Source organism: Brevundimonas sp. EU05-FHT14B07 (assembly GCF_058790795.1).
The window spans coordinates 279,638-335,225 of sequence record NZ_JBYTCZ010000002.1; the positions used below are offsets into that span (position 1 = coordinate 279,638).

The window sequence follows — 55,588 nt, forward strand, 5'->3', positions numbered from 1 at the left end:
CGCCCGGCTGCGGCCGAAACGGGGATCGGCATTGGCCGGGTCCTCGATCCAGTCCGCCCCTTGCCCCGCCAGCCAGTCCCGCAACCCCGCCCGCCGCTCGCCCAGCAGCGGCCGCAACAGCATCAGGCCTCGACCCTCGGGCCAGGCCGGCGACGGCGACCATTCGCGCACCCGTCCCAGCGTCGAGCCTTCGCTGCGCATCAGATCGGCCTCGGCGATGTCGTCGGCGGTTTGGGCGAACAGGACGACCGATGCCCCCGCCTCGCGCGCCGCATCCGCAATCAAACCATGCCGAGCCGCCCGCGCCGCCGCCGTCAGCCCGGTCGCGGGCTTGTCTCCGCCCCAACTCAACCCGCGCCAGTCGGCTCCGGCGTCCCGCGCCGCCCCGGCCGCAAAGTCGGTCCAGCGGCCGCTGTCCGCATTCAGCCGATGATCGACGGTCAGGGCCAGCACCGAACGCCCGCGCGTCCGCGCCCAGTCTGTCGTCAGCCGCAACAGGGCGATGGAATCTCCGCCTCCCGACAGGGCCAGCGCCAGCGGCCGGCCCGTGTCCCGCGTCAGTCGCGCATCCAGCCGCGCGAATGCTCGCGCCGTCAGATCGTCCCCAATCGCTGGGCTGGGCGTCAGGCGCAGGAACCCGTCGTCTTCAGCTGGGCCGCCCGCGCCTTCTGCGGATCAGAGGCGGCGGGCGCATAGCGGCGCGTGAACTCAGCCAGGGCCGCGCACCCTTGCGGCTTCCTCTGCGTCGCGAACAGGGCGTCGGCCAGTTTCAGCGTCGTATCCGCCGCCCAACCAATGCGCGGCCAGTCCTTCAGCGCGGCGGCGTAATAGGGCACCGCCCCAGCCTTGTCGTTCGCCGCCACCCGCAGGTCGCCCAGGCGCGAGTTGGCCTCACGCGACTGCGGCGTATCGGGCCAGGCCGCGATCACCGTTTCCAGCGCCCGCTCGCCGCGCGGCTTGTCGGTCGCCAACAGGGCCACCGCCGCCGCCAGGTCGCGGGTCGCATCGCCGGTGGGCGAAGTCGCCTCGATCGGCGCATTCAGTTCGGCCTGGGTTTCCAGCTTCTGCAACCGGCCCTCGGCGTCGGCCAGACGCGTCTTCAGCGTCTCGTTCTCGCGGGTGGCCTCGTCCAGCTGGAAGGTCAGCCGCTCGTTGTCGCCGTTGATCCGGCGCACCGTGGCCTCCAGGTCGCCCAGGCGTCGGTCCATCAGGGCGAACTGCCCCTGCAGCGTCACCACCTCGGGGTCCGGCTCGACCAGAACGGGCTGGCCGACGGCGTTCCTCTGGGTCAGCGCCCGCTCCAGACGGCGCACATTGCGGTCCAGCTGGTCCAGGCGGCGATTGTCCCACTCGGTCCGCTCCATGATGTTGGGCTGGGCCTGCTGGGCGACCGCGCCGCCTCCGATCAGGACAACCCCAAGGGCGGCGGCGGCGAGGAGATGAACGCGAGATATCGAGAGCTTGGTCATGCGTCTAGCTTTCACCGATTTGGGGCCGCCGCAAGGCCGAGCTAGTGGCCGAGACCCAGATAGACGATGGCCGTGACGAACAGGCCGACCACGATGTTGCAGAACACCAACAGCGCGATCGTCCGCCACAGGGCCGAGAACCAGGACAGCGAATAGGCGCCCTTCATCTGGGCGAACACATGAACGGGAACGGCCAGCAGCCCCAGCGGAATGACGATGCCGCCCAGCCACCCGGCGATCGTCGCCGACAGCACCATCAGCATCAGCAGCATGGCCATGAAGGTCAGCGAATACAGAACGAACACCCCGTGGTCGTACAGGGTGAAGCCGCGCTTCCACAGGAACAGCAGGGCCACGAACGGGATGGACAAGGGCACCAGAAGGAAGGCGAACTTGTACATCGTCTGCTGCAACTTATAGAGCGCCAGGTCCGGGTTCTGCAGCTTCTTCAGCACGGTGGCGCCGACGCCGTGGCCTTCCTTCTCGGCGTCCTTGCCCATGACCTTCAACTTGGTCTCGCCGCTCTCGCCGGTCGCCATGTCCTTGATGCTGGCCTGCCAGCTGCCGGGCTTCAGACCGTCGGCGCGGCCGTCGCGCTGCTCGATCTCCAGCCGGGCCAGGGCCGCGCGGCGGTCGTCGACCAGCTTTTGTCCGGCGTTGATCGCCATCTGCATCGTCGGGTCCGGCTGGGCGCCGCTTTCGGCCCGCATCTGGACCAGGGCCTTTTCGGCCTCGGCCAGGCCGACGCGCTGAGACGCGATCCGTTCGCTCATCTCCGCCGCCTCGCCGGTCCTGGATTCCGGATGCGGCATGAAGCTGAGCGCGAAGAACATCACGAACAGGGTGAACAGGAAGATCGCCAGCGGCGAGACGAAGCGCGTGCGTTTGCCCTCGACCCACTCGCGCGTCAGCTTTCCGGGGTTCACCCACAGCAGCGGCAGGGTGCGCCAGATCCGGGCGTCGAAATGCATGACCCCGTGCAGCAACTCTTCGCCCAGGTGCAGCAGGCTGCGATGGACATGGGTCGGCTGGCCGCAGTTGGCGCAGAAGTTTCCGCTGGTGTCGGCCCCGCAGTCGGAACAGACGCCGTGGGCGTGGGCCTCGCCGGCCTTGCCCGTCGGCTTTTCAATCGCGCCTGCGACCAGTCCGGCCGTGACGACGGCGCCCGCCCCTTCGATATCCATTCGCTGATCCCCCGATCCCTGTGACGACGTATCTGCCGCCCGCCCGGCGTCAGGACAAGCGCGGAAGCGAAAAGAGGCGCCGACCCTGCGGCCGGCGCCTCCTTCAGATCAGCCGATCAGCCGGTCGTCAGCGCGGCGCGCCCGAGACGATGGCGGTGTGGGCGTTGCGGTTGCGGGCGAAGGCGTCCTCGTTCGAACCCTCCGCGATCGGCCGCTCCTTGCCGAAGCTGATGGTGTCGATCCGGCCGGCCGGAATGCCCCGGTTGATCAGATAGGTGCGCACCGATTCCGCACGGCGGGCGCCCAGCGCCAGATTGTATTCACGCGTACCGCGTTCGTCGGCGTTGCCTTCGATGCGGACCGTCACGGACGGATAGCGCTGCAGCCACTGAGCCTGGGCGTCCAGGCGCGGCATGGCCTCAGGACGGACCTCATAGGAGTCCAGGTCAAAGTAGATGCGGTCGCCAACGTTGACGACGAAGTCCTGTTCGGTGCCCGGCGCGGCCGAACCCATGTTTCCGCCGGTTACCGGACCGGTCGGCGCGGTCGGATAGGCCGGACCCGTCGGTTGCGTCGTCCCGTCGTTCGGACCGGGCACGCCGGTCTCGACCGGGGGCTTTCGGGTGCAGGCGGCCATGGCGGCGACGGCGCAGCCGACCATCGCCAGTTTGAGAATGCGGGAAGTCTTCATGGGGTCGTCTCCTGACGTATCGTTTCTGGCAAGGGGCGGGCCTCAAGCTTGGCTTTACTGTCTGCCTCGGGCGATTTTTCGACGCTAGAGGCGATAACGCACAGTTGAGCTTTAAGGCTCCGACGGTGTCGGTGCGGCGTCTAGGCGGGGCAGCTGTCGGCGCCCTGGTTCACGCCCAGATTGCTCGGGCCGCGGTCCAGCAGCGGCGACCAGGCCGGGTCGGTCCCGCGCCCGTTATAGCCCGCCTGCGACACCACGCGCCCCGACAGGTCCACGGTCCACAGACGCGTGTCCCCGCCCGGCGTCTGGCGCGCAAACATCACGTATCGGCCATTCGGCGCCCAGTTCGGGCCTTCCTCGAAATAGCTGGACGACAGGATGCGCTCGCCCGAACCGTCGGCGTTCATCACCCCGGTCGAGAACCGGCCGCCGCCCTGTTTGGTGAAGGCGATCAGATTGCCGGTCGGGCTCCAGGACGGGGCGGTATAGATGCCGCCGCCGCGCGAGATCGGTCGTTGGCCCGATCCGTCCGACCGCATGACATAAAGGCGCGCCGAACCCGAGCGGTCCGAGGTGAAGACGATCTGGCTGCCGTCCGGGCTAAAGGACGGCGAGGTGTCGATACCGGGGTCGCTGGTCAGGCGCGTGATCTGGCGGCTGCGCAGGTCCATCACATAGACGTCGGTATTGCCGCCCCGGATGATCGAAAACGCGATCTTGTTGCCGTCGTTGGAGAAGCGCGGCGCCAGCACCTGACCGTCAAACTCGCCCAGGCTCTCGCGCCGGCCCGTCGTCAGATTATACAGGTAGATGCGGCTGTAGTCCTTGCCCAGCGCCACATAGGTGATCTCGTCCGGCTGCGACAGCGAGAAGCGCGGCGACATGATCACCTCGTCGCCCTGCGTCAGATAGGTCGGATTGAACCCGTCCTGGTCGGCGATGGTCAGGCGGTTGATCCGGTTCAGCTGCGTGCCCTCCTCGGACACGAAGATCACGCGGGAATCGAAGAAGCCGGCCTCGCCGGTCATGCGCTGATAGATGACATCGGAAATCTTGTGCGCGATCCGGCGCCATTGCTCCTGGGTCGCGGTGAACTGATAGCTGACCAGCTGGCACTGGCGGTAGGGATCATACAGGCGGAAGCCCACGTCCAGCCGCCCGTCTCCCCGCGTCGTCACCCCGCCATACAGAACCGCCTGCGCGCCGATCTGGGTCCACTGCGGAAAGTTCGGCGCATTGGCGAGCGTCAGGCCGGTCTCGATGAAGCTGGACGGGTTCAGCGGCTCGAAGAAGCCCGACCGCTTCAGATTGGCGCTGACCACATTGGAGATGTCCGACCCGTGCGTTCCGGCGAACGGCACGACCGCGATCTGAAGGGGACGCAGCACGCCCTGATCGATCTCGACCTCGACTGGCTGGTTCTGCTGAGGCGTCTGCGCCGCCGTCGTCAGAGGAGCCGCCATCGCGACAGCCGCCACGGAGGCCAGAAGAAGGTTCAGACGCATCAGATGCTCCCATAAGTCTCGAAGGATCGCCGCCCCTTATCGCCGGGCCGTTCGATTTTCGCCAGCTTCACGGGGAATGGGGCGACATTCGGGACGGGAGCGATCATTGATGCGTGATGCGTGATGCATTATCTTACAGCCATGCGCACTACACTCGCCATCGACGACGACGTGCTGAACGCCGCACGGGCCATCGCGGTTCAGACCCGAACCTCTGTGGGCGAAGTCATTTCCGATCTCGCGCGCCGCTCGATCACACAGGCCAAGCCGGACACGTCGCCCGAGTTCCGCAACGGTATTCGTCTCCTGCCGCACCGCAAGGGCGCTGTGGTGACGACTGAACAGATCAACGCTCTGCGCGATGAGCTGCCTTGATCGCGCTTTTGGACGTCAGCGTCCTGATCGCATTGATCGATCCAGCCCATACCGAGCATCTCACCGCCCACGCCTGGTTCGCAAATGAGCATCAGGCTGGTTGGGCGACCTGCCCGCTGACCGAAAACGGCGCGCTTCGAGTCCTCAGCAATCCGAAATATCCGAACTCGCCGGGCGCGCCTGCGCAGGTGTTGCCCGCGCTTCATTCCTTGCTGAGCCAACCCGGCCATGTGTTCTGGCCCGACGACATCAGCCTGCTGGGCGACCGTTTGATCGCGCAGGATCGCCTGCTCACCTCGGGCCAGTTGACGGATACCTATCTGCTGGCCTTAGCCGTCTCGAACGGCGGGCGGCTGGCCACGTTCGACCGACGCCTGGCGCCCGACGCGGTGAAGGGCGGCAAGGCTGCCCTGCATCTCATAACGGCCTGACGCTCACCGATTGCGGCACGCCCGTTCGGTGTTGAAAGTCGGGCGATAGACGCCGCCGGGGAAGCCCTGCGGCACGTCGAACGGCGCGGTCTGGCGCAGGGCGCGCAGGGCGCCGTCGGCGGCGGCCCGATAGACGTTCGATGACTGGGCGTTGATCAGGCTGGGCCCGCGCGTGATCCGCCCGTCGGCCGACAGGGTCAGCTCGACCTGGATGCGCAGCTGGTCCGCGCCGGGGATGTCGCAGGGCAGAATCCAGTTCGGATAGACCTGATTGAAGATGGCCGTGATCTGCGGGCCCGTGGCCTGGGACGCCGTCCCTGCCCCCTGCTGCCCCGTCGCCGGGCGGCCGCGATTGTTGGTCGGGCGCGTCGGTCCGGCCAGGGCGTCCAGGTCCAGGCTCGGCTCGGTGCGCTGGGGCGCCGGGCGGGCGGGTGCGGGCGTCGCCGGGCGGGGGGTCGGCTGGGCCTTGGTCGGCGGCGCAGGCGTCGGCGGCTGGGGTCGAGGCGTCGGACGCGGCGGCGTCGGGGTCGGCGTGGGCTTCGGCGTCGGCGTCGGGGCCGGGCGCGGCGGCGTGGGCCGCGGCGGCGTCGGGGTCGGGCGCGGCTGGGGTTGCGGCGGCGTCGGCTCGGGCGTCGGCGGAACGGGATCGGGCTGCTGCACCGGGGCGGTCGCCGCGTCGTCGGGCGAGGGTTCGGGCTGCGGATTGTCCGCCGGCGCCGCCTGGATCACCTCCTCCGAGACGATGGTCACCGGCACCGAGGCGACCAGCGGCGTCTCGTCCTCGTCCGTCTTGTGCGACACCATCACGAAGGCGAGCGCGACCACCCCGGCGTGCAGGGCGAGCGATCCGAGGATGGCGGGGCTCGGCCGACGCAAAGGATTCAGGCCTCCGGCGCCGTGTCGGTGATCAGGTTCAGCTTGGTGAAGCCCGAGGCGCTCAACCGCGCCATGACCCGCGCCACCGCCTGATAGGGGGCGCGCCCGTCGGCCCGCACGAACACCGGCCGCTCGGCCGCCTTGTCGGCGCCGCCCGCCTCGGTCAACAGGCGCGTGGACAGGGCGTCGAACGCCGTCTCGCTGTCGCCGACGAAGATCGCGCCCTGCTGGTCGATGCTGACCGACAGGGGTTCGGACTTGATCTCGACCGCGCTGGCCTCGGTCTTGGGCAGCTCAACCGGCACGCCCACCGTGAGCAGGGGCGCCGAGATCATGAAGATGATCAGCAGCACCAGCATCACGTCCACCAGGGGCGTGACGTTGATCTCGGTCAGAGGCCCTTTACGCCCCCTGCGCCCTCGACGCCCGCCGCCGCTCGCACCACCGCCCAGGGCCATGGCTCAGACGCCCCGCTTCAGGCTGAGGTCGCTGGACGGCGGGGGCGGAGGCGGCGGGGCCGATGGGCTGCCCAGGCGGCGCGCCACGGCGGCCTGCAGATCGTCGGCGAAGGCCTCCAGCCGGCCGACGAACTTGCCCGCGTCGATCGAGAACTTGTTGTAGGCGATATAGGCCGGGATGGCCGCCGCCAGGCCGATGGCCGTGGCGAACAAGGCTTCGGCGATGGCCGGGGCCACCGTCGTCAGATTGGTGTTGCCCGCCGCCGCGATCCGCCCGAACGCATTCATGATGCCCCACACGGTGCCGAACAGGCCGATGAAGGGCGAGGCGGTGGCCACCACCGACAGCACGCCCAGGCCGTTCTCGATCCGCTGCCCCTCGCGCGAGATCAGGCTGTTCATCGCCTTGTCGATCCGCACCAGCAGCAGGTCGCCCTGATGCTCGTTCAGCGCCCCGCGTTGACGCGCCTCGCGCCAGTCCGACAGGGCGATCACCAGCATGCGCGGCAGGGCGTGGTCCGGCTCGGGTCCGGCCTGGGACGCCACCTCTTCCAGCGACCGGCCGGACTGAACCGACTTTTCGAACTCGTCGGCGCGCTTGTTCAGCGCCGTAAACCGAACCGCCTTGTCGATGATGATGGTCCACGACCAGATCGAGGCCGCCGCCAGCCCGATCATCACGCTCTTGACCACCCAGTCGGCGGTCATGAACAGCTCGACCGGGTTCATCATCGCGGCGTCGACAGGCGTGGTCATTCAGGCGCTCCGGGCGGAATCGAGATCGTCACGTCCCCTCTTCGACCGAGCGGGCGTGACCATTGTGTGGCGTCCGGCCCGTTTAGCCCCGACCCGTCCGCCCGTCATCTGACAGGCGCGTCATAAGGGTTAACAGCAGGTTACTCGGAAGCCGGCCGCCGCGCGTTCGGATCGACCGCGACAGAGACCGGGGCGCCGACGCTGATGATAACGCCCTCGTGGCCTTCCTTGGCGATGGAATAGGTGGCGGCGTCCTTCAGCAGTTGCTCCTCGCACTGGCGATCGCCCGCCCGGCCCAGTTCGGCGCAGCCGCGCTTGGCCGCATCGGTCCAGCCCAAGACCCGGCGCGTCGCCGCCTCGGCCCTTTTGATCGCCGCCTCGTCTTCTGCAGCAGCCTGCGCGATCAGGGCCTGGCGCGCGCCCTGCTGATATTGCAGCTCGGCCTGGCCCGCCATCTTGCGCTCCCAGACCTTGTAATAGGGACAGCCCACCAGCCCGCCGCCGATCAACAGCACGAACAGCAGGATCGTGACGATCACCGCGCTGGCGGACATCTTGTAGGTTTCTGCGGCCATGACGTTTTCCCCCTCGTTGGCGCGATTCTAGTCGCCGGTTCCACTGGCCGCCAGCCACGGCGTGACCTTCTCGACCAGACCCTTCGACGGCCGTCGCGGCCGCCCGTCCAGATGAATGCACACCGCCGTCACCTCGGCCCGGCACAACACCTCGCCGGCCCGCTCCACGCTCTGGCGAATGATCAGCCGCACGCCCTTCACCTGCTCGTAGACGGTGCGCACCACCAGGGCGTCGTCGATCCGCGCCGGTTTCAGATATTTGATGTTCAACTCCGACACCACGAAGGCCAACGGCTCGGCCTCCTCCAGAAGGTCGGCGTGCCCCACCCCGATGGCGCGCAGGAAATCGGACCGCCCTCGCTCGAAATATCGCACATAGTTGGCGTGATAGACCAGGCCGGTGAAATCGGTGTCCTCGTAATACACGCGCACCGGCAACAGGTGATCGGGCCCCTCGAAACGGCCGGCTGTGGGTTGGTCAATGGTCATGGACGGACTTTAGCGCACCACCTGCGATCCCGGCCTCTCCAAAAATCCGGGGCAGTAGCTTTGGCGCATTTCGCGAAACTCGGTCGGCAGGGGGTCGTCGCTGAACAGGATGCGGTTGGGGATGGAGACGAAGCCCACCGCCGGCCCGCCGGCGGCGCGCCCGACATAGCCGCATACCGATCGCCTTTGCCCGTTCTCGGCGTAGCGCAGCTCGGCGCCGCGCCCCGCCTGGGTGCGGATCTGGCGCATCACCCGCGCGTCGGCCGGCTCGGGCGACGGGGTGTTCGACGGCTGCATCAGCACCCAGACGCCGACCGCGCACAGGGCCAGAACCAGCGCAGCCGAAATCACCAGACGCTGCTGAAGCGGACTACGATGGCGCATCACCCTCATGCGGCGGGCGCATCCAGGGTGAAGTCCAGCGGCGTGTCGGAGGCGGGCAGGCAGGTCAGATCCACCGGGTTGGACGGATCACGCAGGAAATCGCGCGCCATCTTGCGCGTGCAGGGGCTGGCGTTGATGACGCCGTGGGTCGCATTGGTCACGATCACCACCTGGCTGTTCGCATAGCCCTTGGCGGCGGCCTCGGTCAGCGGCGGCGGGCAGCCTGGATCGATCTCGGCGGCGACGAACAGGGTCGGGATGTCGGTCTGGACGGGCAGATTCTCGATCGGCAGCGCCGGCCGTTCACCCACCGCCGCGCAGACGTCGAACAGCCGCGACAGCGACGGGACCAGCACCTCGGCGACCGGATCGCCCGCCGCCCCGGCCGCCAGCCGCGCCTTGGATTCGAACGGCAGTTCTTCCTTGCACAGATGGGCCATGTGCTGGCCCTCGAAATAGTAGGTGCGGTCCTCGGCGATCTCCGCGACCGGCGTCAGGTCCCCGGCGATGATCTTGTCCAGATCGACCGGCAGGCTGCGCACGCCCGTCGCGCTATAGGTCGTGTCCATGAGGAAGGCCGACAGGTCGTCGACGTTGAAGGTGCGCCCATCCTTGCCCGTCACCGGACCGGCCAGCCATTTGTTTGCCTCGGCCTCGAACCGCGCCTGAAGGTCCGGATGTTGCGCCGCGCAGGCCGCCTGGGCCGCGCATTTGGCCAGGATGATCTTCACCGCCGCCGACACCTGTTCGGGCGTGCCGACGGCCCAGTTGCCCTCAGGCGGCCAAGGGCTGTCCATCACGGCGGCGCGCACGATCTGGGGCTGGTGGGTGATGACCGCCGCCTCGATGCGCGGGCCGTACGATCCGCCCCACAGGTCGATCTTGGTCAGACCCAGGGCCTGGACCATGTCTTTCACATCGTCGGCGATGGCGGCGGCGTTGTACTGGTTCAGGTCGATCCCTTGCGCCTGATAGCCCTTCAGACAGGCGATCAGCCCGTCGCGATCCTTGTCGGACGGCGGCCCCGCATCGGTCAGTTCGACGCCCGGGCAGTCCATCGACGGTTGGCTCGCCCCGCCGCCGCGCTGGTCGAACAGGATCACGTCCTGATCCACCGCAAAGGCCTCCGGATTGCGACGAAGCGCCGCCAGCATCCGCCCCGCCCCCGGCGTCAGGGCCCCGCCCGGCCCGCCGTGGAACATCACCATCGGCGGCAGCGCCTGGCCTACGGCGTTCTTGTAGGGCGCGCTGGCCTTGAAGATGACCATTGCGATGTCGATGCGCCGGTCGCTGACCGAGCCGTCGCGCGCCTCGTCCACCGTCAGGGTCCCGCACCGCACCTCGCGCAGGCCCGTCGGCCAATCACTGGGACAGGCCTTGTCGGTGAAGACGGGGGCCTCTGCTCGCGCAGGCGGCGCCAGACCGGTCAGGGCGGCCGCAAACGCCATCACGGCCAGGGTTCGCAGGATCATGGGACGAAGGCTCCGGTTCGCCCCAAGCAAACCCCCGCCCGCCCCGCTTGGCAACGCCTATTCGAACAGGTCGCCCGGCACCGGTCCAGCGGCGGGTTGCGCCGGCGCGCTGAGGCCGAGATGCGCATAGGCCTTGGCGCAGGCCATGCGGCCGCGCGGGGTGCGCATGATGAAGCCCTGTTGCAGCAGATAGGGTTCGATCACGTCCTCGACCGCGTCGCGCGCCTCGGCGATGGCGGCCGCCAGGGTGTCCATCCCGACCGGCCCGCCGCCATAGTTTTCAATCAGCGCCTTCAGGAAGCGCCGGTCCAGGCTGTCCAGCCCGGCCTCGTCCACCTCCAGCCGCGCCAGCGCCCGCGCCGCCACCAGTTTCGAGATCGTCTCGGCCCCTTCCGCCGAGGCGAAATCCCGCACCCGGCGCAGCAGACGCCCGGCGATGCGCGGCGTGCCGCGCGCCCGCGACGCGATCTCTCGCGCGCCGGCCTCGTCGATGGCTGCGCCCATTTTGCGCGCCGTGCCGCGCACCACAGCCGTCAGTTCGTCGGGGGTGTAGAACTCCAGTCGCAGCGGAATGCCGAACCGGTCCCTGAGCGGCGTGGCCAACAGGCCCGCCCGCGTCGTCGCCCCCACCAGCGTGAATGGCGCCAGGTCGATCCGCACCGAACGCGCCGACGGCCCCTCGCCGATGATCAGGTCCAGCACATGGTCCTCCATGGCCGGATACAGGATCTCCTCGACCTGGGGGCTTAAGCGGTGGATCTCGTCGATGAACAGGACGTCGCGCGGCTCGAGGTTGGTCAGGATCGCCGCCAGATCGCCCGCCTTGGCCAGGATCGGCCCGGAGGTCGCCCGGAACCCCACGCCCAGCTCGCGCGACACGATCTGCGCCAGCGTCGTCTTGCCCAGTCCCGGCGGTCCGAACAGCAGCACATGGTCCAGCGCCTCGGCCCGGCCGCGCGCCGCATCGATGAAGACCTTCAGATTGCCCTTGGCCTGCGACTGGCCGACGAACTCCGACAACGTCTGCGGCCGCAGCGCGCGGTCAAAGGATTCGCCGGTCTCGGCCTCGGGGGAGATGACGCGGGTCATGTCGATGCGGCTCTCATCGGCCCAACTCCTGCAGCGCCGCGCGGATCACCGCCGACAGCTCCGCCTCTTCGCCCAAACGGATCAACGCCTGATCCACGGCCCGGCGCGCATTGACCTCGGCGACGCCCAGCCCAAGCAGGGCCGACACCGCCTCGCCGGTGATGGACGGAACGGGCGGTGCGATCTCGACGTGCATGCCGGGTGCGACAGGCGCAAAACCGACATCGCCCAAGGGCTTGCCCTTCAGCTCGGTCACGATCCGCAGCGCCAGCTTCGGCCCCACGCCGTTGGCCCGCGCCACCGCCGCCTTGTCCTCGCGCGCCACCGCCGACGCCAGTTCGCCGGGCGGCAGGACGTCCAGCACCGCCAGCGCCGCCTTGGGCCCCACGCCCTGAATGGCCAGCAGGGTCGTGAAGGCCCGCCGCTCATCGCGCGTCAGAAATCCATACAGGCGCGGCCCCGCATCCTCGCTCCACTGCGAATGGACGTGCACCGTCGCCTCGTCGCCCGGCGCCGGCAGTCGCCCCAGCGTCCGCGCCCCGCACGACACGACATAGCCCACGCCGGCGCAGTCGATCAGGCATTCCGCCTCGCCGACCTCCGCCAGCACGCCTCTCAACCGCCCGATCACGCCGCCCCCCGGTGCATCGCTTCCAGCAGGGACCGCTTCCTGAGTTGCGCATGGGTGATCGCGACGGCCAGGGCGTCGGCCGCATCCGCCTTCACCTCGCCCGCGGTCGGCAGCAGCCGTTTGACCATGAAGGCGATCTGGCTCTTGTCCGCATGGCCCGCGCCCACCACCGCCTTCTTGATCAGGTTCGGCGAATATTCCGCCACCGTCAGACCGGCCTTGGCCGGCGCCAGCATGACCGCCGCCCGCGCATGACCCAGCTTCAGCGTCGAGGACGGGTTCACATTGACGAACACCTCTTCCACCGCCGCCTCCTCGCAGCCGTGGTCGGCGCAGATCGTCCCCAGCGCCTCGAACAGATGCAGCAGCCGCTCGCTGAACGGCGCGGTCTCGGGCGGGGCCACCACCCCGTGCGCCACCCACCTCAGGCGCGCGCCATCCGACACGACGACCCCCCAGCCGGTGCGTCGCAGACCGGGGTCCAGGCCGATGATTCTGACAGGTTCGTTCGCCATCCGTTCCCCTCATGCCGCAAAGAGGGTTATCGGGCAATGAACGGTTTCAGTCGTCGCGCGGGTCCAGGCTGTAAGCGACCACGCCCGGTATGGCGCACAGCTGTTCCGCCAGCCGCTTCAGCTGGCTTTCCTCGGCAGCCTTCAATCGCCAGGTCCGTCGAACGGTCTGTCCATCGATCAGCTCGAACCGGTCGTGTCGCGCGTCCGCATCGATGGCTTTCAGCGCCGCCTCGATCGCCGGCTCCGGCGACGCCTCGCGCCGCTCCCAACACACTTCGGCGTCCATCACCGTGCGCGCGGGCAACCGCCCATTGATCAGCCTGAGCCCAATCAGGATCAGCGCCGTGACCACCGTCGCCGCCGTCCCCAGCGCATAGAGGCCTGCCCCGAACAGAATGCCGATCGCCGATGTGATCCACAGCGACGCCGCCGTGGTCAGCCCGTGGATCGAAAATCCGGTGCGGAAGATCACGCCTGCGCACAAGAACCCGATCCCCGTCAGCACGCCGTGCGCCATCCGCGTCGGGTCTGTGACGATGTTCTCGTCGGGCAGGGCGCGGAACGCCCAGTCGGCCTGCGACATGGCCGCCAGCATCAGCAGGGCCGACGCCAGGCTGACCAGGATGTGCGTTCTGAGGCCCGCCGCCCGGCCCCGCCATTCGCGCTCGAAGCCGATGACCCCGCCCGCGATCACCGCGCCGAGGATCGGCAGGACGGCGCCTTCCAGACTACCCAGATTCATCCGCGCTCAACGACGGGGCGAGCGCGGATGTTCCTTGGACGGACGATGCTGCGACATCGTGGTCACAGCGACCGCTTCAGCCGTGCTTTTCGATATAGGTCTCGGGGTCCTTGTTCACCGGCTTGACGCCGGTGATGTACTCGGCCTCGAAGGCGGCGAACTGGACCGCCAGCTCATGGCGCGTCTCGACGTCGGCGTTCATGCGGAAGTCGGTCAGCCCCTGCCGCTCTTCCTCGCCCATGTGTTTGGAGTTGACGACGTTGGCCTCGCCCACGGCGTCGAACCAGGCCTTGGTGCCGACCTTGTGCTTTTCCACCGCCTTGACCGCGTCGCGCAGCTTGTTGTGGTCCTCGATGGCGTCTTCGGTCTCGCCCTCGACCGTGCCGTCCTCGGCGTCGTTGGCGCCCTCGCCCTGCTTCAGCAGCTCGGGATAGAAGAAACGCTCCTCGGCCTCGGCGTGCACATCCAGGAACGCCGACAACCGCGACCAGACGGCGCTCAGCGCATCGGTGTCCTTGGGGTCGATCTGTTCGATGATCGCAAACAGCCGACGCTGTTCGGCATGGTCGTCGAGGATCAGCTGGGTGATGTCCATAGGGGGCTCCGGGCGTAACGGTGAAGCCTCGTTACGCCCGGCGCACGACCCGGTTCCGTGCGAACGACTCGCGGTCGTTCGGGATCAGCCCGCGTACTTGGCCGCGTCCTCGTCGGAGATGTCCTCGTTCGAATAGACCGCCGACACGTCGTCCTCGGTGTCCAGCGCGTCCAGCAGCTTGAACAGTGTGCCGACGGCCTCGCCGGTCACCGGCACTTCGGACTGCGGCTTCCACACGATGGCGGTGGACTTGGGATCGCCCAGCACCTTGGACATGGCCTCGGCGACGTCGTTCAGGTCCTCGAAGGCGGTCCAGATCGTGTGGCCCGGCGCGTCCTCGTAGATGTCGGGCTTGACCAGGTCGCTCTCGACGTCCTGGGCGCCGGCCTCGATGGCGGCCTCCATCACGGCGTCTTCCGAACCGGCCTCGGCGGCGTAGGTGATCTTGCCCACCTTGTCCCACATGAAGGCGACCGAGTTCATCTCGCTCAGCGCGCCGCCGTTCTTCTTGAAGGCCGCGCCGATGTTGGACGCCGCGCGATTGCGGTTGTCGGTCAAAGCTTCGACGATGATGCCCACGCCGCCCGGACCCCGGCCCTCGTAGCGGACCTCTTCCATCGTATCGACGTCGCCGCCGGCGGCCTTGTTGATGGCGCGCTGGATCACGTCCTTGGGTAGGCTTTCGGCCTTGGCGTTGTTGACCGCCAGGCGCAGGCGCGGGTTCGCCGCCGGATCCGGCAGGCCCGACTTGGCCGCCACGGTGATGTCGCGCGACAGTTTGGAGAACAGCTTGGAGCGCTGCGCATCGGCGCGCCCCTTGCGGTGCATGATGTTCTTGAATTTCGAGTGGCCGGCCATGGGATCGTCTTTGAGCGTTCTGAACCTGAGCCGCGCCTCCTAAACGAAGAGCGGCATCCTGTCACGATACGCCGATCGGGGGCGACAGGGGTGGAACCTGTACAGTTTGGGCGTATTGATCCGGGCAAGACAGACGGAGCGTAAAGCCATGACCGCAGACGACACCATCTATGAAGCCGAAGGCTATATGGACGAGGACCTGCACGAGGCCGACATTGTCGAGTGGTACGAAGCCCGCCCGGTCACCGTCTCCACCGCCGTCGCCACCGGCGCCATCGTCACCGCCTTCACCCTGGGCGCCCTGACCGCCGTCGGCGCCCTGTTCCTGATCGGCCGTCTGGACGACTGAGGCCCTAGACGCTCAAGCGTAAGGCCAGGGCCGCCAGGGCGACGCCCAGGACCGGCAGGGTGAGGACCACGCCCACCTTGAAATAATAGCCCCACCCGATCTTCACGCCCTTCCGCGCCAGGACGTGCAGCCACAGCAATGTGGCCAATGAGCCGATGGGCGTCATCTTCGGCCCCAGGTCGCTGCCGATGACATTGGCGTAGATCATCGCCTCCCTCGCCGCGCCCGTCGCGCCCGAGGCGTCGATCGACAGGGCGCCGATCAGGACCGTCGGCATATTGTTGGCGATGGCCGACAGGAAGGCGGTCAGGAACCCGGTTCCGAAGGCCGCGCCCCAGACCCCGCCTTGCGAGAATCCGTCCAGCAGGCCCGCGATCTGGCGCGTCAGACCGGCGTTGCCCAGCCCATAGACGACCAGATACATCCCCAGAGAGAAGATCACGACCTGCCACGGCGCCTCGCGCAGCACCTTCGTCGTACTGATGACCGCGCCGCGCCCCGCCACGAAGAGCAGGACGACCGCCCCCGTCGCGGCGACGGCGGACACCGGCACCCCTCGCGGCTCCAGCACGAAGAAGGCGATCAGAAGAAACGCCAGGATGATCCAGCCCCAGAGGAAGGTCGCGCGGTCCTTGATCGCGCTGGACGGCGCGGCTAACCGCTCCACGTCATAGGCCTTGGGAACATCGCGCCCGAACACCGCGAACAGCACCATCAGCGTCGCCGCGATGCTCGCCAGGTTCACCGGCGCCATGACCGCCGCATAGCGGTCGAAGCCGATGTCGAAGAAGTCGGCCGAGACGATATTGACCAGGTTGGACACTACCAGCGGCAGGCTGGCCGCGTCGGCGATGAAGCCCGCCGCCATCACGAAGGCCAGCGTCGCCTTGGGGCCATAGCCGAGCGCCAGCAGCATGGCGATGACGATGGGCGTCAGGATCAGCGCCGCCCCGTCGTTGGCGAAGACCGCCGACACCGCCGCGCCCAGCAGGACGAACAGGACGAACAGCCTGCGCCCATGGCCGCCGCCCCATCGCCCGACATGCAGCGCCGCCCATTCGAAGAAGCCGGCCTCGTCCAGCAACAGGCTGATGATGATGATCGCGACGAAGGTCGCCGTGGCGTTCCAGACGATGTCCCAGACCACAGGGATGTCGGCCAGGGTGACGACGCCCAGCAACAGCGCCGCCGCCGCACCGCCCATTGCGCTCCAGCCGATCTGCAGGCCCTTCGGCTGCCAGATCACCAGGGTGATGGTGACCGCGAAGATCAGAAAGGCGACGATCATGGGCGGCTCCATCCCGGCCGACCGACGACCGCAGCGCCCCCTCTAGCTTGCATGACACCATATTTCCAGTATCTTGGAATAATGGAATCCGAACCGGCCATTCTCGCGCTCGCCGCCCTGGCGCAATCCACGCGACTGGACGCCTTCCGGCTGCTGGTCCGCCATGCGCCGGACGGCCTGCCGGCCGGAGAGATTGCGGACCGGCTCGCCGTTCCGACCAATACGATGTCGGCGCATCTGGGCGTGCTGTCGCGCGCCGGGCTGATCGCGTCCCAGAGGCGCAGCCGGTCGATCATCTACCGCGCCGATCTGGATCGACTGGGCGAGGTCGTGCTGTTCCTGCTCAAGGACTGCTGCCAGGGCCGCGCCGAGCTTTGCCAACCCTTGCTGGCCGAACTGGCCCCCTGCTGCGACTGAGGCCCAATGGACGTCGTCATCTATCACAACCCCGCCTGCGGCACGTCGCGCAACACCCTGGCCCTGATCCGCCACGTCGGGATCGAACCGCATGTGATCGAGTATCTGAAGACCCCGCCCAGCCGCGCGCTGGTGGCCCAACTGGTCGAGCGGATGGGTGGATCGGTGCGCGATATCCTGCGCGAAAAGGGCACGCCCTACGCCGACCTAGGCCTGGGCGACACAAGCCTGTCGGACGACCAACTGCTGGACGCCATCGCGGCGCACCCGATCCTGATGAACCGCCCCATCGTCGTCTCACCCCTGGGCGTCAAACTGTGCCGCCCGTCCGAGACGGTTCTGGACCTGCTGCCCGACCCTCTCGCCGAGCCTTTCGTCAAGGAAGACGGCCAGGTCATTCTCGACGCCTAGGGGTGGGAGACTGACGTTCAGGACGGTCCGGCGTCGTCAGGCGTCGGACCGTTTTGGCGTCTGCGGGATGCGATCCGTCAGCAGCTTCAGCACCTTGGCGGTGATCGCCAGTTCCTCGTCGGTTACGCCCGCCAATAGTTGGGTGCGATCCTCACGTGCGACGCGATCGGAGGCGTTCAGCGCCTCCAGCCCCTTGGGCTCCAGCCGGATCAGGTTGGCGCGTCCATCGCCGCAAAACGGATGGCGTGACACCAGACCCTCTTCGATCGACAGCTTGATGCGGCGTGACAGCGACGCCTCCGATATCCGCAGGATCGCCGCCAGCTCCGCCTGCGTCATCCCCTTGGGCTTGGACGCCAGGACATACAGGTGCGCGCGCTGGGCCGCCGTATAGCCTCGACCGCGAAACAGCGCATTGGCCCGCGTGATCCACGCCCGCGCGACAAAAGCGATGCGCATGGACACGACCAGTTCCGAGCTTCCGCGCGGATCGTCCCCGGTCGTTGCGGCATCCGCCTCCGTAAGGCTCAGATAGAAGGCGTCATCGGGATCGGCGCGGTCGGAAGGCATTGGCATCACGGAAACAGGCGCTGGAGTACAGACGAGGGGCGAAAGTCCTCACCCCGCGCGAAGATTCTCCACCACGCTTCTCAGTCGCGCCGGCAACGGCTTGGGCCGGCGGGTTTCGGCGTCGACATAGACATGAACGAAATGGCCGATGGCGGCGGGAACGTCGACGCTGCGCTTGAAGACCGCAAAACCGTAGGTGACGCTGGAGGTGCCGATCGCATCGACCTTGATGCCGACCTCGATCACATCGGGAAACTTCAGCGACGAGGTGTAGCGACAGCCCGAATCCACCACCAGGCCGATCGATTCCGTCAGCGCATTGGCGATCAGCAGATGGGCGTTCACCGCCGAGTCGACGAACTCGTAGAATTTGGCGTTGTTGATATGGCCGTACTGGTCGTTGTCGGCCCAGCGGGTGGAGACCATGTGAAAGGCCTTGTAGGTCGCCCGTTGCGCCAGCGCGCCCTCGTCTCGTTTCGGCATCGTCGTCTCCCTCGGCGACGCGAAACGTCGCTCTCGATCTCGACGCTCTAGCTTGGACGACGTTAGGTCAAGCGCCTATCGGTAGGTCGCTGATGACGAAGGCTTGAAGCATGACCCTTACGACCCGCGCCGCCGTCCTGTCGCAGATGGGCGCCGGCCGCCCCTACGCCGACAGCCGCCCCCTGTCGGTCCAGACCGTCACCCTGGAGCCGCCCGGCCCCGGCGAGGTCTTGGTCGCGATCAAGGCGGCGGGCCTGTGCCACTCGGACCTTTCCGTCATCAACGGCGACCGCCCCCGCCCTCTGCCCATGGCCCTGGGGCACGAGGCGGCGGGCGTGGTCGAGGCGCTGGGGGACGGCGTCACCGATCTCGTCGTTGGCGATCACGTCGTCATGGTCTTCATGCCGTCGTGCGGCCACTGCAACCCGTGCGCCGGCGGCCGTCCCGCCCTGTGCGAGCCTGGCGCCGCCGCCAACGGCCGGGGCGAACTGTTGTCCGGCGCCCGCCGCATTTTCCGCGAGGGCGAGCCCGTCAACCACCACCTCGGCTGCTCCGCCTTCGCCGAGCGGGCCGTCGTCTCGCGACGCTCCCTGGTCAAGATCGATCCCAACCTGTCGTTCGAAGAGGCGGCCCTGTTCGGCTGCGCCGTCCTGACCGGCGTCGGGGCCGTTGTGAACACCGCCGGCGTCAAGGCGGGCCAGAGCGTGGTCGTTATCGGCCTGGGCGGCGTGGGCCTGGCCAGCGTGCTGGGCGCCCTGGCCTCCGGCGCCAGCCCCGTCGTCGCCGTCGACCTGTCCGAGAACAAGCTGGCCCTGGCCCGCACCCTCGGCGCGGTCGAAACCGTCAACGCCGCCGACCCCGATGCGGTCGATCAGGTCCGCGCCCTGACGAACGGCGGCGCCGACGTCGCCTTCGAAATGGCCGGCTCGGTCCGGGCGCTGGAGGCGGCGTGGAAGATGACCCGGCGCGGTGGAACCACCGTCACAGCCGGCCTGCCGCCGCCGGATGCGGCCCTTGCCGTCAACGTCGTCTCCCTGGTCGGCGAAGAGCGCACGCTGAAGGGCTCCTACATCGGCACCTGCGTCCCCAGCCGCGACATCCCCCGCTACGTCGCCCTGTATCGCCAGGGCCGCCTGCCGGTAGATCGCCTGATGAGCGGCGTCATTCCCCTGGATGACATCAACACCGGCTTCGACCGCCTCCACGCCGGCGAGGTCGTCCGGCTGATCGTTCGACCGTGACGGAAGTCTTTACGACTCCAGCAACCGCCGTGCGTTGCGGATGGCGCGGGCGGCGGGTGACGCCTCCTGGCGATAGATCAACAGGCCGAACGAGGACGCCACGCCCAATGCCAGCCACAGCGGTCCGAACAGCCAGGCCGCCGCCGCGAGGGCGAAATAGTAGCCGCGGACACCCTGACTGAAAGAACTGAGCGCCGGGTTCAGAAGCTGGCCCGCCGCCTCGCTGAAAGCCTTGCGGTCGGTCTTGGTGTGGATCTCCGGCGCCGCGCCGATCAGCGCCAAGGCGTAGTTCATCTGGCGCAGCGCCCAGATGAAATCCAGAAAGCCGCGCGCCAGGCAGATCAGCACCAGCGCCAGCTTGGCCTCCAGAATCTTCATCGGCACATTTTCGGCGCCGACGGCGGCGAACCCTTGAAGTGCGCTCTCGCCGCCGAACAGGATGCCTGCGACCGCCGCGATAAGCAGCAGGTTGGTGGAGGCGAAGAAGGAGGCGGAGTTGATCGAATGACCCATCAACTGGCTGTCGATCAGCTTCATCTCCCGATGGGTCATGGACTGCATCCAGGCCGCCCGGACATGCTCCATGTCCTGATTCAGCGAGCCGCCCCGTCGGCTGATGAAGGCTAGGATGGGGCTGTATCCCAGCCAGCAGATGAAGAAGAGGGCCAGCGCCGCCCAATCGGTCCAGGTCATAATCCAGATGTCCGCGATGATGCGCCTCGACGCAAGCCCGCCGGAGGCGGCCTTCCCCACAGGTCGCCCTTGCCGTGACGGGCCGGGGAGCCTATCACCCTTCGCCTTTCAAAGTTTCGCAGTCGCAGCAAAGACCCCGCCATGAACCTCGACGCCATTCCCGTCGGCCCGAACGCTCCCTGGGACATCAACGTCATCATCGAAATCCCGCAAGGCGGCCTGCCGGTGAAATACGAGATGGACAAGGAATCGGGCGCTCTGTTCGTCGACCGCTTCCTGCACACCGCCATGTACTATCCGGGCAACTACGGCTTCGTGCCGCACACCCTGTCGGACGACGGCGACCCCTGCGACGTGATCGTGCTGAACCCGACGCCGGTCGTTCCGGGCTGCGTCATCCGCTCGCGCCCCATCGGCGTTCTGAAGATGGTGGACGAGGCCGGCGGCGACGAGAAGATCCTGGCCGTGCCGGTCGACAAGCTGAACCCCTACTACACCGAGATCGCCAGCTATCGTCAGCTGCCCGCTATCCTGATCGAGCAGATCGAGCACTTCTTCACCCGCTACAAGGATCTGGAGAAGGGCAAGTCGGTCAAGGTCGAGGGCTGGGGCGACGCCGGCGAGGCCGCCGACCTGATCGCCAAGGGCATGCAGGCCCATCAGGACAAGCTGGCCAAGAACAAGGCCGCCAACGCCGCCTGATCCGGGTGACGTCGGCTGATGCATCAAAGGCGCTCTCCGGCTGGAGGGCGCCTTTTTGCTGGCGACTATTCGCGCCAGCCCGACACGTCGTTGCCGCCGAAGACCATACGGCGGATCGCCGGAGCCATCAGGCCAACGGTGAAGCCCGGCGGCGGGGCGCTGGCGGCGTTCAGACGCGACATCTGTTCGTCGCTCAGTTGGAACGCGGCGGCGGCGATATTGCCCGCCAGTTGGGCCGCAGTGCGCACGCCGATCAGTGTGGAGGCGACGCCAGGGCGCTGCATCACCCATCTCAGAGCGACCTGAGCCGGCGATCGATCGGTTTCCCCCGCGACGGCTTTCAGGGTTTCCAGCACGTCCCAATTCCGATCGACGAACTTGCTCTGCCCAAAGGGATTGGCCCCGCTGAGGCGTCCGGTATTCGTCGTGTTCTCGCGTCGGTATTTGCCGGTCAGGAAGCCGCCGCCCAGTGGGCTCCAGGGCATGACGCCCATGCCGCCTTCAAGCGCGGCCGGGATGTGTTCGGCCTCGATGTCGCGGGCGACCAGTGAATACTCCACCTGGATCGCGATTGGCGCCGGCGCCCGCCGTTCTGCGGCCAAAGTCGCCGCCTTCATGGCCAGCCAGGCCGGCATGTCCGAAAGGGCGAAATAACGGATCTTGCCCGCGCGAGCGAGGTCGCCCAGCGTCTGAACGATCTCCTCGACCGGGGTCACGCCGTCCCAGATGTGCATCCAGTACAGATCGATATAGTCGGTCCCCAGGCGCTGCAATGACGCGTCCAGCGCGCGATGGATGTTCTTGGCTCCGGCGCCGCCGGCGTTGGGGTTCCCGCCGCCAGCCTGTGACGTCGTCAGCGGACTGGCGGATCCGTTGAAGGCGAACTTGGTCGACAGCACGACCTCGTCGCGGGCCCCGGCCTCCTTGATGAACTGTCCCACCAGGCGTTCGCTCTCGCCCCCTGCGTAGATGTCTGCGGTGTCTACGAAGTTGCCTCCCGCTTCGCGGTAGGCATCGAACACCCGTCGCGCCTCGGCTTCATCGGCGCCCCACTCGCCCGATCCAAAGGTCATCGTCCCAAGCGCGAGCGGACTGACGACCAGGCCGGAACGGCCCAGGGTGCGAAATTCGGTCAGAGACATCTTGTTTTCCTAGCGATCACTACAGAACCAGTGAGCGCGCTGGCGCCACAGGTCAAGATGTTTTATAGTGACCACTATGAAATCCACTCTGTCTTCGCGTCGCCCCGGTCGCCCGCTGTCCTTTAACCGCGACTTCGCCCTTCGACAGGCCATGCTCGCCTTCTGGCGTCACGGCTACGAGACGACGTCCATCGCTGATCTGACGGCGGCGATGGGGATCACGGCGCCGAGCCTCTACGCCGCGTTCGGCGACAAGAAGCAGTTGTTCCTCGAAGCCGTGCGTCTCTACGCGGGCGACCCTCAAGCGATGGCAGACGGCATCGACGCCGCGCCCGACGCGCTGGAAGCGGCGCGCGGGCTGATGACCGCCGCGGCCCGCGCCTACACGGGCGCGGACACGCCCAGCGGCTGCTTGATGGCCAGCGCGACCGCCAGCGGCTCGGCGGCCTCGGCCGATGTGCAGCGGGTCGTGGCGGACATCCGCCGCAGCGTTCGGCGCAGACTTCAGGCGAAGATCGATCAGGACATCCAGAACAACCGCCTGCCGCCCGCCACGAATGCCGCCGCGCTGGCAGGTCTGGTCATGGCGGTCATGCAGGGGATGTCCGTCCTGGCGCGAGACGGGATGGAGCGGTCTGCATTGCTGGGGATCGCCGAGGCTTCGCTGCAGGCCTGGCCCGGAGACGCGCGATAAGAGAGGAAGGCGCGAATGTGAAAACCGTCGCTGCGACGCCCCGCCCCTCTCCCGCAACGGTTCGGCCTCTCCTATCTGCGTCGCATGACCGAACTGACCCCCCGCGAGATCGTCTCCGAACTGGATCGCTATATCGTCGGCCAGAACGACGCCAAGCGCGCCGTCGCCGTCGCCCTGAGGAACCGTTGGCGCAGGAAGCGCGTGCCGGCGGACCTGCGCGACGAGGTGACGCCCAAGAACATCCTGATGATCGGCCCCACCGGCGTCGGCAAGACAGAGATAGCGCGGAGGCTGGCGCGGCTGGCGGGCTCGCCCTTCCTGAAGGTCGAGGCGACCAAGTTCACCGAGGTGGGCTATGTCGGCCGCGACGTGGATCAGATCGTGCGCGACTTGGTCGAAAGCGCGCTGATCATGGTGCGCGAGCGCCGGCGCGGCGACGTGCGGGCCAAGGCCGAGGCCGCCGCCGAGGACCGGATCCTGGACGCCCTGGTCGGACCCGGCGCGGGGCCGGCGACGCGTGACAGTTTCCGAAAGAAGCTGCGCGCCGGAGAACTGGACGACAAGGAGATCGAGATTTCGCTGGCCGACACCGCGTCGCCGATCCAGGGCCTCGACATTCCGGGCGGCGGCAATGTCGGCCTGCTGAACCTGTCTGAAATGCTGGGCAAGATGGGCGGCGGGCGCACCAAGACCGTCAAGCTGACGGTGCGCGATGCGACGACGCCGCTAATCGCCGAAGAGGGCGACAAGCTGCTGGATCAGGACAGCCTGACGCAGGAGGCGCTGAAACTGGCCGAGAACGAGGGCATCGTCTTCCTGGACGAAATCGACAAGGTTGCGGCCCGGCAAGGCGCATCCGGCGCGGACGTGTCGCGTGAGGGGGTGCAGCGCGACCTGCTGCCTCTGATCGAGGGCACCACGGTCTCGACGAAATACGGGCCGGTGAAGACCGACCATGTGCTGTTCATCGCCTCGGGCGCCTTCCACGTCGCCAAGCCCTCGGACCTGCTGCCCGAGCTTCAGGGGCGGTTGCCGATCCGGGTCGAGCTGAAGGCCCTGACGCGCGACGACTTCAAGCGCATTCTGACCGAGCCGGAAGCCAATCTGATCCGTCAGAACCAGGCCCTGCTGGCCACCGAAGACGTGACCTTGACCTTCACCGACGATGCGGTCGAGGCGATGGCCGATGCGGCGGTGGCGGCCAACAGCGCGGTCGAGAACATCGGCGCGCGCCGGCTTCAGACCGTGATGGAGCGAGTGCTGGAGGAGACCAGCTTCAAGGCCTCGGACCTGTCGGGCCAGACGGTGGCCTTCGACGGCGACGCCGTGCGCGAGAAGATGGACGCCCTGACCAAGGACGTCGATCTGAGCCGCTTCATTCTGTAGCGACGCGCTCGGCGGCCTTGCGGTTCTGGCGGCCGCGCAGGCGGTCCGCCACCCGTTCGGCCTGACGCTGGGTGAAGGCGAGAGCCGCGGGATTGCCGCGCCGGGCGCCGATGCTGTCGGCGACCTTGGCGCCCCGCTCGCCGATCGGCAGGGGCTTGCCGGTCGTGGTGTCCACGGCGGTCTGGTGCTCGATCTCGGCGTTCAGCTCGGCGCCCATCAGGATCACCTGCACCGACAGCCAGGTCCACAGCAGGAAACCCATCATGGCCGCCAGCGGGCCGTAGCTGTCGGTCCGCACGAAGTTGGACAGATACCAGCTGAACAGGAAGGAGACGGTCAGGCTGAGCACCGCCGCGAAGATCGCGCCCGGCGTGACCCAGCGCCAGCGCGCGCGCTGACGGCAGGGGCCATAGCGGTAGATGACGGTCAAGGCCGCGATATAGCCCGCCAGCAGCAGCGGCCAGCGCAGCGGCGCGATCAGCCCCCATTCCTCCTCCAGCCCGAACAGCCGCACCACCACCGGCACGCCGACGACCAGGACCGAGGTCAGCAGCACGGCGATGATGGCTCCGACGGTGAAGGCCATGCAGATCAGGTTGTAGCGCACGATGTTGCGGCGCTCGACCTCGTGGTAGGCGACGTTCAGGCCGTAGAACAGCACCTTGACCGCCCCGTTGGCGGTCCACAGCGACAGGGCCAGGGTCCAGGCCAGGGTGAAGGTCAGCTGGCTGTTGGAGTTCTCGGCCAGCCGCTGCATCTCCCCGCCCAGGAACTCGGCGATGCTGTCGGGCAGCAGGGCGTAGAGGAACTGCAGCCGGCCCCAGGCGTCGGCCGGATCGGCGAACAGGCCGTAGAGGGTGACGAACGTCCCCAAGAGAGGGAACAGCGACAGCAGGGTGAAGAAGGTCACGCCGCCGGCGACGAAGCCGACCCGGTCGCCGAAATAAGACCCGCCGGTGCGCCAGACGATGTCGGACCAGCCCCTGTGCGGAATGTGCTCGGGCCGTTTGGCCATGCGGCCGCGACCGGGCTCCTGAGCCTCATAGTCCTCGGGCGTGGGGACCTTGGGCGGCAGGGGTTCGGGGCGGGGCGCGCGCAGCTCGACCCCGACCTTGTGCCCTTGGCTGTAGAGCAGGTGGGCGGCGCCGGCCCCGGCGGCCAGACCCCCGGCGGCGGCGGCCAAGAACTTCCACACCCGCCCGCGCTCGACCGGCGCCGGCGTCCGGACGAACAGGTTGCGAAGCGGGGCGAGGCGGGAGGGGCGGCGCGCAGTCATCCCGACGCGAACGGTCAAGCTGGGCTCGCGTTCCTCCCGTCGCGCTTGAAATCGGCGCCGGGCCGGGCCAATCAACGCTCATGACCGACCCCATCACGCCCAAGTCCGCTGCCGACGCCCCGACCCTGCTGACCGCCTGGAAGGCGGCGCAGGCCCGGCTGAAGACCGGCCGCATCGACAGCCCCGCCATCGACGCCCGCCTGCTGCTGGAGGCCGCCGCCGGCGCCAGCCGCATGGACATCCTGACCGACCCCTATAGGCCCATCACCGCCGACCAGCTGAGCGCCTATGAGGCCATGGTCGAGCGCCGGCTGAAGCGCGAGCCCGTCTCGCGCATCGTCGGCAAGAAGGGCTTCTGGAAGATCATGCTGAACGTCACCCCCGACGTCCTCAGCCCCCGCCCCGACACCGAGACCCTGATGGACGTCTCCATGCTGGCCTTCGGCAAGACCGAAGCCTTCGACGCCATCGACCTGGGCACCGGCTCGGGCGCGATCCTGCTGGCGCTTCTGGCCGAGCGGCCGGCCGCGCGCGGGGTCGGCACCGACATCTCGTCCGAGGCCCTGGCGGTGGCCAAGGAGAACGCCGCCAACCTGGACCTGAACGACCGCGCGACCTTCCTGCGCACCGAATGGGCCGCGGGCTTCGGCGACGCCAGCTTCGACCTTGTGCTGTCCAACCCGCCCTATATCCCGACCGACCATATCGCGACCCTGGACCCGGAGGTGCGCGACCACGACCCGCACCTGGCCCTGGACGGCGGCCCCGACGGCTTGCAGGCCTATCGCGACCTCGCGCCCGAGGTGAAACGCATCCTGAAGCCGCTGGGCGTCTTCGCCGTCGAGATCGGCTTTGATCAGGGCCCGCAGGTCAAGGAGCTGTTCGAGGCCGCCGGCTTCACCGACGTCAAGATCATCAAGGACCTGGGCGAACGCGACCGCGTCGTCACCAACGGCCCGGACCCACGCACCCATCCGATCCCGCAGGACTGACCGAGATCAGACGGTCGGCGGACAAAAACACCGTCTAATTCGTCTAATTCGTCTGAATTGGCCCCCCCCGACCGTGCGATGCGTCCCCTGCGGACGAACCGAGACAGGATCGCACGGTTTGGGGGTGTGGGCAGGAGGATGACGCTGGCGGGCGGCAGGGCGTTGAAAACAAAAATAATTTTTTGAGGTATAGGAAGCCTGGGGCTTAGCTTCCATTACCGATCTGATTTGGCTTAGATGGTAAGTTCATAGCTTTCCGTCTGACATCGACATCTTTGCTCTTGGACTTAATCAAGCCGTCAAATGCTTCGAGTTGATCTACAAGTGCAATGAGGTCCGCCGGCAATGGTAATGATCCGCCTAAACCTGCGGCTTGATCATGCCCCGTTAGTTTGGAGGCGGCCGTCATTCCGCGATCATAGGCTAAGAAAATTTCATCATCGAAAACTACCTTCTCCAGTCGCAAGGTCTGAACAGACGGGCGATACCGTCGAATGACGTCCCGAAAAACTAACTCTTCCAGACTTCTTTCCCACGTCTTGCGCAATCGATCATAGAAGTTGGTCACCGAAAGATGGTAATTCTCGTTATCTCCGCCCTCTTCATATAATTTTCGAGCTGACGCAGCGAGCTCGCGAAGCTTGTGCTTTCTTTCGCTGAGCTTCTGAGCATCCCAAGGTGCCGGTTCTGCTGAAATCACACCGAAACCGTCCGAACCCCGCTCTAGAAAAATCCGTGTGAATGGAACTTGGGCAGTTCCGCACGCTTCTTCCAGCATGAGTAGAAACGGCAAATCATGTGTAAGTATGATCACCTGCCGGAAAGCAGACTCCTCTGCCATGCGAGTGGCTACGTAGCCACGTCGAATGTGGTCAAGTGACGACACAGGGTCATCCAATACAATTGGAGAGGACCTACCCGACACGGCGAGTTCTGCGAGAAATGCAGCCAGCGCAACAGCTCTATGCTCGCCCTCACTCAAAACGGCTCCGGCGCTTACCTTTCCCTGCGAGCTGTTCAAACCGACTACCCGCTCTACCGCGCCCTTCCTCGCGCTTGCCGTTAACCGCACCGGCACCTGCTCTACTCGGAGCGCAATCTTTTGCTGTGTGAAAGCCTGCTCAAGTCGGTCGGCTACATTTTGCTTTATGAGATCGCCGCCAAAGCGTGAGATTGCGGCTGTGCCGCATTGATCCAATGCAGTCTGGATTTTGTGAGAGGCTTTCTGCAAGGCATGTCGCTGACGAACAACCTCGGCTGCACCGGCAAGACTCTTCCGGCAACGATACGCCTTAGCTCGCAGGGCGAGCTCATCTGCGTTCCCCGCCGCAACTAGTCGGCCGAGTTCAGATTGTTGATCACGAAGCCTCCCCAATATCACGCGAACGTCTGCTAGGGTTGGCGTTGGCCAAGAAACGAAAGGTTCAGCGACTTCTCCGTTTAACGCCCTCAGAATGACTGAGATTCGCGCGCCCGCAGCGGCGCGATGTGTCTCGAAAACAGCTGATGAGCCGGCATACTCGTGCGTTAAAAGTGCGGGGATCGAGAGGTTTGCGAGGTCTGTTTGGAGCCGAATGTAATGCTCAATGATCCTCTCGCGTTCGGATGCAACTTGCGCAGCAGTTGCGGCTGCTTCTCCCGATACAAAAGCCCTGAACCGCTGTAATCGATTTCTCGCCTCGTCACCGAGTTCCTGCTGGCACAAAACGCAACGGTCGCCTGCTTCAGAAGGCGGGAAGCTCCGCTCAGGATAAGCTACACCAATCGAGTATCGCTCCGCTGCTTGGTACAGTGCTCGCCAAAGCTCCTCGCCGGCCCCCGGTAGCGGCTCCTCTGGAAATGCCCCGGACGCGGCGAGCTTTGCTGCAGATCGAGACGATACTTCACGGACCACCAGCTGCTGCGCTTTGGCAAGCGCAGTGTCATCGAGACTTGCGACGATCTCATCCAGAGCGTCTAGGGTGGACCATAGAACTGAGATTGCATCCTCTAGAGTTCGCAATCGACCGTTTGGATCAGCCACTGCTTGCGACAGAGATGACAAGACCTCATCATCTGATGCATTCCACTGCAAGAATGCATCAACTTGCTCTGCCGTTTTAGATCCAATATCTTCAAGGAAAGCGTTTGCTTCGACCGTTAGAGGTTCATCGCATATTTGCGTAGAACATTGAATCTCGATGGCCTCTATGCGTTTGCTGAGGTGCGATCCGACATCATCGAGTAAACCGCAAAGCCTTTCAAATACATCAAGGCCGAACGGCACGTATGCTAAACCACCCTTTTTCTCGACAAAGAACGGTGCCGTTTTAGTGTCGAAGACGGCTACACTAGTTAATCGATTGTCAGGTCCGCCGTCTTGCCAATTGATAACAGCGCCTTGGCCCTTAACTCTTATATCTAGCCGAGCGCTGGCTACGCCGGGCGGAGATTTTTCAAATACGTTGCCGATGATTTGCTCCGCATCGCGGGCACCACAGGCGCGTTTTAGAATGCGCGCGTAACCGGACTTTCCAGCTCCGTTGTGTCCATAAATGACGGTGAGGCCTAGGTCACCGAACTTGAGAGTTTGAGCCGGCGCTAGGCGATTTACGTTGTAAACGTCGCCAATTTCCAGAATTGCCTCAGCATTCTCTTCCTGGTGCGCAATAGCAAAGTCTTCCCTCGAAAGCGCGACGAGTCTGAAGGGTAGATCTTCCGGTTCCGCGAGAAGGGCGGTAGCGACATCCTCGACATCTTTTACGTCATGAGGTCGCCGCAGCACACGCCGCATCGCCTCCTGCTTCCAAAGCGGCTGCTGCGCGGCCCACTTGGCCATGGCCTTAGCCACCAGCTCGGCCGGGCTAACCGGTTCATCGACTTCGCTCATACTGCCCCCGATCCACCGATTGGACGCTAAGGCACCCCTTAGGGATGAGCAACTGGGAGTTGAAAAGAAAAGTCCTAGTGCACCCGCATCTTCCCGATCTCCAATCCGCCCTCGCCGGCCGTCACCGCAATCACCCCGCCGTCCTCGATCTCGCCGGCCAGGAGTTTGCGGGCGATCGGGTCGACCAGGTCCTTCTGGATGACGCGTTTCAGCGGCCGCGCGCCATAGGCGGGGTCGTAGCCGCGGTCGGCGAGCCAGGCCAGGGCGCTGTCGTCCAGGTCCAGGGTCAGGCGGCGGTCGGCGAGCAGCTTCTCGAAGCGTGACAGCTGGATGCGGACGATCCCGCCCATCTGGTCGCGGCCCAGGCGGTGGAACAGGATGATCTCGTCGATCCGGTTCAGGAACTCGGGGCGGAAGTGGGCGCGCACGGCGTCCATGACGAAGGGGCGCACGGCCTCCACATCATCGCCCTCGCCCTGATCGGCCAGATACTGGCTGCCCAGGTTGGAGGTCATGATGATCAGGGTGTTCCTGAAATCGATGGTGCGGCCCTGCCCGTCCGTCAGGCGGCCGTCGTCGAGCACCTGCAGCAGCACGTTGAAGACGTCGGGGTGAGCCTTTTCGACCTCGTCGAACAGGACGACCTGATAGGGGCGACGACGCACGGCCTCGGTCAGGGCGCCGCCCTCGTCATAGCCGACATAGCCGGGAGGGGCGCCGATCAGGCGGGAGACGCTGTGCTTCTCCATATATTCCGACATATCCAGGCGGGTGATGGCCGCCTCGTCGTCGAACAGGAAGTCGGCCAGCGCCTTGGTCAGTTCGGTCTTGCCCACGCCGGTCGGGCCCAGGAATAGGAAGCTGCCCAGCGGACGGTTGGGGTCGTTCAGGCCGGCGCGGGCGCGGCGCACGGCGTCGGAGACGGCGGCCAGCGCCTCGTCCTGACCCACCACGCGACCGCCGAGCGCGGTCTCCATCTGGAGCAGTTTCTCGCGTTCGCCCTCCAGCATCTTGTCGACGGGCACGCCGGTCCAGCGGCTGACGACGGCGGCGATCTGTTCGGCGTCGACGACCTCGGGGGTCAGGGGGCCCTTGCCGGAAGTCTCATTGGCCTCGGCCTCTTCGAGCTGCTTTTCGATCTGGGGGATCTGACCATAGGCGATCTCTGACGCCCGGCCCAGGTCGCCGGCGCGCTGGGCGTTGGCGAGTTCCAGGCGCAGGCGGTCCAGGGTTTCGCGCAGCTGGGCACCCTGGCCGACCTTGTCCTTTTCGGCCTTCCACTGGGTGGTCAGGTCGTCGGACTGGCCTTCCAGATCGGCGATCTCGTCCTCCAGCTTTTCCAGACGGTGTTGGGAGGCCTGGTCGGTTTCCTTCTTCAGGGCCTCGCGTTCGATCTTCAGCTGGACCAGGCGGCGGTCGATTTCGTCCAGGGCCTCGGGCTTGGAATCCACGGCCATGCGCACGCGGCTGGCGGCCTCGTCGATCAGGTCGATGGCCTTATCCGGCAGGAAGCGGTCGGTGATGTAGCGGTTCGACAGGGTGGCGGCGGCGACAATCGCGCTGTCGGAAATGCGCACGCCGTGGTGGACCTCGTACTTCTCCTTGAGGCCGCGCAGGATGGAGACGGTGTCCTCCACCGTCGGTTCGGCGACGAAGACCGGCTGGAAGCGGCGGGCGAGCGCGGCGTCCTTCTCGACGTGTTTGCGGTATTCATCCAGGGTCGTGGCGCCGACGCAGTGCAGCTCGCCGCGCGCAAGCGCCGGCTTCAGCAGATTGGAGGCGTCCATGGCGCCGTCGCCCTTTCCGGCGCCGACCAGGGTGTGCATCTCGTCGATGAACAGGATGATGCCGCCCTCGGCGGCCGAGACTTCGGACAAGACGGATTTCAGCCGTTCCTCGAACTCGCCGCGATACTTCGCGCCGGCGATCAGGCTGCCCATGTCCAGCGCCATGACGGTCTTGTCGCGCAGGGATTCGGGCACGTCGCCGTTGACGATGCGCAGGGCCAGGCCCTCGACGATGGCGGTCTTGCCGACGCCGGGTTCGCCGATCAGGACGGGGTTGTTCTTGGTGCGGCGGGCCAGGACCTGGATGGTGCGGCGGATCTCTTCGTCGCGGCCGATGACCGGGTCGATCTTGCCGTCGCGGGCGGCCAGGGTCAGGTCGCGGGCGTAGCGTTTCAGGGCGTCGTAGCCGTCCTCGGCGCCGGCGCTGTCGGCGGTCTTGCCCTTGCGCACCTCGGCGATGGCGGCCTCCAGCTTGTCGGCGGTGACGCCCGAAGCCTTCAGCACCTCGGCGGCGACCCCGCCTTCCCTGGCGAGCGCGGCCAGCAGGCGTTCGGTCGTGACGAAGGCGTCGCCGGCCTTTTTCGAGGCGTCCTCGGCGGCGGCGAACACACGCGCGGTGTCGCCGTCCAGATAGAGCTGCCCAGAGCCGCCGGTGACCTGGGCGCGCTTCTTCAGCGCGGTTTCGACATCGGCCTCGGCGCGGCGGGCGTCGCCGCCGGCGGCGGTGATCAGGTTGCGGGCCAGACCGTCGCGTTCCTCCAGCAGCACCTTGAGCAGATGCTCGGGCGCGAACTGCTGGTGTCGGCGGGCCAGGGCCAGCGACTGGGCCGATTGGACGGCCTGTTTGGCGCGGTCGGAATAGAGTTCGAGATTCATGGTTTCAGTCCCCTCGGGAGGCGGATGGATTTCAGCGCGCCCTCTGCTGAGCAGCGCGCTGTTGAGATCGAGGTGGGTGTGACGATCGGGTCACACAAGGGGTCCGCGGGGCGGCTTTCGGGGCTGTCCGTTTCGCCGCCGCGCGCCTAGGCTCTGGCGAACAGGAGCGCCTCGTGATCGCCCATTCCGCCTGGCCCGTCGATCCGGCCGTCGTCGGCCCCTTTCTGATCGCCGTGGCGCTGATCGAGCTGACGCCGGGGCCGAACATGGGTTGGCTGGCGCTGGTCGCCCTGTCGCGGGGACGGCTGGCCGGTTTCGCGGCGGTGGCGGGCGTGACCCTGGGGCTGGCGGTGTGGATGCTGGCGGCCGCCTATGGGCTGACGGAGGTCTTTTCCGTCTGGCCGCCGCTGTATCAGGGCCTGCGCTGGGCGGGCGTGCTGTTTCTGCTGTGGCTGGCGTGGGAGGCCTGGCGCGCGCCGACAATCGAGGCGGCGCCCACGCCAGACGGCCGCTCGCTGCGCGGCCTGTTCGTGCGCGGCCTGATGGGCAATCTGCTGAACCCCAAGGCCGCGGTCTTCTATGTGGCACTTCTGCCGACCTTCATGCGGCCGGACCACGGCGCGCCGCTGAGCCAAGCCCTGACGCTGGGGAGCCTGCATCTGGCGGTCGCCGTCCTGGTGCACAGCCTGATCGTGATCGGTGGCGCGGGCGCGGCGCGGCTGGCGCCTCGGATGCAGGATCGCGCCCTGCGCGCGGTGATGGCCGGCGGCCTGATCGTGGTTGCCGCCTGGCTGGCCTGGGAGACGCGAACCTGAGCCCGCATCTCCCGTCAGGGCGTCAGCCCCCGGTCGGGCCGGTCGAGAAGTCGAACTGTTCCGGCTGGCGGCGCGGACCGCCGAAGTTCCAGGTCAGGCCGATGTAGAAGGCCCGCAGCTTGATGTCCTGCTCCGAGCGTTCGCGGAACTGCGGCGTCTCGTAGATGGTCGTGGTGTTGAAGGTGTTGAAGATATCCCGCGCGGTGAAGTTGAACGACAGCTGCTCGTTCAGCTTCCTGCGATAGCCCAGATTGATCATGCCGCCGGCCTCGCGCCGGCCCTGGGCCAACAGGCTGTCGCCCTGCCAGAAGCTGGAGACCTGGACGAAGTCCTTGGCAGTCGGCTGCCAGTTCAGGCTGAGACGCCCGCTGGCCAGGGTCGCCTCGCGGTCGCCGCCGCCGACGACGGCGCCCGAGTCGATCTCCTGACGGAAGACGTTGACGCTGGCGCTGTAGCGCAGGGTCGGATGCAGACGCCCGTTCGCCGTCGCCTCCACGCCCAGGTCGCGGCGCGAGCCCAGGTTTTCCGGACGGGTCAGGAAGACGCCGCCGCCGATGTCGGACGCCACGTCTGTGAACGCCTTGTCGGTGTTCCGCAGATAGGCGGTGGCCTGATAGAAGCTCTGGCCCTTTCGCATCTGCCACATGGCCTCGAAGCTGTCGGTCTCCTGCGGCTCCAGATCCGGATTGCCCGAGCGGACGTTCAGCGGGTCCTGATAGACGACGAAGGGATTCAGCTGGCTGGGCTGGGGCCGCTGGATGCGGCGCGAATAGCTGGCGCGCAGGGTCTGTTCGGGCGTCAGCTGATACTGGACGTGGGCGGTCGGATAGGCGCGGAAATAGTCCTGGGACGCCGAGGCGCCGCCGGTCAGATCCTTGATCTCGATGTCCGCCTGCTCAAGCCGCAGACCCAGCTGGGCCGACAGCTTCTCGCCCAGCGGCCGCTCATAGGTGGTGTACAGGGCATGCACCGTCTGGGTCGCTTCGAAGCGGTTGTTCAGGGCCGGGACCGGCGCCAAGGCCGCCTGCGAGGGACCGCGCAGGAACTCGGCGTCCTGCTCGGGGCGCTGGGCGTTCAGCTCATAGCCCAGGCGCAGCTTGCCGCCGTCGGACATCGGGCGGGTATAGGCGCTGGTGAAGCCCCAGGTCACCTGATCGACCGCTGTCTTGGTCCGTTCGTACAGAGCCGCGCCCGCCGGGGTCAGGAAGGTGGTCAGGGTCTGGCTGGTGGTGTCGTTGGCGTTGGAATCGTAGCGCAGCTCGTTGGACCACTCATGGCCGTCGCCGTCGAAGCGGCGCAGCACGCGCGCCGTGGCGCCCCAATTGTTGAAGGTGAAGTCGGAATCGCCGACCCGGCGATAGGCGCCGGTCACCGCGCCGGCGGCGTTGCGGGTTTCATACAGGCCGTCGCCCGAGCCTGTGCCGTCAAAGGCCACGCCGCGCAGTTCGCCAGTCAGCTGGGTCTTGTCGTCCAGCTTGTATTCGGCCGTGAAGCGGGCGAAGGCGCCGTTCTGCTCGGACTCCACCGGCTGTTCGACGGTCGTGGTGGAAACCACCGCGCCGGTGACCGGGTCCAGCTGTTCACGGACGCGGTTGAAGGTCAGTTCGGTCGGATCGGAGCGATAGCTGGCGTCGCCGGACAGGGTCAGGCGATCCTTCTGATACGAGCCGCTGAGGCCCGCGTTCCAGCGGCCGTTGTCGCCGACGTTGACGCGCAGCGAGCCGGTCGTCTGGGTCCCCGGCTTGGGCGCCGTGGGCTTGGTGATCAGGTTGATGACCCCGCCCGAACCCTCGGGGCTGTAGGCGGCGGACGGATTGGTCATGACCTCGATGCGGGCGTACTGGCTGGCCGGCAGCTGGATCAGGGCCTGACCGCGACCGGGGCCGGTCAGGATGCCGGACGGGCGGCCATCGACCAGGATGGTGACATTCGCGTCGCCGCGAAGAGACACGTTGCCCTCCGGGTCCACGTCCACCGACGGCACGTTGCGGAGCGCGTCGGCCAGACTGCCCGTCGTCGCCTGAAGGTCATTGGCCAGGCTGTAGCTGACCGAGTCGATCGAGGTGCGCACGTCATTGGCGCGGGCGTTGACGACCACATCGCCGACGCTGGCGGGCTGCTGTTGCTGGGCCGGTTCGGTCGTCTGAGTTCGCGGCGCGGGCGTCTGCGCCGTCGTCGCCGGGGTCTGGGCGGCCGGCTGGCTCGTCGTCGCCGGCGGCGGGGTCTGCGAGACGGTCTGGGACGAATTCTGGGATTGAGCCAGAGCGGCGCCGGGCAGGGCGACGGCGGCCGCACCCAGCATGAGAACGAGTTTGGAAGAGGTCATGCCCCGGCGATCCTGAAAGAGTGCGCGGGCGTCTGTTTGCGCCCGTGGATCAGCCTGACTATCCCGCCCACTTTGCATCGCAAAGTTACATCTTCTTCATTCCGATTACATCTTCTTCATCCGACCGCAGCGCTCGCGGCCGAGCGGAGGACCGCAGCGGCCTGACCTCTCTTGGCCGCGCCGATATTGGGCATGACGCAGACAACAAGCTGGTCCCATTCGGACAAGGAAGGTCTCTCCGGCTAGACGGACCGAAGACCCGTAATCGCTTACGCTAATAGGTCGCGATGACTGGGAGATATGGCCCGAGCTACGGGACCGATTTGCGACGCCCTCGCCAGCTTTTGCTTATAAGGCTGCCGCTATGCGCCAGCAGCGGACATTACTCCCTTCCCGAGAAGCAGACATTCGCTCGGGCCCTACGAGTTAAGCTGAAACCGCTGTCTCTGACGGATTGGGCCGTTACCAATGATTAAGTTGCGCTAAGCGGCAGTAGTCATGACGGTCGCCTCGAGACGGGGATCGACATGTTCAAAACAAACTTACTGTGGCTTTCGTTGATCGCGGCCATCCCTGCAACAGCGCTCGGTCAGGCGGGGCCTTCGCGATCCGCCTTTGTGACCGGACGCTGCGCGGTCGAGGTCGCACCAGATGAGAAGATCGAATGCGGAACGCTCAGCGTCCCCGAGAACCGGGCCATCGCCGACAGCCGGCTGATCCGGCTGCCAGTGATGATCTTCCGCAGCCGGTCGCCCCAACCCGTCGCAGACCCGGTCGTGTTCTTGACCGGCGGTCCAGGAAACAGCGCCCTGACAGGCCAACGGTCGGGACGGAACAACCCCTTCCTCGATCAGCGCGATCAGGTGCTCCTGGAGCCACGCGGCGCGCGCCTCTCTACCTCGGCTCTGGACTGCCCAGAAATTATCACGACGAAGCGTGAGATCGCTGCCGGCCGGCTGGGGGCCGAAGCGGCGGACGCCGGCCTGGTTACGGCCGCTACGACGTGCCGCTCGCGGCTCGTCACTGCCGGTGCGGACCTGAACGGCTACACCTCGGCGGAAGCCGCTGACGATATCGAAGATCTCCGCGTCGCTCTCGGCTATCCGCAACTCAACCTCTACGCCTTGTCCTACGGAACCCGTCTGGCCCTTACAGTCGCGCGTCGTCATCCGACGTCGGTCAGGGCGATGGTCCTTGATTCCGCGCTGCCGCCGGAAGTCGGCTATGACGAGACGGCCACCGCCAACACTTGGCGCGCCCTGAACGCCGTCTTCGATGGCTGCGCTGTCGATCCGGCCTGCGCCGCCAAGTGGCCCAACCCGCGGGGCGATTTCGACACCCTGGTCTCCCGCGCCGATAACGAACGCCTCCCGTTCGGGCTGACGGATCCTTCCATCGAGGTTCGTGGCGCCCAGGTCGTGCAGGGCGTCGCGGCCGCTCTGCAGGACCCTCGCCGTATTCCGCTGATCCCCCGCGCTGTGGGAGATGCGCTAGGGGGACGTTACGAAGAACTGGCCCGCTGGATCGGCGAGGCCCAGGACCCTGCCTCATTCAGTTGGGGACTGCGGCTGTCCGTCTGGTGCGGCGAAGAGATGCCGTTCGAAAATGGTGATCGGGTTCGCGCGCAGACCGCGTCGAGAAACGGCCTCGGCGGCATCGATGCGAGGGCCGCCTCGCCTGAAATGTGCGAAGCCTGGGATGTTGCGGCCGCGGCCTCCTCTGCGAATGAGCCGGTCGTAAGCGAGACGCCGACCTTGATCCTGGCCGGCGAGTTCGACCCATCCACCCCGCCTCAGTGGGGGCGGCGTCTTTTGGCGAATATGCCAAAGGCGTTCTTTGTCCTCATGCCGGGTCTGAGCCACGGCGCGAGCTTCAATGCCTGCGGCGGCCGGATGGCCTTCGACTTCATCAACGACCCCACAGCCCCGCCGAACCTGACCTGCGTTTCGAAGCTCGCGGGGGCGGATTTCTCCGCCAGCGCAGCAGAGCAGAGATAAGCCGCCGCTCGTGGATAGCGGTCGCGATCTGACCGCGCCGCCGCAACGCGCCAACAGCGGACGTGGGACTGCCATCGAAAACGGGACATCAACTCCGAGCCTCTTGCGGCCGCACTTGATGTATTGGTGCCGCGGTTCATTTGCTTCTTGAAGCTGGCGGACGTTCGAGAAGGCCACCGGAGCTACTATCGATCAAGCTGGGTTAGTTGTTGCTCCTCGTCTCCGATCACAAAATCGGGCGTCTGTTCGGGGTGCACTGCCAAGCGTTGCGCTTCGATGAAGGCGCGCGAAGGGGCCATGCTCAAGGCGGCGAGCGGTTCACACGCTCAAATCCAGATCGACTAGCTCGTAAATTACAGCTTGATCGGCGTCATCGCCAACCAGCTCTCGGCGCCCCGCTGAACTCCTCCGCTCAGATGGACGATAATGAAAATGATTGAATAGAGCACTCGCCAAGGGCCCCGAAATGCACCGGGGTGGTGAGCCTGATCTCATTGGGCTAGCAGCAGTGTCAAGAAGATTGGAGCACCCTGCGTAAGGGCTACCAACGCCCTATGACGGCGCCTCTATCGATCCGCCTCGCCTGCTCGATCGTCAGGCGCTTCCCACGCGAAAAGTCCGCGCGACCGGGACCGCGCGATCCGAAACTGGCGAAGCGGGCGTTCTCGGGCTGGAGCATTGTGCGGGGATTGCCGTCGCGGCCGGTGTACCACATCTCGGTCCAGCCCGCCGGCGCGATATGATCGTCCATCCAGCAGTCGAGGAAGGTCGCTGCGCCGACAAACTTCGGATCGCCGTACCGACCATCAGGGAAGGTGCTGGACGGTCGCCAAGGGCGTCCCAAAAACACGGAATGCCGCAGGACGCCGGCGTCCCTGGTGAGACGGCAATCGTGGAAGACAAAGCCGTAGTCCTGCTCGATCGGTGTGCTTGGGGCGGCGATATAGCCTTCGACCGGATCGGCGGGACGCAGTCGAGATCGGATTTCGCAACGTTCGAACCAAGCACGCCCACCACCGAAGATGAAGTCATAGCTGCCAGTGATCAGGCATTTTTCGAACAGCGTCGCGCCCGCATCGGGGAACAAGGTGTCCTGATAGCTGAGAATATCGCAGTTCCGGATGACCGCGCGATCCGACCCCTTGTCCATCATCAGAGCCACGGCTTGGGGCCCTGCGCCATTGTGAGAGTGCAGGCCGTTCGGCTTGGTCATTTCCGCCAGACCGTCGAAGGCATTATTGATCGTCAGGTTCTCGGCGCGAAAATCGGGCGCGCGAACGAACAGGGTCGGGGTGCGGAATGTGCCCCACATCCGCCCATCTGGCGCCGCCAATCCCGATGCCGACAGGTGATTGATCACCGAGCCTGACCGATCCTCGCCGATCAGATGAACGAAGGGCTTATCGACCACAACTTGCTCGGTCCAGATGCCGCGCGTGATCAGGATGCGGAACGGCTTTCGCCCGTCCGCCGGTGCGGCGGCGATGGCGGCGGAAAGGGTGGGATAGGAAGGCGCGCCGACCCGACGACCGGCGTCGCTTGTCCCCAGCACAGCATCGTAGGGCGCCACAGCGGCCCAGGAAGACGGCGGCGCCATCATCGGCAAAGCTGCTGCGGCGACAAGCGCCTGACGGCGCGAGAATGACAGACGCATGAGAGCCCCTAATGAAAAAGAAGGCGCCGGCCGACAGGTCGGCCAGCGCCCAGTCTCCCGGAGGAGTTGGGAGTGTCTTAGAAGGTGTAGCGGACGCCGAAGTTGTACTGCCTTCCGGTGTGCGAATAGACGTAGATGCTGTCGCGGCGACTGTCGGTGTACTGCTCATTGAAGGCGTCGGTCAGATTCAAACCTTCGAACGTCACCTTGATGCGGTCCGTCAAAGCATAGGAGGCCGAGGCGTCCACCGTCACGATGTCACGCACGCCATCGATGTCATTGGTGCTGGTGCCGCTAGGGACCGCGGTAAGATAGCGATCGCGATAGGCGGCCGAGACGCGGGCGCTGAACCGATCGTCTTCGTAATAGAGGGTGGCGTTGTAGGCGGTCTTCGAAAGGCCGAGCAGATCATTTTCAACGAAGCCCGTCGGCGATCGCGAGGAAATATAGCTGATCTTGGAGTCCACCAGCGTGACGTTGAAGATGGCGCCGAGATTGTCGAACGGTCCGGGCAGGAAGGTGAAGGGCTGCTGATAGCTGACCTCGATCCCCTTCAGCGGGCCGCCTTCGGTGTTCACCGGCTGGCTGAACAGGAAGACATCGCTGGGCGAAACACCCAGGCCGTTCAGCAACTCCAGCGGCAAGCCGGATTGATTGAAAGGCTGGGAGGTTCGAGAGGTTTGAATGTAGCTTTCGATGTCCTTGTAGAACAGGCCGACTGACAGCAGGGCGTCAGGCGCGAAATACCATTCCGCCGACAAATCGTAGGTCGTGGCGCGGATGGGATCCAAATACGGATTGCCCGAGCTGACGCTGAACACGCCGACCGTGCTGAGGCTGCCGCCCGGCGTCACACTGCCGAGGTTTGGACGGGTCATGACCTTGGCGGCGCCGAACCGCACCAGAAAGTCCGGCGTGACTTCGGCCGTCAGATTCAGCGCCGGTAGAACGTCGTCATAGTCGCGATCGACGGTCGTCTGCTGCGCCGCGCCGGCGACCAGTTGATAGCCGGTCGAGCTCTGTTTCGTCTTGACGTAGCGCACACCGATGTCGCCGCGTACCGGAACGCCTCCAAGTTCGGTGTCGAAGTCGAGCTGCAGATAGGCGGCCGAGTCCTTCTCGGTCACATTGCGGATGTTGCCACGGGCATTGGCGTTGGAGGCGCCGCTGAGTTCGAACAGCCCCGTGCCGCTGTAAATGTCAAACAGGTCGGCAAAGGCGTTGAGGTTCGGCGCGATCCAGTTGGTGACGGTGCCGTTCGGTGCGCCAAGATTGCGACCAAACCCGCTGACCAACTCGGTCAGGCTGGCCAGGGTCACGCCAGCAGGCAGTTGCGGCACCACGCCCTCGTTGACCCGCGCCAGAGCCCAGGAGTCGAACTCATATTCTTTGTAGTTCACCCCGGCCTTAAGCGTCAGCGACGGCGTCAGATCGTAGCCGCCGTCAAGTTGCGCAGTCTTGATCGTGTTGGTGACGCCCTGCGGGCGCAGGCGGATTTCCGAGCGCGCCGCCCCGAAGTTGTAGGCCAGCGGGTCGGTCACGTCATAGCCGAACCGGATCAATGGCGCGTTGCGGTTTTCGCGATAGTCGTATGAGTAGTTGTCCGAATTTTCACGGTTGAGAATGACCGTCGTCTGGATCGGATTGTCAAAATCAGACTTGGAATAGCCCACCAGGCCCTTGATCCTGAATCGGTCGCTGAACGCGTGCTCGAGGCTCAGCGTCCCTTGCGTATATTTGGTGTCGAGTTCGTCGTAGCGAGTTTCCGTCTCCACATCGACGTCATCGAACAAGCCGTAGACCATGTCGCCGTTGGCATCGATGACGCCGTCGCGCACGATGATTTCTGGTCGGCCGCCCTGCGACGCGTTGCGCGCGAAGGACAGGGCTTCCAGCCAGTTTTCCTGACGCGTGGCTTTGAAGTCGGAGTAGAGCAGATCAAGATTGATCAGCGTCTGTTCCTGCGGCCGGAACTGCACCGATCCCGTCAGGCCTAAGCGCTCCTGATCGTGCGTCAGGCGTCCGTAGCGCGGAAAACGAGGCGTATAGACATCGGCCCGCCTCGCATCGGCAAAGGGTGATGCGGGGTTATAGCCCCCAGCCTCGGTCCCGTTGAGCCAGCCGCCGGAACCATGTCCTTCCTCCAGAAGCCGACGCTTGGTGTAGGCCACCGAGACGAGGGCCCCGAGACGCCCATCCATCCAGGTATTGCTGGCGAGCGCCGCGAACCGCGGGTCCCATTCACGGGACAGATCATTGTAGCCGTATTGGCCCGACACAACGAGGTTGGCGCCGGCGTAGTCGAACGGACGACCGGTCTGCAGATCGACCGTAGCGCCCAACGACCCCTCTTCCGTTTCGGCCGAGGCGGTCTTGCGGACCGTGATGCTGTTGAAAAGCTCGGACGCGAAGACGTTGAAGTCGAAGGCTCGGTTGCGGTTGGCGCCGCCTGAGCTGTCCGTGCCCGACGCGGTGCTCTGTCCCTCGACGCCGTTGATGCGCACGCGTGTGAATTGCGGCCCCAGCCCTCGCACCGTGATCTGACGGCCTTCGCCAGCGTCGCGTGCGATGGAGACGCCAGGCACCCGTTGAATGGACTCCGCAAGGTTGGCGTCCGGAAAATCGGCCATATCCTCGGCCTTGATCACATCGACGACGCCATTGGCTCGTCGCTTGGCCGTCAGCGCGCTGCCCAGCGACGCACGGAAACCGGTTACCACGATAGTTTCAACTTCGTCCGCCTGGTCTTCGACCTCGCTACCCTGGGCGACGGTTTGGGGCGCGACGCTCGCGCCGGCGAGCACTGCCGTCCGACCGTTGTTGGACGCCACCACCAGATTGCTGCCCTGCAGGAGCCGGCCCAGCCCCTGATCAACCGAATAGACGCCTTGCACAGCGGCGGTCCGTTGTCCTGCGACCGCGTCGGTCGACGCCAGGATTTGAAGATCCGCTTGGCGTGCGAAGGCGGGCACGCCGGTCGAGGCAGGCTGCGCCGGGACATTGAACTGTCTGGCCTGAGCCTGAACGGCGCCGGCGCCGGCCAGCGCCATCGTGCTGACGGCGATCATCAGCGACGCCTTCGCGCCTTGGTTTCGCGACATGGCCATGCGTCGGCCCTCCCTTTTTCTGTTTCCTGGTTCCCGGACCCTTCTTCGAGGGTTCCTAGAGTCTCGATGTTCGACGATCGACTTTCCGTCGCCGGACGAAAAAGATTTATCCGGCGCCACCCAGCATGATGACATCTGCGCCCACCTTCACGCTCGCGTCATGGGCGACGCCCACAGCCTGGGCGAAGCTTTCCGGTTCGTTGGTGCGGAACCATCCGACCACGGTACGGCCTTCCAGATCCGGATCGACGATCACAATCTTGCGGTTGTTGTAGCGGTTGAACTCAGCTGCCGCCGCGCCGATCGTGTCGCCATCCAGAACAATCTGCCCTTCTCGCCAAGACAGCGCTCGGTCCATTTCCAGCGGACGCTTCACCGGGCTGGACGCGCCGGCCTTGTCGCTGACGAACACCTGTTCACCGGCGGCGACGCGGCGGCGCATTTTTCCAACGCCCTTGTCGCTCCAGACCTCCACGACGCCTTCCGTCACGCGAACTTCGGCCCCGCCGGACTTGCGGCGAACTGAGAAGGCAGTGCCGACCGCTTGGACGCGCACATCGCCCGCCGCCACGACGAAAGGCCGCGCTCGATCTTTTGCGACCTGAAACCACGCCTCTCCCTGATCAAGGATCACGGCGCGTTCGGCCTTCTGAAAGCGGATGTCCAATGTCGTGTCGGTGTTTATCGCCGCCATCGACCCGTCGGCCAAGGGCACGCGGCGAATCTCGCCCACCAAGGTCCGGTAGCGCTGACGCGACAAGATCGGCGTCAGAACGACCCCGGCCGCGACAGCCGCCGCCAATCCCATCCCCCCGAGAAGCACGCGACGGTCGGGCTTCGCCGGCGCCCGGTGCGTTTGGGTCTGAGGCATGGGCTCGACCATCAAGGCCATGACCGCCCGCGCCCGCCACAAAGCGCCCTCACGACGGCTGTCGCCAGCCAGCCAGTCGTCCAAGGCCGCCTGGTCGGACGCGCTAATCACGTTTGCGTCCAGTCGAGCGGCCCAATTGGCCGCCGCCGCGTCGATCTCTGTGGAAGCTTCACGGCTCATGCACGCCGCTCCCCGGTCGATGATGGGGCGACATTAGCGTCAGCCTTTGCCAAGCCTGCCAGGACGGCTTTCAACCCGCGCGCGGCTTCGTTCTCGACCACGTTCTCCGACACGCCCAACTGGCGCGCGATCTCCTTTTGAGACAGCCCCAGCACGCGGCGCATCTCGAAGATGCGTCGGCTGCGTTCGGGCAATGTGGCGACGATCTTCATTACGCGTTCGAGTTCCTTGCGTCCCCCGGCGATACGCTCTGGCGACGGTTCGTCCCATTCGATGCGCAGGGCGTCGATTTCCGTCACGGCGTCGATCCGGACAATGCGGGCGCGGCGCATCTGCTCAAGCACGACAGACCGCGCGGTCTGGAAGAAATAAGCGCGAGGACTCTCGATCTGCTCGACCGCCTTCAGGTTGGCCAATCGGCAATACGATTCCTGAATGACATCATCGACATCGTTGGAGGTCACAAGCGATCGCCGAAGCCAAGCGCGAACATCCTGCTCGTGGGGCAAGATTTCATGCCCCAACCAGCGAACGCGCTCTCGTTCCGATTTTCCACCGCCTTGAGCCAATTTCAGTTCCCCCATGGGTCACGATGCGCGGCGGCGGCGTTTCCGTCAAAACGCGGCATTCGGGAGATGGTGAACGTAAAGAGATGGCTATGCGCAGTGCCTGGCGTTGTGAGGATGACGCTGACAGCCTTGAGTGATTTCAAGGCGAGACCAAAGCCACTAACGGCATGCTGGTGCGGCGTGCGGTACTGCCTCCTCCCCCCCCGCTGCACTCCTGACCCAGAGATCCGCCCGACAATAGTCCTCAGGATCAAGGTGTGTGCCGCGAGTGCCGATATGCCCCGTGCAGTGTAGCTGACCAAGCGAATAATCAGCCGAACTCAGGCTGAAGCAATAGTGCAGTGTACAGTCGTAGAGCGGACGGTGCGAACTTCCGCCATGAGCCATAGGCAGACATTCCACCGCGACTGCTCGATCCTGCCTTAGCTTGTTTTTCGCGCCTTAAGTTGGATTCGTGCCAGCCTTATCTTGCACCGACAGCGCGATGGCGACCCCGGCAGGACTCCAACCTGCGACCTCGGCTTTAGGAAAGCCTTGCTCTATGCAGCTGAGCTACGGGGCCACGCAGGACGCCGTAGCGGGTCGGGGCGGCGGGGGGAAGTCGGGGCGACGAAAAAGTCGGGCGGCGGCCGGGCGACTGCGGCGTCGGGAGTTTGTGGTTAAGGAGCCTTAACCTACAAGATATCGCGGTGAACAAAGGACGAAACGGACGATGTCAGCGATTCGGTCCTGATTCGTTTCGCCCTTGTTCCGCGAGAACGGAACGGTCGTTAACCGACCGGCGGAACGTGAGCGGTCAGGGCGCGCAGGCCCTCCAGGAGGCGGTCGGAATCGGCGCTGGTCTGGCCCTGGGCGGCCAGGGTTAGGCGGAGCGCGCGCACGTGCACCTCGACCGAGGGCCACGACCAGCTGCCGGCGCTCTTCATCCGGTCGGCGATCTCGCACAGGCTGAAGGCGGCCTCGAAGAAGGTCGGGACGTCCAGATAGCCGGCCATGTCGACCATGGCGGAGGACAAGGCGTAGATTTGGTCCGGGGCATCCTGCGGGCGGGTCGCGCACAGGGCGTCGATGGCGTCGACGTTGGCCAGCAGCAGGGCGAAGACATGGTCGCGCTGTTCATCCAGCGCCTGGTTGGCGCGGGATACGGCCTCAATGATCAGACGGCCGCCAGGTCGCGCCATCTGACGCTGGAGCGAGGTGTGGACGCGGCGGACGGTGGGCGTCTTGGGCGCGGCGGCTGGCTCGGTCACAGGCTGACCTTCATCGGCTTCATCAGCATGTCGATGTCGTCCTGATCCATGTTTTCCTCGACCGCCTCGCCCAGATCGCCGGACAGGTCGCTTGAGCGGCGGCCGTCGGTGCCGGGGGGCGGCCCATAGTTGCGCACCCTGCGGTCGGGCCCGATGTAGTGTTCGGCCTCGACGAAATCCCGGTCCTCGCCGCCCAGCCAGATGATCCGTTTCAGCAGCAGGGACGGCGACAGGGGTTTGGCGACGATGAAGCTGGCGCCGCAGTCGCGGCCCTGCTGGACCTTGGCCTGGGAAGCGTGGCCCAGGATCATGATGACGGGCACATAGCGGGTCGGCGTGGGGGCGTCGCGCCGCAGCCAGCGCACGAAATCATAGCCGTCCATGTCCGGCATGATGCAGTCGATCAGGATCAGATCGACCGACCGGCGCGCCAGCAGTTCGACGGCCGCCTGGGCCGAGGCGCATTTGACCTGCTCCTTGCAGCCGAAGCCCTGGACGATGGACCCCAGCATATCCAGCGACGTGGGCTGGTCGTCGATCAGAAGGACCGTCGTGTGCGCCAGATTGACCCGATCGCTCTTGGCCATGGCGTCAGAACAGCATGAGGTCGCCGGCGTCGGCGTTCGATTGCGGGCGATGCTCGCCGGCGGCGGGACGAAGGCGGCCGGCCATGTCGGCCAGCGACAGGCGGCTGACGGCCTCGGACGGGCTGGCGCCGCCGCCCAGCATGCGCAGGACGCCCGACAGGGCCTCGAGACGTTGGGTCAGGGCGTCCAGGGCCTGAGCCTGGGTCAGGGCGTTGGGACGTTCCTCGGGCGGGGCGCGGCGGACCAGATCGCTGACCAGGGCCTCGATCCCGTCGATGCCTTCGCGCACCAGCATCAGCTCGTCGGCGACGGCGGCCAGCAGATCGGCGTGTTCGGGAGGGGCGCTCATGCTCAGAACAGTTCCAAGGCGCCGGTATCGACCGGAGCCATGACGGGCGCGGGTTTGGGGGCGACGACGTCGGTGACGGCGCGCTGCAGGGCGCGGCCTGTGACGGGCCAGTAGTGCAGGCGCCGTCCGCCGTCGCCGCGCAGGCTGCCGCCGACGACGGGAATGCCTTCGTCGCGCAGGAATTTCTCGGCGAAGTCGGCGTTGCTGCGCCCCACGTCGCGCAGGCTGTCGAACATGCGGCCGCCGCCGAACAGCTTGGCCTCCAGCCGATCGCGACGGGCGCCGGCCTTGAGCATGTCGTTGATCAGAAGCTCCATCGCATAGGCGCCGTAGCGACGCCCCGCATCGGTGCCTGCGCCCGAGCCTTCGGGCAGCAGGAAGTGGTTCATGCCGCCGACGCCCGCCAGCGGATCGCGCACGCACATGGCGACGCAGGACCCCAGGATGGTGCTGAGCACGACATTGGGATCGGACGTGATGAAATGCTCGCCCTGACCGACGTGAACGCGCTTTTCGACCGTGTCCTTCAGGGCGGCGAAACTCATGTCAGGGGACCGAAAACGGCTTCCAGCTTGCCCTTCAGCTGAGCGACGGTGAAAGGCTTGACCAGGTAGTTGTTTACGCCGAACTGCACCGCGCGCTGGACCAGCTCGCGGTCGGCGCGGCCCGTCAGCATGATGAAGGCGGTCTTGGAGGTCGGCGGGTGGGCGCGCACGGCGCGCAGAAGGCCCAGACCGTCCAGGTTCGGCATATTGTAGTCGGAGATGATCAGGTGCGCGGGCTTGGACACGATCTCGCGCAGGGCGATCTCGCCGTCGGCGGCCTCGCGGATCTCGCGCACGCCGAGCTGTTGCAGGCTGGTGCGGACCAGCGAACGCATCGTCATCTGATCGTCGACGACCAGGCAGTGAAGTGAGGCGGCGGCGGGCATAGGTTACGCTCCCGATTAGGCGACAGACCGCGCGGCCGGATCGGCGCACAGTTCGAGAATGGCGGGGGACAGGCGGTGCAACGGCAACTGCCGCTCCACGGCGCCGATTTCATAGGCGGCCTTGGGCATGCCGTAGACGACGCAGGTCGCCTCGTCCTGGCCCAGGGTGCGGCCGCCGGCCTGGCGCATGGTCAGCAGGCCCTTGGCGCCGTCACGGCCCATGCCGGTCAGGATGACGCCGGTCATCGGACGCTTCAGCCGGGCGACGGATTCGAACATCACATCGACCGACGGACGGTGGCCGTTGACGGGATCACTGGCGATCAGGCGGCACCGGGGTGTCAGGCCGCCGGACACCTCAAGATGGGTTGCGCCGCCGGGGGCCAGATAGATGTGGCCCGGCTTCAGCGGGGCGCCGTCCACCGCCTCAGTCACGGTCGGGGCGCAGACGCGGTCCAGACGGGCGGCGAAGCTGGCGGTGAAGGTCGCCGGCATATGCTGGGTGATGACGGTCGCCGGGCAATCCAGAGGGAAGCCGCTGAGCACCGTCAGCAGGGCCTCGACGCCGCCGGTGGACGAGCCGATGGCGAGGATCTGGTTGGGATCGGCGTGATAGGCGCGCGGGGCCTCGGCGGCGGCGGGCGTGTCGCCGCGGGCGCGGACGCGCGAACGGGCGGCGGTCTTCACCTTGCCGATCAGGTCGTGGAAGGCGTCGACGCTGGCGACCGCCGGCTTGGCCACCGCGTCCACGGCGCCGATTTCTAGCGCGGCCAGGGTCACGTCCGTGCCCGCCGCCGTCAGGGTCGAGACCATGACCACCGGCATGGGCCGCAGCCGCATGATCTTTTCCAGGAACTCCAGCCCGTTCATATTGGGCATCTCGACGTCCAGGGTAAGGACATCGGGGTTTAGGGCCTTGATCGCGGCGCGGGCCTCGATGGGATCGGCGGCGGTGCCGACGACCTCGATGTCCGGGTCCGACTTCAGGGCGGCCGAGATCAGCCCGCGCATGGTCAGGCTGTCGTCGACGACGAGGACGCGGACGGGGCTCATGCGCCACCCAGGCGATAGGTCGTCAGGCCGGCGGTCTGAAGCTGGCTGGTCGCCGGGCCGGAGACGCGTTCGGAGTGGCCGATGTAGAGGGTCGCGCCGGGGTTCATCAGCGGGGTGAAGCGCTTCCACACCCGCTCCTGGGTGGCGTCGTCGAAGTAGATGACGACGTTGCGGCAGAAGATGACGTCGAACTTGCCCTTCATCGGCCAGTCGCCGATCAGGTTCAGCTCCTTGAAGCTGACCAGGCGCTTCAGCTGCGGACCGGCGACCCACTGACCGCGATCGGCGCGGTCGAAATATTTGCGCCACAGGGTGACGGGCGCGGGCTCCAGCGCCTCTTCGGAATAGACGCCGTCATGGCCTTGGGCGACCATGTTGGGATCGATGTCGGTGGCCAGGATTCGCACATCCAGCTCGGCCGCCTCGGGCAGGGCCTGAAGCACGGTCAGGGCCATCGAATAGGGCTCCTGCCCGTTCGAGCAGGCCGCCGACCACAGGCGGACCCGGCCGCCGGCGCGGGCGCGCGCCGCCAGTTCGGGCATGACCCTGTCGCGCAGGTCGTCGAAATGGTGCGGCTCGCGATAGAAGCGGGTGACATTGGTGGTCAGGGCCGCCGTCATCTTCTGACGCTCGTCCACGCCATCCACGCCCTCGACCAGGGCGCAGTAGTCGCGGAAGCTGGTCAGACCCAGGGTGCGCAGGCGCTTGGCCAGGCGCGAATACACGAGCGCGGCCTTGCCCTCGTTCAGGGCGATGCCCGCGTGGGCGTGCAGCATCTGGGCGATGTGGCGGAAATCCTCGGCGGTGAAGACGAACTCGCCCTCGACGATGGATCCCCGGCCGGCGGCGGCGGTCATGCGGCTTCGGCCTCGACTTGCGGCAGGATGTAATCCAGTTCGATCAGGCTGACCATGCGGCCGTCGATCGAGAAGATGCCCTTGACGAAGGTCTTCACCTGATCGCTGGCGACGTCGGGCGTCGGCTGGACCGAGGCCTCGCTCATCTGCAGGATGTCGGACACGGCGTCGACCAGCAGGCCGACCATGCGGCCCCCGATATGGGCCACCATGATGACGTGGCGCGCCGTTGGTTCCGAGGTCGTCAGGCCAAAGCGCGCGCCCAGGTCGATGATCGGCAGGACCGTGCCGCGCAGGTTGATGACGCCCTTCATGTATCCCGGCGAACGAGGCAGAGGCGTCGCCGGCGTCCAGCCGCGAATTTCGCGCACCGACATTATGTCGACGCAGAATTCCTGACTGCCGATGCGGAAGGCGATCAGTTCACGCTGGAGATCTTTGGCTTCGGTCATGGTTCAGCTCGCGAGCTTGAAGTCGGGACGGACGGATTTGCGGCGCATGTCGGTGACCAGCACGTCGACATCCAGGATCAGGGCGACGCGCCCGTCGCCCAGGATGGTGGCAGCGGCGACGCCCTCGACCTGCTGGTAGTTGGTTTCCAGGCTCTTGATGACCACCTGGCGCTGGCCCTGGATGGCGTCGAACAGCAGGGCCGCCTGTTGGCCGCCTTCGGTTTCGACGACCACGGCGACGCCTTCGGTCGGGTTCATCGGCTGTTCGCGGAAGCCCATGATCAGGGCCACGTCGATCAGCGGCAGGAAGCGGTCGCGGAAGCGGATGACGGGATCCACGCCGCCGACGAAGTGCAGGTCGACGGCTTGCGGGGTCAGGCTCTCGACGATGGCCGGCAGCGGCGCGATCAGCGTCTGTTCGGCGGCGGCGACGACCATGCCGTCCAGCACCGCCAACGTCAGCGGCAGGCTGAGGGTGAAGGTCGAGCCCTTGCCCGGAACCGAGCTGATGGAGATGCGGCCGCCCAGCGCCTGGATCGAGCGTTTGACCACGTCCATGCCCACGCCCCGGCCCGAGATGTCGGACACGACGGCGGCGGTGGAGAAGCCCGGCGCGAAGATCAGATTGTCGATCTGCTCGTCGGTCAGGGGCGCGTCGGCGGCGATCAGACCCTTGTCGACGGCGATCTTCTTGACCCGTTCGCGGTTGATGCCGCGGCCGTCGTCGGAGATTTCGATGACGATCCGACCCGAGCGGTGCAGGGCCGCGAGACGCACCGTGCCCTCGGCCGGCTTGCCGGCGGCGACGCGCTCCTCGGGCGTTTCCAGCCCGTGGTCGATGGCGTTGCGCAGCATATGGGTTATGGGCTCGGCCAGGCGTTCGACCACGGTCTTGTCGACCTCTGTGTCCTCGCCGGCCGTGACCAGACGGACCTGTTTGGAGACCATGTCGGCGACTTCGCGCACCAGGCGCGGCATGCGCTGGAACACCGACTTCACCGGCTGGGCGCGGATGGCCATGACGCTGTCCTGGATCTCGCGGGTCAGCAGTTCCAGGTCTTCGAGGCCGAGCGCGATGCCCGACGAGCGGGCCAGGCCGCTTTCCAGGACGCGCTGCGACAGCATGGCCTGCTGGATGACCAGTTCGCCGACGACATTGATCAGGCGATCCACCCGATCAAGATCGACACGGATCGTCACCGGCGCGGGCGCGACAGGAGCGGAAGCCGGCGCGGGGGTCGCCGCCACGGGTGCGGCGACGGGCTCAACGACGGGCGTAGCGATGATCGGCGCCGGGGCCGGCTCGGGCTCCAAGGCGGCGGAGGGCACCACTTCGGCCGCCGGCTCGGCGGCGCCGGAAGCCTTGGCCAGCAGGGCAGCGATATCCAGATCGTCGCTGGCGGGCAGGACGGCGGCCGGTTCGTCGTCGAACGCGCCGATATCGGTTGCGCCGCCGGCGCCCAGGGGCGTGATGGTCAGGTCGCAGTCGCTTTCGACGAAGTCGAAGACCTCGCGCACGGCCGCCTCATCGACGGCGGCGGCCAGATCGACGGTCCAGGTCAGGCAGCCGTCCTCGATCGACAGCGCGTCCAGCGTCGGCGTCTCGCTGTCGTCCACGACGACCGTAACCGGGCCGAGACGACCCAGCTCGCGCAGCAGCAGGCTGGTCTCGTTGGCGTTGACGTACATCCGGCCCATCGGCTTGAACACGATGCGCCAGCCGACCGACGGCGCGTCCGCGCCCAGGTCGGCGATGGGCAGGGACGCAGGCTCGTCCAGCGCCATGTCGAAGGCCATGGGGGTGAAGCCGAAGTCATCCTCGTCTTCCTCGACCTCGACCGGCGCCTCGCCGCCGTGGGTCAGGACCTGCATTTCGGCGACCAGGGAGGCGGACCGCGCCTCGTCCACCGGAGGGATCAACCCTTGCGCGGCCTGAATGTGATCGGCCAATACGTCGGAGGCGCGCAGCAGGGTCTTGATGGTGATGGCGTCGCACGGTTTACGGCCCGCGCGCAGTTCGTCCATCAGGGTCTCGAAGACGTGGGCGAACCGGACTAGGGCCTCCAGGCCGAAGGCCCCTGCCCCGCCCTTGACCGAATGGACGGCGCGGAAGACGGCGTTGATCGTCTCCAGGTCGGTCTGACCCTGTTCAAGCAGCATCAGCTTGGCTTCCAGGTCCGCGAGCAGTTCGTCGCACTCCTGGAAGAAGGTGGCTTTGATGGCTTCGAAGGCGTCCATTAGGTCGGGGTCCGGCGGGCTTCAGGCGATCAGGCGGCGACGCGGCGGACGGCGTCCACCAGCTTTGCAGGGTCGAACGGCTTGACGATCCAGCCGGTGGCGCCGGCGGCGCGGGCGCGGGCCTTCTTCTCGACGTCGCTCTCGGTCGTCAGCACCAGCACCGGGGTCGTGCGGTGGTTCGGATCGGCGCGGACGCCCTCGATGACGCCGAAGCCGTCCATGCGCGGCATGTTGATGTCGGTGATGATGACGTCGGCGCCCTTGGACGCCAAGGTCTCCAGACCGTCCACGCCGTCCACCGCCTGGATCACGGTATAGCCCGCGTCTTCCAGCGCCATCAGCAGCATGTCGCGCATGGTGCGTGAATCGTCGATCGTCAGAACGGTCTTGGTCATGCCAACGCCCCCTCGGTGTTGAAGTCCGGCGCGCCGTAGGCCGCCCATTGTTCCGTCCAATATTGGGACACAGACCCTAAACTTAGGTTGACGCCGTCGGCCGCCCACGTCTTTCGCGCCGACAGCAGAATCTGCAGGCACAGGCCGCCCAGGCGCTGGACCGCGGAGGCGTCAAGGACCACCGGATGACCGCGCAGGGCCAGCACTTCAGCCTTCAGCGGCTCGGCCGCATTCAGGTCCAGCACGTCGGACAGGATGAGGGTTTCAGTCATCAAAATTCCTCCCAACCGTCTTCGGCGGCGGTGACTTGAGGCCTGGGCGCGGCGCCGCCACGGCCGATGGTCTTCAGCGCGGCGACTATGTGGCTGGAGCGAGCAGCGGGCTTGGCGACGGGCGCAGGCCTGCGAACCGGCGCAGGCGCGGCGGCGCGCGGCGACGAGGCCCCGACGCGGAACTGGGCGACCGAGGCTTGCAGGCTCTCCGCCTCCTGGGCCAGCGAATGGCTGGCGGCGGTCGATTGTTCGACCATGGCCGCGTTCTGCTGAGTGACCTGGTCCATCTGGTTCACGGCGGTGTTGACCTGGGCCAGACCGACGGCCTGTTCCTGGGCCGAAGCCGCGATTTCTGTGACCAGGCTGTCGATCTCGGCGACCCGGTCCACGATCCGTTGCAGGGCCTCGCCGGTCTCGCCGACCAGTTTGACGCCCGAGCCGACCTGACCCGTTGAGGCCGAGATCAGGGTCTTGATCTCCTTGGCGGCCTCGGCCGAACGCTGGGCCAGGGCGCGCACTTCGGAGGCGACCACCGCGAAGCCGCGACCGGCCTCGCCGGCACGCGCGGCCTCGACGCCGGCGTTCAGGGCCAGAAGGTTGGTCTGGAAGGCGATCTCGTCGATGACGCCGATGATCTGATTGATCTGGGTGGACGAGCCTTCGATGGCGGTCATGGCCTGGACGGCGTCGCGGACGATGATGCCGCTCTTCTCGGCGTCGCCGCGCGCGGCCTGAACCACGTCGGAGGCTTGACGGGCGCCCGAGGCGGTCTTGTTCACCGTGGCGGTGATTTCATCCAGGGCCGCAGCCGTTTCCTCCAGCGAGGCGGCCTGCTGTTCGGTGCGGCGCGACAGGTCGTCGGCCGCCTGCGAAATCTCGCCGGCGCCCGAGCGGATGCCCGAGACATTGTTGACCACGACCGAGACGGCCTGCTGCAGCTGGGAGATGGCGGCGTTGAAGTCGGTCTTCAGCTGAGCCGACTTGGGATTGAAGTCGATCTCGATCCGGTAGGTCAGGTCGCCGTTCGACATGGCGGACAGACCCTGGCCCAGGGCGCCGATGGCCTGGGCGTCCTCGGCGGCCTCACGCGCCTTCTCGGCCTCGCGTTCAGCGCGTTCCTGCTCGCTCATGGACCGGTTGGCGATCGCCTCCTGTTCGACGCGGACCTTTTCGATCGCGGCGTCGCGGAAGGCCACGATGGCCTGACCCATCTTGCCGAACTCATCCTTGCGCTCGGCGCTGGCGACCTTGATGTCGGTATCGCCGGCCATCAGTTTTTGCATATAGCCGATCATCGTGAAGATCGGGCGCACGATGGAGCGCGTCGCGACGAAGCCGGCGATGACGGCGATCACCAAGGCCGAGATCAGTCCCACGATCGTGGCGATCAGAGCGGTGCGGCTGGCGGCGGCCTGAGCCTCGGTCGAGGCCTTGCGCGCCACATCGTTGGCGCTCTTGATCTGGTCGATCGTGTCTTCGACTGGTGCGACATAGTTGTCGGCCGTTCCGTTGCGCCCGACCATTTGCACGGCCTGGGACGCGCGACCGTCGCGCACCATCGCGGAACCGGCTTCGACGACGTTCTTGTACCAGGTCGCATTGGCCTCGACCGCCTTGTCGATCAGGGCGGCGCGATCGGCCGGCAGTTCGCCGCGCAACTCGTCCATGGCCGCCAGAAACTTGGCGCGGTGCGCATCGACGCGCTCGATATAGTAGGGATCCTGAGACAGGAGGTAGCCGCGGAAGGCGTTCTCCTGGCGCGTCATGTAGAACTCGGCCGTCGCCGTGGTGCGGTTGGCCTGGTTCTCCACCGTGCGAACCTCGCCGGCCTTCTCTAACTGAAGCAGGCTGGTGACGACGACGACGCCCATGACGGCGATCGCCGCCAGAACGAGACCAAAGGCCGCGAACAGCTTGCGGCCGACGGGCATATTTTCAATCAACTTCAACTCAGCATCCCCCGGTGGATCGGTTACTCAGAACGAATGGGTGGCGATCGCGGCAGTGCGGCCATGCGGTCGGCGACGCCCGACTTCGAGGCCCAGCCTCTGGGTCATCAGCGGCGTCGATACAGCGGCTGCCGAAGGCCCGTAGAAATGTGATGAGCTACGCATGGCGATCCCCGAAGCTTCTGCATTCTGAAGCCCAAGGATGAGGCGATGATTAATATTAAATCTGAACTGCGCCGTATGTAGGATTGCGTAGACGAGACGGCGGATGTGGCGTCGCCTGCGAAAGGGTCCTAAGCGCTGCGCTCTCGATCACAGGCCTGAACCCAATCCGCGCGAATACGTATGTTCACGTATAGAAAATGCGCCTATACAAAATTGTCCAAAACGTGGCCTGGGCATTCCTGTAATAGTTCAACCAGCCAACGATCATGAATTCATGCCCTCGTGAAATACATTCGCCTGTATCGATTTAGCATCGCGATATGAGCTTCCGGTCCAAGACAGGGTGGAGCGGGGCGTTGATTGCGTGTCTGTCGGTGCTTGTTGCGACACTGATCCGCAGCGCACTCGAACCGATCGGAAACTTCTACTATCTGCCGCTGGTCCCGGCGGTGATTGTTACGGCTCTGCTGGCGCGAAGGGGGGCGGTCGTATTGGCGATCCTGTTGGCCATCGGGGCCAACCTGTGGCTTGTGCCGCGTGAAAGCACCCTGGACGCCATAACGAACGCCGCGCTTTTTGCGGTCATCGCTTGGGTCATCGCCGAGGTCTGTCGTCGGCTGATCGACTCGTTGGAACAGGCCCGCGCCCTGACGCGCGATCTGGCGCTGCGCGAGATGCTGCTGGACACCATCGTGGCCACGACGCCGATTGTGACCCTGGACCGTGAAGGACGCACGCGCCGCGTGACCCCGGCCGCCGCCGATCTGCTGGGTGTGGATCGAGAGGCGGCGATGGCGCAGCCTTTCGCATCACTGCTGCCCGGCTTCGACGACGCGGCCCTGGCGAAGGCTCGCCAGGGCGGCGAGGTGCTGAGCCCGTCCTCCGGCCCCTGGACGAGCGGGAATATAGAGACGCCCGGGTCGCCGCTGACGCTTCACGCCAACGTGCTCCCGGATGACATCGCCCCCGAACACATCGTCCTGACGCTGGGCGATCAAAGCCAGGCCGAGACGATCCGCAAGGGCGAGCGCGATTTGAACGACAAGCTCAGCAGCGTCTGGCGTTTGAACTCGATGGGCGAAATGGCCGCAACCCTGGCCCACGAACTGAACCAGCCGCTGACCGCCGCCACCGTTTATCTGCATGCCGGCCAGGCCGAACTGACACGGCTGGGGACGGTCGCGGAAGGGCCGGCCAGGACCATCGACCTGGCCAAGACCCAGTTGCTGCGCGCGGGCGACATCATCCGGCGCATGCGCGAACAGGTCGCCACAGGTTCGCGGTCCTTCACCGAAGAGCG

56 protein-coding genes and 1 tRNA gene (2 of these 57 cut by a window edge) are annotated in these 55,588 nt (G+C 66.3%); 13 read left to right on the top strand and 44 right to left on the bottom strand.

The features are described from left to right. The 5 genes from AC3WRC_RS05460 to tolB all read right to left on the bottom strand — a co-directional run. Positions 1–633 carry the 5' portion of a PP-loop family protein gene (locus AC3WRC_RS05460; RefSeq protein WP_492303468.1) on the bottom strand. 624 nt of this gene lie to the left of the window's left edge, so only the first 633 of its 1,257 coding nucleotides appear in the window; it begins with the start codon at positions 631–633; the stop codon falls past the left edge of the window. Next, positions 624–1,469 (bottom strand): tol-pal system YbgF family protein, encoded by an 846-nt coding sequence (locus AC3WRC_RS05465; protein ID WP_039246159.1) that lies wholly within the window; start codon positions 1,467–1,469, stop codon positions 624–626. The genes AC3WRC_RS05460 and AC3WRC_RS05465 overlap by 10 nt, the downstream gene beginning before the upstream one ends. Before the next feature lie 41 nt (positions 1,470–1,510). After that, a complete protein-coding gene (locus tag AC3WRC_RS05470; RefSeq protein WP_492303168.1) occupies positions 1,511–2,653 on the bottom strand; it encodes a DUF3667 domain-containing protein in 1,143 nt (380 codons plus the stop codon). Between the two features lie 127 nt (positions 2,654–2,780). Continuing rightward, complete coding sequence (gene pal, locus AC3WRC_RS05475) at positions 2,781–3,344, bottom strand: peptidoglycan-associated lipoprotein Pal (RefSeq protein ID WP_039246161.1); 564 nt, start codon at positions 3,342–3,344, stop codon at positions 2,781–2,783. 140 nt (positions 3,345–3,484) lie between these two features. Then, a complete protein-coding gene (gene tolB / locus AC3WRC_RS05480; protein WP_112861281.1) occupies positions 3,485–4,849 on the bottom strand; it encodes a Tol-Pal system beta propeller repeat protein TolB in 1,365 nt (454 codons plus the stop codon). Positions 4,850–4,990: 141 nt separating this feature from the next. Between tolB and AC3WRC_RS05485 the strand changes: the two genes are divergently transcribed. Then, positions 4,991–5,224: a hypothetical protein gene (locus tag AC3WRC_RS05485; protein WP_017506756.1), complete on the top strand. Its 234-nt coding sequence runs from the start codon at positions 4,991–4,993 to the stop codon at positions 5,222–5,224. Beyond that, positions 5,221–5,655, top strand: coding sequence for a TA system VapC family ribonuclease toxin (locus AC3WRC_RS05490; RefSeq protein ID WP_492303169.1), 435 nt, complete (start codon positions 5,221–5,223; stop codon positions 5,653–5,655). The genes AC3WRC_RS05485 and AC3WRC_RS05490 overlap by 4 nt, the downstream gene beginning before the upstream one ends. 3 nt (positions 5,656–5,658) lie before the next feature. Here the strand turns inward: AC3WRC_RS05490 and AC3WRC_RS05495 are convergent, their stop codons facing one another. The 13 genes from AC3WRC_RS05495 to AC3WRC_RS05555 form a co-directional block, all read right to left on the bottom strand. After that, a complete protein-coding gene (locus tag AC3WRC_RS05495) occupies positions 5,659–6,531 on the bottom strand; it encodes a hypothetical protein (protein ID WP_492303170.1) in 873 nt (290 codons plus the stop codon). 5 nt (positions 6,532–6,536) lie between these two features. Next, on the bottom strand, positions 6,537–6,989 hold the full coding sequence (locus tag AC3WRC_RS05500; RefSeq protein ID WP_066554427.1) for an ExbD/TolR family protein: 453 nt from the start codon (positions 6,987–6,989) through the stop codon (positions 6,537–6,539). 3 nt (positions 6,990–6,992) lie between these two features. Continuing rightward, complete coding sequence (tolQ, locus tag AC3WRC_RS05505; RefSeq protein ID WP_055753946.1) at positions 6,993–7,745, bottom strand: protein TolQ; 753 nt, start codon at positions 7,743–7,745, stop codon at positions 6,993–6,995. Positions 7,746–7,885: 140 nt separating this feature from the next. After that, the gene (locus AC3WRC_RS05510) at positions 7,886–8,320 is read right to left on the bottom strand and encodes a hypothetical protein (protein WP_066626800.1); all 435 of its coding nucleotides are present in this window, start codon (positions 8,318–8,320) and stop codon (positions 7,886–7,888) included. A gap of 27 nt (positions 8,321–8,347) precedes the next feature. Then, positions 8,348–8,809, bottom strand: coding sequence for a tol-pal system-associated acyl-CoA thioesterase (gene ybgC / locus AC3WRC_RS05515; RefSeq protein ID WP_492303171.1), 462 nt, complete (start codon positions 8,807–8,809; stop codon positions 8,348–8,350). A gap of 9 nt (positions 8,810–8,818) precedes the next feature. Then, positions 8,819–9,193: a hypothetical protein gene (locus AC3WRC_RS05520; protein WP_492303172.1), complete on the bottom strand. Its 375-nt coding sequence runs from the start codon at positions 9,191–9,193 to the stop codon at positions 8,819–8,821. A gap of 5 nt (positions 9,194–9,198) precedes the next feature. Then, the gene (locus AC3WRC_RS05525; protein WP_492303173.1) at positions 9,199–10,665 is read right to left on the bottom strand and encodes an alpha/beta hydrolase; all 1,467 of its coding nucleotides are present in this window, start codon (positions 10,663–10,665) and stop codon (positions 9,199–9,201) included. Between the two features lie 57 nt (positions 10,666–10,722). Further along, entirely contained in the window at positions 10,723–11,754 is a 1,032-nt protein-coding gene (gene ruvB / locus AC3WRC_RS05530; protein ID WP_017506438.1) for a Holliday junction branch migration DNA helicase RuvB, read from the bottom strand. A 13-nt stretch (positions 11,755–11,767) separates the two neighbouring features. Continuing rightward, positions 11,768–12,385, bottom strand: a complete 618-nt coding sequence (gene ruvA / locus AC3WRC_RS05535; protein ID WP_026108607.1) for a Holliday junction branch migration protein RuvA — start codon at positions 12,383–12,385, stop codon at positions 11,768–11,770. Further along, the gene (gene ruvC / locus AC3WRC_RS05540) at positions 12,382–12,900 is read right to left on the bottom strand and encodes a crossover junction endodeoxyribonuclease RuvC (RefSeq protein ID WP_492303174.1); all 519 of its coding nucleotides are present in this window, start codon (positions 12,898–12,900) and stop codon (positions 12,382–12,384) included. The genes ruvA and ruvC overlap by 4 nt, the downstream gene beginning before the upstream one ends. A 46-nt stretch (positions 12,901–12,946) precedes the next feature. Continuing rightward, positions 12,947–13,642: an MgtC/SapB family protein gene (locus tag AC3WRC_RS05545; protein ID WP_492303175.1), complete on the bottom strand. Its 696-nt coding sequence runs from the start codon at positions 13,640–13,642 to the stop codon at positions 12,947–12,949. Between the two features lie 76 nt (positions 13,643–13,718). Next, the gene (locus AC3WRC_RS05550; RefSeq protein ID WP_292076432.1) at positions 13,719–14,237 is read right to left on the bottom strand and encodes a hemerythrin domain-containing protein; all 519 of its coding nucleotides are present in this window, start codon (positions 14,235–14,237) and stop codon (positions 13,719–13,721) included. Positions 14,238–14,321: 84 nt separating this feature from the next. Beyond that, complete coding sequence (locus tag AC3WRC_RS05555) at positions 14,322–15,095, bottom strand: YebC/PmpR family DNA-binding transcriptional regulator (protein ID WP_492303176.1); 774 nt, start codon at positions 15,093–15,095, stop codon at positions 14,322–14,324. A 148-nt stretch (positions 15,096–15,243) separates the two neighbouring features. On the opposite strand from AC3WRC_RS05555, the gene AC3WRC_RS05560 reads away from it, so the two are divergent. Further along, complete coding sequence (locus AC3WRC_RS05560; RefSeq protein ID WP_055753936.1) at positions 15,244–15,444, top strand: hypothetical protein; 201 nt, start codon at positions 15,244–15,246, stop codon at positions 15,442–15,444. A gap of 4 nt (positions 15,445–15,448) precedes the next feature. Here the strand turns inward: AC3WRC_RS05560 and AC3WRC_RS05565 are convergent, their stop codons facing one another. Continuing rightward, on the bottom strand, positions 15,449–16,732 hold the full coding sequence (locus tag AC3WRC_RS05565; protein WP_492303177.1) for an arsenic transporter: 1,284 nt from the start codon (positions 16,730–16,732) through the stop codon (positions 15,449–15,451). Between the two features lie 81 nt (positions 16,733–16,813). Between AC3WRC_RS05565 and AC3WRC_RS05570 the strand changes: the two genes are divergently transcribed. Then, complete coding sequence (locus AC3WRC_RS05570) at positions 16,814–17,149, top strand: ArsR/SmtB family transcription factor (RefSeq protein WP_017506449.1); 336 nt, start codon at positions 16,814–16,816, stop codon at positions 17,147–17,149. A gap of 6 nt (positions 17,150–17,155) precedes the next feature. After that, the gene (gene arsC / locus AC3WRC_RS05575; RefSeq protein ID WP_271041882.1) at positions 17,156–17,560 is read left to right on the top strand and encodes an arsenate reductase (glutaredoxin); all 405 of its coding nucleotides are present in this window, start codon (positions 17,156–17,158) and stop codon (positions 17,558–17,560) included. A 36-nt stretch (positions 17,561–17,596) separates the two neighbouring features. Here arsC and AC3WRC_RS05580 read toward each other — a convergent pair whose 3' ends face one another. After that, positions 17,597–18,130, bottom strand: a complete 534-nt coding sequence (locus AC3WRC_RS05580; RefSeq protein WP_492303178.1) for a MarR family winged helix-turn-helix transcriptional regulator — start codon at positions 18,128–18,130, stop codon at positions 17,597–17,599. Between the two features lie 48 nt (positions 18,131–18,178). Then, positions 18,179–18,613: an acyl-CoA thioesterase gene (locus AC3WRC_RS05585; RefSeq protein ID WP_017506452.1), complete on the bottom strand. Its 435-nt coding sequence runs from the start codon at positions 18,611–18,613 to the stop codon at positions 18,179–18,181. A gap of 110 nt (positions 18,614–18,723) precedes the next feature. Here AC3WRC_RS05585 and AC3WRC_RS05590 point away from each other — a divergent pair, with 110 nt between their 5' ends. Continuing rightward, positions 18,724–19,854: a zinc-dependent alcohol dehydrogenase family protein gene (locus tag AC3WRC_RS05590; protein WP_492303179.1), complete on the top strand. Its 1,131-nt coding sequence runs from the start codon at positions 18,724–18,726 to the stop codon at positions 19,852–19,854. A gap of 9 nt (positions 19,855–19,863) precedes the next feature. Here the strand turns inward: AC3WRC_RS05590 and AC3WRC_RS05595 are convergent, their stop codons facing one another. Beyond that, positions 19,864–20,547 carry a DUF599 domain-containing protein gene (locus AC3WRC_RS05595; protein ID WP_492303180.1) on the bottom strand — a complete coding sequence of 228 codons (684 nt, stop codon included), beginning with the start codon at positions 20,545–20,547 and terminating at the stop codon, positions 19,864–19,866. A 141-nt stretch (positions 20,548–20,688) separates the two neighbouring features. On the opposite strand from AC3WRC_RS05595, the gene ppa reads away from it, so the two are divergent. Continuing rightward, entirely contained in the window at positions 20,689–21,249 is a 561-nt protein-coding gene (gene ppa / locus AC3WRC_RS05600) for an inorganic diphosphatase (protein ID WP_039246191.1), read from the top strand. 65 nt (positions 21,250–21,314) lie between these two features. Here ppa and AC3WRC_RS05605 read toward each other — a convergent pair whose 3' ends face one another. Then, positions 21,315–22,391 carry an aldo/keto reductase gene (locus AC3WRC_RS05605; RefSeq protein ID WP_492303181.1) on the bottom strand — a complete coding sequence of 359 codons (1,077 nt, stop codon included), beginning with the start codon at positions 22,389–22,391 and terminating at the stop codon, positions 21,315–21,317. Between the two features lie 76 nt (positions 22,392–22,467). Here AC3WRC_RS05605 and AC3WRC_RS05610 point away from each other — a divergent pair, with 76 nt between their 5' ends. After that, a complete protein-coding gene (locus AC3WRC_RS05610; protein WP_492303182.1) occupies positions 22,468–23,085 on the top strand; it encodes a TetR/AcrR family transcriptional regulator in 618 nt (205 codons plus the stop codon). Between the two features lie 84 nt (positions 23,086–23,169). Continuing rightward, positions 23,170–24,471, top strand: a complete 1,302-nt coding sequence (gene hslU, locus AC3WRC_RS05615; RefSeq protein WP_492303183.1) for an ATP-dependent protease ATPase subunit HslU — start codon at positions 23,170–23,172, stop codon at positions 24,469–24,471. Here the strand turns inward: hslU and AC3WRC_RS05620 are convergent. Further along, complete coding sequence (locus AC3WRC_RS05620; RefSeq protein ID WP_492303184.1) at positions 24,461–25,765, bottom strand: YihY/virulence factor BrkB family protein; 1,305 nt, start codon at positions 25,763–25,765, stop codon at positions 24,461–24,463. The genes hslU and AC3WRC_RS05620 overlap by 11 nt on opposite strands. A 62-nt stretch (positions 25,766–25,827) precedes the next feature. On the opposite strand from AC3WRC_RS05620, the gene prmC reads away from it, so the two are divergent. After that, positions 25,828–26,739, top strand: a complete 912-nt coding sequence (gene prmC, locus AC3WRC_RS05625; protein WP_492303185.1) for a peptide chain release factor N(5)-glutamine methyltransferase — start codon at positions 25,828–25,830, stop codon at positions 26,737–26,739. Between the two features lie 205 nt (positions 26,740–26,944). On the opposite strand, the gene AC3WRC_RS05630 is transcribed toward prmC, so the two are convergent. Beyond that, complete coding sequence (locus tag AC3WRC_RS05630; RefSeq protein WP_492303186.1) at positions 26,945–29,608, bottom strand: AAA family ATPase; 2,664 nt, start codon at positions 29,606–29,608, stop codon at positions 26,945–26,947. Positions 29,609–29,682: 74 nt separating this feature from the next. Further along, the gene (gene clpB / locus AC3WRC_RS05635; protein WP_492303187.1) at positions 29,683–32,271 is read right to left on the bottom strand and encodes an ATP-dependent chaperone ClpB; all 2,589 of its coding nucleotides are present in this window, start codon (positions 32,269–32,271) and stop codon (positions 29,683–29,685) included. 173 nt (positions 32,272–32,444) lie between these two features. On the opposite strand from clpB, the gene AC3WRC_RS05640 reads away from it, so the two are divergent. Next, positions 32,445–33,086, top strand: a complete 642-nt coding sequence (locus tag AC3WRC_RS05640; protein WP_492303188.1) for a LysE family translocator — start codon at positions 32,445–32,447, stop codon at positions 33,084–33,086. Positions 33,087–33,108: 22 nt separating this feature from the next. Here the strand turns inward: AC3WRC_RS05640 and AC3WRC_RS05645 are convergent, their stop codons facing one another. Then, a complete protein-coding gene (locus AC3WRC_RS05645; RefSeq protein WP_492303189.1) occupies positions 33,109–35,412 on the bottom strand; it encodes a TonB-dependent receptor domain-containing protein in 2,304 nt (767 codons plus the stop codon). Positions 35,413–35,939: 527 nt separating this feature from the next. Between AC3WRC_RS05645 and AC3WRC_RS05650 the strand changes: the two genes are divergently transcribed. Further along, the gene (locus AC3WRC_RS05650) at positions 35,940–37,409 is read left to right on the top strand and encodes an alpha/beta fold hydrolase (protein WP_492303190.1); all 1,470 of its coding nucleotides are present in this window, start codon (positions 35,940–35,942) and stop codon (positions 37,407–37,409) included. A gap of 541 nt (positions 37,410–37,950) precedes the next feature. Here the strand turns inward: AC3WRC_RS05650 and AC3WRC_RS05655 are convergent. The 17 genes from AC3WRC_RS05655 to AC3WRC_RS05735 form a co-directional block, all read right to left on the bottom strand. After that, a complete protein-coding gene (locus AC3WRC_RS05655; protein ID WP_492303191.1) occupies positions 37,951–39,063 on the bottom strand; it encodes a pectinesterase family protein in 1,113 nt (370 codons plus the stop codon). Positions 39,064–39,140: 77 nt separating this feature from the next. Continuing rightward, entirely contained in the window at positions 39,141–42,131 is a 2,991-nt protein-coding gene (locus tag AC3WRC_RS05660; RefSeq protein WP_492303192.1) for a TonB-dependent receptor, read from the bottom strand. Positions 42,132–42,276: 145 nt separating this feature from the next. Continuing rightward, complete coding sequence (locus AC3WRC_RS05665; RefSeq protein WP_492303193.1) at positions 42,277–43,221, bottom strand: FecR family protein; 945 nt, start codon at positions 43,219–43,221, stop codon at positions 42,277–42,279. Next, positions 43,218–43,805 carry an RNA polymerase sigma factor gene (locus AC3WRC_RS05670; protein WP_055753921.1) on the bottom strand — a complete coding sequence of 196 codons (588 nt, stop codon included), beginning with the start codon at positions 43,803–43,805 and terminating at the stop codon, positions 43,218–43,220. Before AC3WRC_RS05670 ends, AC3WRC_RS05665 begins: the two co-directional genes overlap by 4 nt. Positions 43,806–44,275: 470 nt before the next feature. Then, positions 44,276–44,352 (bottom strand) — tRNA-Arg (locus tag AC3WRC_RS05675). Between the two features lie 208 nt (positions 44,353–44,560). Next, complete coding sequence (locus tag AC3WRC_RS05680; protein WP_492303194.1) at positions 44,561–45,040, bottom strand: chemotaxis protein CheE; 480 nt, start codon at positions 45,038–45,040, stop codon at positions 44,561–44,563. Beyond that, a complete protein-coding gene (locus AC3WRC_RS05685) occupies positions 45,037–45,627 on the bottom strand; it encodes a response regulator (protein WP_066554318.1) in 591 nt (196 codons plus the stop codon). The genes AC3WRC_RS05680 and AC3WRC_RS05685 overlap by 4 nt, the downstream gene beginning before the upstream one ends. A 4-nt stretch (positions 45,628–45,631) precedes the next feature. Continuing rightward, on the bottom strand, positions 45,632–45,976 hold the full coding sequence (locus AC3WRC_RS05690; RefSeq protein WP_045811565.1) for a DUF8776 family protein: 345 nt from the start codon (positions 45,974–45,976) through the stop codon (positions 45,632–45,634). Positions 45,977–45,978: 2 nt separating this feature from the next. Further along, positions 45,979–46,521: a chemotaxis protein CheD gene (locus AC3WRC_RS05695; protein ID WP_492303195.1), complete on the bottom strand. Its 543-nt coding sequence runs from the start codon at positions 46,519–46,521 to the stop codon at positions 45,979–45,981. Further along, a complete protein-coding gene (locus AC3WRC_RS05700) occupies positions 46,518–46,907 on the bottom strand; it encodes a response regulator (RefSeq protein ID WP_039246211.1) in 390 nt (129 codons plus the stop codon). The genes AC3WRC_RS05695 and AC3WRC_RS05700 overlap by 4 nt, the downstream gene beginning before the upstream one ends. Positions 46,908–46,922: 15 nt before the next feature. Further along, a complete protein-coding gene (locus tag AC3WRC_RS05705) occupies positions 46,923–47,960 on the bottom strand; it encodes a protein-glutamate methylesterase/protein-glutamine glutaminase (RefSeq protein WP_492303196.1) in 1,038 nt (345 codons plus the stop codon). Then, positions 47,957–48,817: a CheR family methyltransferase gene (locus AC3WRC_RS05710; protein WP_295238413.1), complete on the bottom strand. Its 861-nt coding sequence runs from the start codon at positions 48,815–48,817 to the stop codon at positions 47,957–47,959. The genes AC3WRC_RS05705 and AC3WRC_RS05710 overlap by 4 nt, the downstream gene beginning before the upstream one ends. Beyond that, positions 48,814–49,269 carry a chemotaxis protein CheW gene (locus AC3WRC_RS05715; RefSeq protein ID WP_492303197.1) on the bottom strand — a complete coding sequence of 152 codons (456 nt, stop codon included), beginning with the start codon at positions 49,267–49,269 and terminating at the stop codon, positions 48,814–48,816. Before AC3WRC_RS05715 ends, AC3WRC_RS05710 begins: the two co-directional genes overlap by 4 nt. Positions 49,270–49,272: 3 nt before the next feature. Further along, positions 49,273–51,507 carry a chemotaxis protein CheA gene (locus tag AC3WRC_RS05720; protein WP_492303198.1) on the bottom strand — a complete coding sequence of 745 codons (2,235 nt, stop codon included), beginning with the start codon at positions 51,505–51,507 and terminating at the stop codon, positions 49,273–49,275. A gap of 29 nt (positions 51,508–51,536) precedes the next feature. Then, a complete protein-coding gene (locus AC3WRC_RS05725) occupies positions 51,537–51,902 on the bottom strand; it encodes a response regulator (protein ID WP_039246220.1) in 366 nt (121 codons plus the stop codon). Then, positions 51,899–52,174 carry an STAS domain-containing protein gene (locus AC3WRC_RS05730; protein ID WP_055806629.1) on the bottom strand — a complete coding sequence of 92 codons (276 nt, stop codon included), beginning with the start codon at positions 52,172–52,174 and terminating at the stop codon, positions 51,899–51,901. Before AC3WRC_RS05730 ends, AC3WRC_RS05725 begins: the two co-directional genes overlap by 4 nt. Continuing rightward, entirely contained in the window at positions 52,174–54,105 is a 1,932-nt protein-coding gene (locus AC3WRC_RS05735) for a methyl-accepting chemotaxis protein (protein ID WP_492303469.1), read from the bottom strand. Before AC3WRC_RS05735 ends, AC3WRC_RS05730 begins: the two co-directional genes overlap by 1 nt. A 503-nt stretch (positions 54,106–54,608) precedes the next feature. On the opposite strand from AC3WRC_RS05735, the gene AC3WRC_RS05740 reads away from it, so the two are divergent. Then, on the top strand, positions 54,609–55,588 hold the 5' portion of the coding sequence (locus tag AC3WRC_RS05740) for a two-component system sensor histidine kinase NtrB (protein ID WP_316408648.1). 451 nt of this gene lie beyond the right edge of the window; the window shows 980 of its 1,431 coding nt (coding positions 1–980); its start codon is at positions 54,609–54,611; the stop codon falls past the right edge of the window.

Coding starts and splice junctions, on each gene's coding strand:
- AC3WRC_RS05465 (WP_039246159.1), bottom strand. CDS start 1,469: ATGACCAAGCTCTCGATATCTCGCGTTCATCTCCTCGCCGCCGCCGCC.
- AC3WRC_RS05470 (WP_492303168.1), bottom strand. CDS start 2,653: ATGGATATCGAAGGGGCGGGCGCCGTCGTCACGGCCGGACTGGTCGCA.
- pal (WP_039246161.1), bottom strand. CDS start 3,344: ATGAAGACTTCCCGCATTCTCAAACTGGCGATGGTCGGCTGCGCCGTC.
- tolB (WP_112861281.1), bottom strand. CDS start 4,849: ATGCGTCTGAACCTTCTTCTGGCCTCCGTGGCGGCTGTCGCGATGGCG.
- AC3WRC_RS05485 (WP_017506756.1), top strand. CDS start 4,991: ATGCGCACTACACTCGCCATCGACGACGACGTGCTGAACGCCGCACGG.
- AC3WRC_RS05500 (WP_066554427.1), bottom strand. CDS start 6,989: ATGGCCCTGGGCGGTGGTGCGAGCGGCGGCGGGCGTCGAGGGCGCAGG.
- tolQ (WP_055753946.1), bottom strand. CDS start 7,745: ATGACCACGCCTGTCGACGCCGCGATGATGAACCCGGTCGAGCTGTTC.
- AC3WRC_RS05510 (WP_066626800.1), bottom strand. CDS start 8,320: ATGGCCGCAGAAACCTACAAGATGTCCGCCAGCGCGGTGATCGTCACG.
- ybgC (WP_492303171.1), bottom strand. CDS start 8,809: ATGACCATTGACCAACCCACAGCCGGCCGTTTCGAGGGGCCCGATCAC.
- AC3WRC_RS05520 (WP_492303172.1), bottom strand. CDS start 9,193: ATGCGCCATCGTAGTCCGCTTCAGCAGCGTCTGGTGATTTCGGCTGCG.
- AC3WRC_RS05525 (WP_492303173.1), bottom strand. CDS start 10,665: ATGATCCTGCGAACCCTGGCCGTGATGGCGTTTGCGGCCGCCCTGACC.
- ruvB (WP_017506438.1), bottom strand. CDS start 11,754: ATGACCCGCGTCATCTCCCCCGAGGCCGAGACCGGCGAATCCTTTGAC.
- ruvC (WP_492303174.1), bottom strand. CDS start 12,900: ATGGCGAACGAACCTGTCAGAATCATCGGCCTGGACCCCGGTCTGCGA.
- AC3WRC_RS05545 (WP_492303175.1), bottom strand. CDS start 13,642: ATGAATCTGGGTAGTCTGGAAGGCGCCGTCCTGCCGATCCTCGGCGCG.
- AC3WRC_RS05550 (WP_292076432.1), bottom strand. CDS start 14,237: ATGGACATCACCCAGCTGATCCTCGACGACCATGCCGAACAGCGTCGG.
- AC3WRC_RS05555 (WP_492303176.1), bottom strand. CDS start 15,095: ATGGCCGGCCACTCGAAATTCAAGAACATCATGCACCGCAAGGGGCGC.
- AC3WRC_RS05560 (WP_055753936.1), top strand. CDS start 15,244: ATGACCGCAGACGACACCATCTATGAAGCCGAAGGCTATATGGACGAG.
- AC3WRC_RS05565 (WP_492303177.1), bottom strand. CDS start 16,732: ATGATCGTCGCCTTTCTGATCTTCGCGGTCACCATCACCCTGGTGATC.
- AC3WRC_RS05570 (WP_017506449.1), top strand. CDS start 16,814: ATGGAATCCGAACCGGCCATTCTCGCGCTCGCCGCCCTGGCGCAATCC.
- arsC (WP_271041882.1), top strand. CDS start 17,156: ATGGACGTCGTCATCTATCACAACCCCGCCTGCGGCACGTCGCGCAAC.
- AC3WRC_RS05580 (WP_492303178.1), bottom strand. CDS start 18,130: ATGCCTTCCGACCGCGCCGATCCCGATGACGCCTTCTATCTGAGCCTT.
- AC3WRC_RS05585 (WP_017506452.1), bottom strand. CDS start 18,613: ATGCCGAAACGAGACGAGGGCGCGCTGGCGCAACGGGCGACCTACAAG.
- AC3WRC_RS05590 (WP_492303179.1), top strand. CDS start 18,724: ATGACCCTTACGACCCGCGCCGCCGTCCTGTCGCAGATGGGCGCCGGC.
- AC3WRC_RS05595 (WP_492303180.1), bottom strand. CDS start 20,547: ATGACCTGGACCGATTGGGCGGCGCTGGCCCTCTTCTTCATCTGCTGG.
- ppa (WP_039246191.1), top strand. CDS start 20,689: ATGAACCTCGACGCCATTCCCGTCGGCCCGAACGCTCCCTGGGACATC.
- AC3WRC_RS05605 (WP_492303181.1), bottom strand. CDS start 22,391: ATGTCTCTGACCGAATTTCGCACCCTGGGCCGTTCCGGCCTGGTCGTC.
- AC3WRC_RS05610 (WP_492303182.1), top strand. CDS start 22,468: ATGAAATCCACTCTGTCTTCGCGTCGCCCCGGTCGCCCGCTGTCCTTT.
- hslU (WP_492303183.1), top strand. CDS start 23,170: ATGACCGAACTGACCCCCCGCGAGATCGTCTCCGAACTGGATCGCTAT.
- prmC (WP_492303185.1), top strand. CDS start 25,828: ATGACCGACCCCATCACGCCCAAGTCCGCTGCCGACGCCCCGACCCTG.
- AC3WRC_RS05630 (WP_492303186.1), bottom strand. CDS start 29,608: ATGAGCGAAGTCGATGAACCGGTTAGCCCGGCCGAGCTGGTGGCTAAG.
- clpB (WP_492303187.1), bottom strand. CDS start 32,271: ATGAATCTCGAACTCTATTCCGACCGCGCCAAACAGGCCGTCCAATCG.
- AC3WRC_RS05645 (WP_492303189.1), bottom strand. CDS start 35,412: ATGACCTCTTCCAAACTCGTTCTCATGCTGGGTGCGGCCGCCGTCGCC.
- AC3WRC_RS05650 (WP_492303190.1), top strand. CDS start 35,940: ATGTTCAAAACAAACTTACTGTGGCTTTCGTTGATCGCGGCCATCCCT.
- AC3WRC_RS05655 (WP_492303191.1), bottom strand. CDS start 39,063: ATGCGTCTGTCATTCTCGCGCCGTCAGGCGCTTGTCGCCGCAGCAGCT.
- AC3WRC_RS05660 (WP_492303192.1), bottom strand. CDS start 42,131: ATGATCGCCGTCAGCACGATGGCGCTGGCCGGCGCCGGCGCCGTTCAG.
- AC3WRC_RS05665 (WP_492303193.1), bottom strand. CDS start 43,221: ATGAGCCGTGAAGCTTCCACAGAGATCGACGCGGCGGCGGCCAATTGG.
- AC3WRC_RS05670 (WP_055753921.1), bottom strand. CDS start 43,805: ATGGGGGAACTGAAATTGGCTCAAGGCGGTGGAAAATCGGAACGAGAG.
- AC3WRC_RS05685 (WP_066554318.1), bottom strand. CDS start 45,627: ATGGCCAAGAGCGATCGGGTCAATCTGGCGCACACGACGGTCCTTCTG.
- AC3WRC_RS05690 (WP_045811565.1), bottom strand. CDS start 45,976: ATGAGCGCCCCTCCCGAACACGCCGATCTGCTGGCCGCCGTCGCCGAC.
- AC3WRC_RS05695 (WP_492303195.1), bottom strand. CDS start 46,521: ATGAGTTTCGCCGCCCTGAAGGACACGGTCGAAAAGCGCGTTCACGTC.
- AC3WRC_RS05700 (WP_039246211.1), bottom strand. CDS start 46,907: ATGCCCGCCGCCGCCTCACTTCACTGCCTGGTCGTCGACGATCAGATG.
- AC3WRC_RS05705 (WP_492303196.1), bottom strand. CDS start 47,960: ATGAGCCCCGTCCGCGTCCTCGTCGTCGACGACAGCCTGACCATGCGC.
- AC3WRC_RS05710 (WP_295238413.1), bottom strand. CDS start 48,817: ATGACCGCCGCCGCCGGCCGGGGATCCATCGTCGAGGGCGAGTTCGTC.
- AC3WRC_RS05715 (WP_492303197.1), bottom strand. CDS start 49,269: ATGACCGAAGCCAAAGATCTCCAGCGTGAACTGATCGCCTTCCGCATC.
- AC3WRC_RS05720 (WP_492303198.1), bottom strand. CDS start 51,507: ATGGACGCCTTCGAAGCCATCAAAGCCACCTTCTTCCAGGAGTGCGAC.
- AC3WRC_RS05725 (WP_039246220.1), bottom strand. CDS start 51,902: ATGACCAAGACCGTTCTGACGATCGACGATTCACGCACCATGCGCGAC.
- AC3WRC_RS05730 (WP_055806629.1), bottom strand. CDS start 52,174: ATGACTGAAACCCTCATCCTGTCCGACGTGCTGGACCTGAATGCGGCC.
- AC3WRC_RS05735 (WP_492303469.1), bottom strand. CDS start 54,105: ATGCCCGTCGGCCGCAAGCTGTTCGCGGCCTTTGGTCTCGTTCTGGCG.